Raw genomic sequence first — 57,498 nt, forward strand, 5'->3', positions numbered from 1 at the left:
TGGCGGGCACCAGCGTCACGGCGGTCGCGCCGCTGCCGATGACGACCACTCGCTGGCCGGTGTAGTCCAGATCGGCCGGCCAGTGCTGCGGATGCACGATCCGGCCCTCGAACGAGCTCTGCCCCGGGAAGTCGACCACGTACCCCGCGTCGTAGTCGTAGTACCCGCTGCACACATACAGGAACGAGCAGGTGTAAACCGAGTCGCCCGTCTCGACCGTCCACAGCGCCTCGGCAGACGACCACGAGGCGCGTGCCACGCGTTGGCCGAAGCGGATGTGCTTGTCGATCCCGTACGTCGACGCCGTCACGTACAGGTAGTCGAGGATCGCCGGCCCGTCCGCGATCGCCTTGGCCGCCTTCCACGGGTGGAACGGGAACCCGAGCGTGAACATGTCCGAGTCCGACCGCACCCCCGGGTACCGGAACAGGTCCCAGGTGCCGCCGAGCGCGTCCCGCGCCTCGAGCACGGCGTACGTCCGGTCCGGGCACCGCGTCTGCAGGCGGTACGCCGCGCCGATGCCGGACAGGCCCGCGCCGACGATGAGGACGTCCAGATGCTCCACCGAAGTCACAGTACTCAACAGTAATGAAGATTCTTCCCGGGTGTTGTCGATTCCGTGTGGCGGCGATCGTCAGCAAGATGTTCAGTACAAGCCCTACACGAGGGAGAGCCTGAGATGGCGCAGTACATGTTCCTGCTGTACGACAGCGAAGAGTGGTACGACAACGTCACGCCGGATGACTGGCAGCAGGCGATGAAGCTGCACGGGGCGTTCGCCGAGGCGGTGGAGAAGGCCGGGGCGCGGATCCTCGGCGGGGAGGCGCTCGAGCGGTCCACGACGGCGAGCACCGTGAAGCAGCGTGAGGGCGCCGAGCCGCTGGTCACCGACGGTCCTTTCATCGAGACCAAGGAGGCGCTCGGCGGCTACTACGTCATCGAGGCCCGTGATCTCGACCAGGCGCTGGAGCTGGCCAAGATCTGCCCGTCCGGCAACGTCGAGGTCCGTCCGGTGATGAACACCTCGTCGGACAGTCAGCCGCCGGCCTGACATGCCTGAGCCGGGTACGCCGACGCTCCGTGCTGTCGGCGTACCCGCGGGGGACGAGCGGGGGGACGAGCGATGACTGAGGCGGTAGAGGTCACCCGGGTGGTGGACCAGGCTCATCGGGAGAGCTGGTCGACCGTACTGGCGTCGGTCGTGCGTCTGACCCGGGACCTCGACCTGGCCGAGGACTGCACGCAGGACGCGTTCGTGCAGGCGTTGCGGACCTGGCCGGACGGGATCCCGTCGAACCCGGGCGGCTGGCTGACCACGGTCGCGCGACGCCTCGCCCTGGACCGGCTCCGGCGGGAGACCAATCTGTGGCGGAAGCTCCCACTGCTGGTCGAGGAACCCGGCGAGATCGAGCAGCCGACGGATCCGCTGCGGCTGGTGTTCACCTGCTGCCACCCGGCGCTGGCGCGCGAATCGCAGGTCGCGCTGACGTTGAGGCTGATCTGCGGACTGACGACCCGCGAGGTGGCGGCCGTCCTGCTGATCAGCGAGTCGACGGCGGCAGCGCGGATCACGCGGGCCAAGAAGAAGATCGCGGCGGCCGGCATTCCGTACCGGATCCCGGCGGATCACGAGCTGCCCCAGCGGTTGGACGCCGTGCTGACCGTCGTACATCTGGTCTATACGGCCGGGCATCTTGCGGCGGGGTCGGCGTTGACTCGCACCGATCTGACCGGCCGCGCGGTCGAGTTGGCACGGATGCTCGAGCGGCTGATGCCGGACGAGCCGGAACCGCAGGCGTTGCTCGGGTTGCTGTTGATGACCGAGGCGCGCGGTGATGCACGAGTGAGCGCTGACGGCGAGCTGGTGTTGCTCGCGGATCAGGACCGGTCGCGGTGGGACGCACAACTGCTCGCGGAGGGCGTCTCGCGAGCGACGGCGGCGTTGGAGCGCGGCCACGGGCGGTTCGCGTTGCAGGCGGCCGTTGCCGGGTTACACGTGACCGCGCCGTCGTGGTCGAGGACGAACTGGGGTCAAGTGGTCCGCATGTACGACGCGATGCTGGTGAGCTGGCCGACGCCGATCGTCGCTCTCAACCGGGCCGCCGCGCACAGCCTCGTCCCCGGCGCGGACCTGAACACGGTCCTCGGCGAATTGGATGCCTTGAGCAAGGAACCCGCGTTGGCGACGTACGCCTATCTGCCGGCCACTCGCGCCGACGTGCTCACCAGGCTCGGTCGCACGGACGAGGCCGCCGAGGCCTACCGGGAGGCGATCCAGCTCACCGCCAACGAGACCGAACGCCGCTTCCTGACCGCGAGGCTTCAGGCGCGCGGGGCCCAGAGCTGATCGGCGTCGCCGGCTTCCATCCGGCCGCGGTACACGTCGATCTTGTGGTCGATGAGCTCCAGACTCTCCTGCAGCTCGGCGAGCTGGGTGAGTACGTCGGAGCGGTGCGCCTCGAGCAGCTCGAGCCGGTCCTTCTCGTTGCCGCGCCCGGCGAGAACGAGCTCGGCGTACTGGCGGATGGTGCGGATCGGCATCCCGGTGGCGCGGAACTTGGTGCAGATCTTGATCCAGTCCAGGTCGATCTGGCGGTACCGACGGCGCCCGCCGGCGGTGCGGTCGACGGTGGTGACCACCAGGCCGGCGCGTTCGTAGTACCGCAGCGTGTGGACGCTGACGCCGGTGCGTTCGGCGGCCTCGGCAATGCTGATCCCGCGTTCATTGACTTCGAGCACGCTCTAAATCCTACCGTCGATGGTATGACCCTCTCAACGCTCGAGGACACTGGTCTGACCAGTGCTCGCAGGTACGCCGTCCTGGTGATCTGCTGCGCCAGCCTGCTGATCTCGGTGATGGACATCTCGATCGTCAACGTCGCCCTGCCCGCGATCCGTGACGGGCTCGGCGCCTCGACGGCCGGACTGCAGTGGACCGTCGACGCCTACACGCTCGTGCTCGCGAGCTTCCTGCTGCTGGCCGGATCGACCGCCGACCGGTTCGGTCGCCGCCGGATGTTCCGGCTCGGGCTGATCGTGTTCGGGATCGGTTCGCTGCTGTGCAGCCTGGCGCCCGGTATCGGCTGGCTGATCGCCGCGCGGGCCGTGCAGGCGGTCGGCGGCACGATGCTCAACCCGGTCGCGATGGCGATCGTGGTGACCGTGTTCCCCGATCGTGCCGAGCGGGCCAGGGCGATCGGGATCTTCGGCGCGACCGCGGGGCTGTCGCTCGTCCTCGGCCCGATCCTCGGCGGCGTGCTCGTCGACGGCCTCGGCTGGCGGTCGATCTTCTGGGTGAACCTCCCGATCGTCGTCCTCGCGGTGGTCTTCACCAGCCTGTTCGTCCCGGAGTCGCGTGCCGCCCACGGCCGCCGGTTCGACCCGATCGGACAGCTCCTCGTGATCTTCGTCCTCGGCGGTGTCGTGTCGGCGATCATCGAGTCCGAGAAGCACGGCTGGGGTACGCCGTTCATCGTCGGACTGCTCGTGATCGCGGCCGTGTCGGCGGTCGCCCTGATCGCGTACGAACGTCGCCGCGAGGAGCCGCTGCTCGAGCTGCGCCTGTTCCGCAGCGTCCCGTTCAGCTCCGCCGTACTGATCGCGCTGTTCGCCTACAGCGGCTTCGGCGCGTTCCTCTTCGTCACGACGCTCTACCTGCAGAGCGTCCGCAACCTGTCCGCCCTCGATGCCGGCCTGTCCCTGCTGCCGGTCGGTCTGCTGATCTGCGTGCTGTCGCCGCTCACCGGCCGCGTGGTCGGTTCGCTCGGTCCGCGGCTGCCGCTAGTTGTCGCGGGTACGGCGCTCACCCTCGGAGCGGCCGCGTCGATGACGATCGGCATCGCCACCCCGCTTCCCGTGGTCCTCGCGATCTTTCTGCTGTTCGGCGTCTTCCTGGGCACGATCAACCCGCCGATCGCGAACTCGGCGGTCTCCGGGATGCCCGCGTCGATGACCGGGCTCGCGGCGTCGCTCGCGTCGGTCGGGCGGCAGACCGGTATGTCGCTCGGTGTCGCGATCGCCGGATCGATCGTCGGTGCCAAGGCCACGACCGATCCGCAGGCGTTCGTCCACGCCGCCCATCTCGTCTGGTGGCCGATCATCGCGATGGGACTCGTCGTCCTGGCGCTGGCCCTGGTGAGCACGAGCCGCCGCGCACTCCTTACGGTGCAGGCGGTGTGAGTGGCAGACCGAAGTGCGTGACCAGGCTGGGTGTGCTGAACACATGGATATGGGTGAGCCCGGTGGCCGTCGGAGTGAGCACGGCGATGCCGTACGCCTCGCCCTTGAAGTAGGCGCCGACCGCGGGCTGACCGTTCGCGACGATCGGTAGCATCCGCCAGTCGCCAGGTGAGCCGACCGCGGAGGCCAGCAGCTGCAGGCACATCACCCGGCCGTTGAACCAGGCAGTCGTGCCGACCATCTCGATCGCCGCGTCCGCACGCAGGGCCCGCTCCAGGGCCGCCATGTCGGCGTTCTCGAAGCCGCTGACGTAATCCGCGAGCAGAGCCTGCGCCCGGGGGTCGTCCGGCTCGACGATCGCCTCGGTCGGGTTCTCGTCGAGCCGGGCCCGGGCTCGTTGCAGCGTGCTCTTCACCGCCGCGACGGAGGTGTCCAGCATCGTGGCGACCTCGGCGGCCGGGAACGCCAAAACCTCGCGCAGGATCAGTACGGCGCGCTGTTTGGCCGGCAGGTACTGCAGAGCCGCGATGAGCGCCAGCCGCAGGCTCTCCCGTGTGGTGACGATCGTCGCCGGATCATCGAGCACCAACGACTCCGCGATCGGCTCCATGAAGAGCACGGACGGGTCGTCGGGAGGCGAGCCGGGGGAGAGGTCGGACGCCGGAGTGCCCAGCCCGGATGGCAAGGCGCGGCGGCCGCGCTGTTCGAGTGCGGTGAGGCAGACGTTGGTCGCGATCCGGTACAGCCAGACCCGCACCGACGAACGCTCCTCGAACCCCGACCAGGACCGCCACGCCCGCAGGTAGGTCTCCTGGACGGCGTCCTCCGCCTCGTGCACCGATGCGAGCATCCGGTAGCAGTGCGCGAGCAGCTCCTTGCGGAACGGCTCGGTTCGGCTGTCGAAGTCGCTCACCATTACCTCTTCCGTCGTCATCGGCCCAGCACCGGCCGTGCCCAGCCTGCCATCCGCCGGATGGCATCGTCTCCGCCCGTGCTCGGCATCATGGATCCTCTCGTTGCTGGTCGTTATCAGTACTGACCAGCGCTGCCGCGAAAAGGAATCGGCGTGCTTCACTGGGAGTATGAGCACTCCGGGCTCAGAGCCGGCGTTGTCGGCCTCGGAAGAACGCACGTGGGCGATGCTCGCGCATGTGGGGGTGTTCATCGCGGCCTGGTTCGCGATGGGGTTCCTCTGTCCGCTGATCATCTGGCTGCTGTTCCGGGGGCGGTCCGAGTTCGTCCGCAAGAACGCGGTGGAGTCGCTGAACTTCCAGATCTCGCTGCTGATCTACACGGCGATCGCCGTCGTCCTGGTGCTGATCACGTTCGGTCTCGGGGTGCTGATCATCGTGCCGCTGATCGTGATCGGTGCGGTCGCGGCAGTCGTGGTGATCGTGCTGGCGACGATCGCGGCGTCGAGCGGGCAGGAGTACCAGTACCCGCTGACGATCCGGCTCGTCCGCTAGGGTCTGGCCGGTGGAGCTCATCGGCCAGGGGATGGAAGGCGCGGTCTACGACCTCGGGGACGGGACCGTGCGGAAGGTCTGGTTCGACCGGCGGCCGGAGGATGTGTTGCCGCTGAAGGCGTTCCTGGACGAGCTGCCCGAGCTGCCTTTTCGCACACCGCGGATCCGCGAGGTTGACGTGGGGGAGAACGGGCTCGCGGTCAGCGTGGAGGACAAGCTGACCGGCGTGCCGTTGCATGAGGCTGGGCTGCCCGAGTCGAGGGCGCTCGATGCCTTTGTGTTTGTGGTTGAGGCGCTCCGCACAGCGCGGCCCGGTCCGGCGAGCCGAGCGCTACCGGTGATCGACGAGCCGTTCGGCGGACGGTCGTGGGGCGAGAGTCTGGCCGCCCTTGTACGTCGTCGTGCAGCAGCGTCGAAGGTTCATTTCGAGCGGGACGTGCCCGGTTTCCCTGGACTGCTGGAGACACTGGTCGAGGGGCTGCGCGGTCTGCCGGAGCTCGAGTTGAGCGTCGTGCACGGGGACGTGTGTCCGCCCAATGTGCTGATGCACGGCTCAGAGGTTGCCGCGGTGCTCGACTGGGGGTTTCTGTCGACTGCCGGGGACAACACGTTCGAGGCGTCGTTGGCGGCGGGGTTCTTTGACATGTACGGGCCGGAGGCGCGGCGGCTCGACAACCTGTTGCTGGATCGGTTTGCGGAGCTCGGGCACGATCGGGACCGGATGCGGTTGTACCGGCAGGCGTACGCCGTCATCACCGCGACCATCTACGACGAGAACGCCGGTGACGGGCATTACGTCTGGTGTGTCAACCAGCTCACGAGGTGATCGGTACGCCGGCTCGTAGGTTGTAGAGCTGGTTCGGCGCGGCCAGGAGCATGGGGAGGCGGCGGGCGTTCAGCGGTGAGACCAGGCCCTCCAGCTCCTCGGGTGCGTGCCACGACAGGGCCCGGATCTCGAAGCCGTCCGGGTGGAGCTCGTCGATCAGTGACGGGTCGTGGACGCCGCCGTCGTACAGGATCTCGACCGCGTCGCCCCAGCCCTCCCAGCGCGGTAGCCAGTCGATGGCCAGTACGCCGAGCAGCGGCAGCGCCGTACCCATCTCCTCCTGCATCTCGCGGGACGCACCCGTCGCCGGGTCCTCGTCGGGCTCGACCACACCGCCGGGCAGCTCCAGGTCCTTCTTGTAGCTGACCTGACACAGCAGGACACGCCCAGCGGTGTCGCGTACGACGACGTGGGCGATCACCCGCTTCTTGGGCAGCGTCGAGTCCATCAACGCCGTCCAGCCTGTCACCGTGTTCGGCCGTGGGTCGTCGACGCGCATGCCGTAGATCGCGACGTCCCGGCGCTCACCGTCCACGAGCGCGGCACCACGCAGTACCCCTTCGCGCCGGAAACCGGACCGGATGGCGACCCGCGCGGTCGAATGCAGCTCCGGGTCCACCTCCACCTGCAGCCGCTCGAACCCGAGCTCACCGAAGGCGTACTCCGTCACGAGCCGCATAGCCTGCTCAGCCACCCCGGGGCCGCCGTCGAGCGACCAGACGACCAGAGCGACACCCGGCGTGGTCTGGCGCAGCTCAACCGTGCCCATGGTGTCGCCCGTGATGCCCGGGACGTTGTGCTCGACTATGAACGTCGTCACCTGCCCGTTCGGCTGCGAAGGTCGCAGCGTCAGCTCACCATCTGACAGGGGTTCCACGGCGGTCACCCCCTGAACGCTACCCGGTGAAGCGGAGGTACACCGTTGCCAGGGGTGGGACGGACAGCTCGGTGCTGGTGGTCATCCCGTGCCAGCCCGGTCCGTCGGCCTCGACGGCGCCCAAGTTGCCCACACCGGAGCCGCCGTACGTGTTGGCGTCGGTGTTGACGACCTCTTCCCAGCGGCCGGCGTATGGGAGACCGAGGCGGTAGCCGTAGTGCGGGATCGCGGAGAAGTTCGCGACACACGCCACGGTCGGCTCACCTTCCTCGCCGTACCGGACGAACGAGAAGATGTTGTTGCTGGCATCGTTCGCGTCGATCCAGCTGAACTTCTCCGCGTCATGGTCGGTCCGCCAGAACGCCGGGTTGTCCTTGTAGACCCGGTTGAGATCGCGGACCAGCCGCTGCAGACCCTGGTGGTCGCTGTGGTCCAGCAGCCACCAGTCCAGCTCGCCCTTCTCCGACCACTCCGACTCCTGGCCGAACTCGCAGCCCATGAACAGCAGCTGCTTGCCCGGATGCGCCCACATCATCGCCAGGTACGCGCGCAGGTTCGCCAGCTGTTGCCAGCGGTCGCCGGGCATCTTGCGGAGCAGCGATCCCTTGCCGTGCACGACCTCGTCGTGGGAGAGCGGGAGGACGAAGTTCTCGGAGTACGCGTACATCATCGAGAACGTCAGCTCGGAGTGGTGGTACTGCCGGTGCACCGGCTCGTGCTCCAGGTAGCGGAGCGAGTCGTTCATCCAGCCCATGTTCCACTTGAAGCCGAACCCGAGCCCGCCGAGATGCGTCGCGCGGGTGACGCCCGGCCAGGACGTCGACTCCTCGGCGACGGTGATGACGCCGGGGACGCGCTTGTAGAGGGTCGCGTTCATCTCCTGCAGGAACGAGACGGCCTCCAGGTTCTCGCGGCCGCCGTACTGGTTCGGGACCCACTGGCCGTCCTGGCGCGAGTAGTCCAGGTAGAGCATCGAGGCGACCGCGTCCACGCGCAGGCCGTCGATGTGGAACTCCTCGGCCCAGTAGATCGCGTTCGCCACCAGGAAGTTCCGCACCTGGGGCCGGCCGAAGTCGAAGACCAGCGTGCCCCAGTCCGGCTGCTCGCCGCGGCGCGGGTCCGGGTGCTCGTACAGCGGTGTACCGTCGAAGCGGGCCAGGGCCCAGGCGTCCTTCGGGAAATGCGCGGGCACCCAGTCGACGATGACGCCGATCCCGGCCTGGTGCAGCTTGTCGATGAGTAGCCGGAAGTCGTCCGGGTCGCCGAAACGCGAGGTCGGCGCGAAGTACGACGTGACCTGGTAGCCCCAGGATCCGCCGAACGGGTGCTCCATCACCGGCATCAGCTCGACATGGGTGAACCCCATGTCGTTGACGTAGGCAACGAGTTCGTCGGCCAGCTCGCGGTACGAGCGGCCCTTGCGCCAAGATCCGAGATGTACTTCGTAGACGCTCATCGGCTCGGCGTACGCCTCGGCCTGCGCGCGCCGCTCGAGCCACGCGGCGTCGCTCCACTCGTACGACGACTCGGTGACGACGGACGCGTTCGCCGGCGGAGTCTCGGCCAGGTTGGCCATCGGGTCGGCCTTCTGCCGCCAGACGCCGTCGCGGCCGCAGATGTCGAACTTGTACCGCGTGCCCGCGCCGACGCCGGGCACGAACAGCTCCCACACGCCGGACGAGCCGAGCGAACGCATCGGGTGCGCGCGGCCGTCCCAGAAGTTGAAGTCCGCGGTCAGCCGGATCCCCTGCGCGTTCGGGGCCCAGACGGCGAACGACGTGCCGGTGATGGTCCCGGTCGGGCCGTCGTACCGGCGGACGTGGGCGCCCAGCACAGTCCACAGCTGCTCGTGCCGGCCTTCGCCGATCAGATGCAGGTCGACCTCGCCGAGCGACGGGAGATAGCGGTACGGGTCGTCGACCACGACCGCGGGACCGTCGGTGTAGGTCACCTCGAGGCGGTAGTCCGGCACCTTGTCGACGTCGAGTACGCCGACCCAGATGCCGTCGTGCTCGTGCCGGAGGTCGAGGCGGTGTTGCTCGGTGTCATCGCCGTACAGCACCGTGACGCTCTTCGCGAACGGCCGCAGCGCGCGCACCGTCACACCGTGCTCGCCGAGATGCGGGCCGAGCACCTGATGAGGATCGTGATACGTGCCGGCGACGAGTCTGTCCAGGTCGGTCCGATCGACCGGAACCGCTGTCACCACAGGCTCCTCAACCGCCACCACAGGCTCCTCAAAAGCTTCGCGCTCTCCCATGAATCCCATCCTGCCCGATCAGCATCGTCTTCACTGCACCCCGTACCCGCGGAGTCACGACGTACACAATCGTCATCCGGCCCTCGACGGCCGGAGATTTCGGCGAACTACTGTTCGGCCAGGTGAGCCGCTGCGGACAGCGGGATCCGCAGCCAGGTCGGGCGGTTGCGGGCCTCGTACAGCACCTCGTAGATCACCTTGTCGGCGAGGAACGCGTTCAGCAGCACGGGCTGCTCGCGCGGATCGGTGCCCGCCACCTCGGCGTACCCGTCGCAGAAGGCATGCTGGTTGCGCGTGGCCCACTCGGCCGCGCGGTAGGCGATCTGCTGGTCGCCCTCGTGATCCTGCAGCAACGACCGGGCCGCGTAGTCGAACGAGCGCAGCATCCCGGCGATGTCCTTCACCGGCGTGTCCAGCGCCCGCCGCTCGACCAGCGACTTGGCCGGCTCGCCCTCGAAGTCGATCAGCTTCCAGCCGTCGATCGTCCGCAGCACCTGTCCGAGATGGAAGTCGCCGTGGATCCGCTGCACCGTGACCGGCTGGTCGTACTCCGCCAGCGCGTCGAAGGCGCGCGCCAGACCATCGGCGTACGGCGCGAGCTCCGGGATCGCGGCAGCGGCCTTCTCGAGCCGGCGACGCATCGCGCCCGCATGCTCGACCAGCTTCGCCGGCTCCCAGATGTCCGTGCCGAGGGCCTTGGCCAGCTCGGAATGCACCTGCGCGGTGCTCGCGCCGAGCCGGTGCGACTCGCCCGCGAAGTCACCGCCGACCTCTTCGGCGTGCAGGTCGGCCTCGGCGTACAGGTCACGCACCGACGAGGTCGCGAACGACCAGCCGTCGGTCGCGCTCTTCTGGAACGCCGTCATCATCGCCAGCTCGCCCGAGTCGTTGCCGCCGCCGGCGCGCGGCCACCTGCCGCGCGCGGAACCCAGCACCTCCGGGACCAGCTCGGACCCGTACTCGGTGAGCGCCGACTCGATCTCGACCCCCGGGTTGCTCCCGGGCTCGAGCCGGCGGAACACCTTCAGCAGCGCGACGTCGCCGAACACCAGCGACGTGTTGCTCTGCTCCACGGTGAGGACCAGCGACTGCGCGTCCTCAGGTACTTCGATGGTCCGGTCCGGAGCCTGGACGGGATGGAACTCCAGCCCGTCCAGCTGCCGTCCGTGCGTGAGCCCGTCCAGCCAGTACGGCGTTGCTTCCTTGTCGTGCAACGCGTCGTACACCCAGACGTCGGCGTCGCCGAGGTCCGGCTCCGCCCACTCGCCGACCAGCGCGTGGCCGAGGTTGTCGACCGGTGCGCGGTGGTAGCTGAGCGGCAGCTGGTACACCCGGATCGGGATCTCCACCCCGGGCGGACCCGCACAGTAGACGAACCCGATCCGGACCGCCGGCCAGGCGCCCTCGTCCGACAGCCACACCGAGGTGGCCATCGCTTCGACGTGGACGTCGTGTCCCTTCTCCCCGAACCACCTCTGGCCGGAGCAGAAGGACTGGACCTGGTCCAGATGCGAATTCACTACATGCTCTCCTCGTGGTCAGCCGGCTTCGCCAGCCGGAACCAGTAGAAACCGTGGGCGCCGAGGGTCAGAAGGTAGGGCAACTCCCCGATGGTCGGGAAGTGCACACCGCCGAGCAACTCGATCGGCTCCACTCCTTGCCACTGCCGCAGGTCCAGCTCGATCGGCTGCGGGAAGCGGGACAGGTTGTTCACGCACAGCACGACATCGTCGCCGAACTCGCGAACGTAGGACAGCACGCTCGGGTTGGAACCACCCAGATCCGTAAAAGTACCCATGCCGAAACACGGGTGCTGCTTGCGGGTCTGGATCATCCGGCGGGTCCAGTGCAGCAGCGACGAGGCGTTCTCCATCTCGGCCTCGACGTTCACCGCCTGGAAGCCGTAGACCGGGTCCATGATCACCGGCAGGCTGAGCTTGCCGGGCGTCGCGGTGGAGAACGAGGCGTTGCGGTCCGGGGACCACTGCATCGGCGTACGGACGCCGTCGCGGTCGCCCAGCCAGATGTTGTCGCCCATGCCGATCTCGTCGCCGTAGTACAGGATCGGGGAGCCGGGCAGGCTCAGCAGCAGCGCGGTGAACAACTCCATCTTGTTGGTGTCGTTGTCCAGCAGCGGTGCGAGCCGGCGGCGGATGCCGATGTTCGCCTTCATCCGCGGGTCCTGCGCGTACTCCGACCACATGTAGTCGCGGTCCTCGTCGGTGACCATCTCGAGCGTGAGCTCGTCGTGGTTGCGCAGGAAGATGCCCCACTGGCAGGTGTCCGGGATCTCCGGCGTCTGGGCCAGGATCTCCGAGATCGGGAAGCGCGACTCCCGGCGGACGCCCATGAAGATGCGCGGCATCACCGGGAAGTGGAACGCCATCTGGCACTCGTCGCCGCCGGAGTCGCGGTCGCCGAAGTACTCGACCACGTCGGCCGGCCACTGGTTCGCCTCGCAGAGCAGGACACGGTCCTCGTAGTTCGCGTCCACCTCCTTGCGGACCCGCTTCAGGAACTCGTGGGTGCGGGGGAGGTTCTCGCAGTTCGTCCCGTCGGACTCGAACAGGTACGGGACGGCGTCCAGCCGGAACCCGTCGACGCCGAGGTCGAGCCAGAACTTCAGCGCCTCGATCATCGCGTCGCCGACGTCTGGGTTCTCGAAGTTCAGGTCGGGCTGGTTGGAGTAGAACCGGTGCCAGAAGTACTGGCCGCGGACCGGGTCCCAGGTCCAGTTCGACTGCTCGGTGTCGACGAAGATGATGCGCGCGTCGGCGTACTTGTCGTCGGTGTCGGACCAGACGTAGAAATCGCCGTACGGGCCGTCGGGATCCGACCGCGACGCCTGGAACCAGGGATGCTGGTCCGAGGTGTGGTTCATCACGAAGTCGACGATCACCCGGATGCCGCGGGCGTGGGCCTGCTGCAGGAACGCGGCGAAGTCGGCGACCGTGCCGATCTCCGGCATCACCTCGGTGTAGTCCGAGATGTCGTAGCCGCCGTCGCGCAGCGGCGACGGATAGAACGGCGGCAACCAGAGGCAGTCGACCCCGAGCCACTCGAGATAGTCGAGTTTCTCGGTCAGACCCTGCAGGTCGCCGATGCCGTCGGCGTTCGAGTCCTTGAAGGACCGCACGAGGACCTCGTAGAAGACGGCCCGCTTGAACCACAGCGGGTCACTCTTCGTCAGTCCGTGGTGCTGCTCCGGCAGCATGTCGGTCACGCTCACCTCCATCGGGTGTCTTCAAACCTAGTTCCCGTACCCCGTTCGGGCGCACCTAAAAGGGGAGGGCAGTGCATTGCTCCCGGAAGATCCCCGGGGGTACCGCGGTGATGTGGTGACGCCGTCGGCCGGACGGTCCCGCAAGGCGTTCCGCCTAGTCTGACGGCCCTTTGCCAGTACAAGCAAATGGGCTCGCAGACATGTCCTCCACCAGGCCCGGCGGTCAGCGCCGGGGTCCGCGCTCCTGCTCCCGTTGCGTGTACTGCGTTGTCCCGCGCCGTCCTCCGCCGCGTAGCCACCGCGGTCGTCGCTTCACCGCCTCGGTCGCAGGCGGCTGCCCTTTGTCATAGGGAAAGAGCCGGTCCTCAGGAGTGATGACAGCATCGGGCGTCAACACCTCGTCCGCCTCGTCCGAACCGCCGGCCGCCGGAATCTCCTTCGCCACGTCTCAGCGCCTCCTGCCGCGTTTCTTCCCATGTCGCTGGGTCACCGGCTGGTCGCGCCGACCGGACCCGGACGCACCGCCGCTCCCTGGTGCGGGGCTACCGCCGTTCAGCAGGTCCATCGCCTTCTGCTGGTCCGGTGGCTGCCGGTCCGGTTCGCCCTTGCCGTTGAGGTTGGCCTGCCTCTGAATGGCGCTCCAGGTGCCCGTCTTGATCTCGTCGTGCTTCGGGACCGACACCGTTCGCTTGCCCCGTTGCCAGATGACATGGTCGCCGTGGCCCCGCTTCTTGCCCGGGACCGGCCGATACCCGGCCGCCCGGAGTTCAGCCTCGGCGTCCAGGCGCTTCTTCGCCATCAGTCTTCCTCGAGCGTCACGACCAATTGCTCAGGAATGCCTACCACGTCGGCCAGTGCGACCAGGGCGGCCTTCAGGTCCTCGATGGCGGCCTCACGGGTCTCACCTTCACCATTGGCGAACGCGTCCGGGGTCAGCGCCGCCGAGGCTGTCCAGCCGCCGTCCTCGGTGTCCTCGGTAACGACGAAGGACACTGTGATGTCTCGCTGCAACTTCGCCTCCTGGCTACTGAGTGTTGTCGCGATCGTAGGACCGGGCTGGGGTCAGCTACGGGAGGTCGATGACGAGTTGGTCGGGGATGCCGGATTCGGCGGTGGCTTGGGTTATCGAGGTGCGGAGGTCCTCGAGGGCTGCTTCGCGGGTTTCGCCTTCGCCCTGGAGGAAGATGTCGGGCGTGAGGGCTGCTTCGGCCAGCCAGGTGCCGTCTTCGTCCTGTTCGACGACGTACGGGACGTGGAGTCGGGGCACGGGGATCCTCAGTCGCGGGGGTCGGCGGACTTGCGCGGGCGGCGGGTGTACTTGGTGAAACCGGCTCGCTCGGCGTCGGCCTCGGTGCGGAACCAGACTTCGGGTTTCGTCCGGCCGTAGTACGGCGAATCCGGCGTGTGGAACAGCATCGACTGCGCGTTGCCCTTGATCGTGAAGCCGTCCGGCGGTCCTTGGTGCGGTACGGCGTCCGCCGAGCCCTCGCCGTACCTTCCTGGTACGACGTCGGCAGTCTGCGGCTCCGGCGCCGCCATGTCGACCTCGAACAGGGTCGGCTCGGACTCCATCACCCGGGAGAAGACAGGCTGCGGCGCCTCCTGAGCAGGAGCCTCGGGCGGCGCAGCCGCCGCTGGTGGCGCGGCGGGCGCTGGCGGTGTCGCGGGCGTTTGCGGTGCGGCGGGGGTCTGCGGGGCGGCGGGGGTCTGCGGGGCAACAGGTGCCTGCCGTCCGGCAGACGTCTGCGAGGCGGCGGGAGTCTGTCTGGCAACGGGCGTCTGCGGGACGGCGAGGGGCTGTGATGCGGCCCCGGCGCTAGGTGCCGTCGTGGCTCCTACGAGGACGGGTTCCTTTTCGGCCGGCTCGTCGGCAAGGGCGGGAGCGGGGCGGCGGCGGTCGAGCAGGACCCAGGTGATCGCCGCGCCGAGGGAGAACGCGAGCAGCGACCACAGCCAGTTGTGGCGTAACAGCCAGCTCATCCGCGCGCCTCCCTCACCAGGCGATGTACGAGCCACGCGGCCGCGCTGCCCAGGACGAAGGCGACCAGTAGCAGGATCCAGGTCTCGGCGATCAGCCAACTCATTCAGTTCCCCTGCACTACTCGGAGCTCGGCCCGGCGGTTCGCGATCCGCCCGGCACCGGTGGCGTTGGAAGCGATCGGGAAGGCCTGCCCGTACCCGTGCGCGAGGATGCGGTTCGCATTGACCCCGAGTCGCACCAGCTCCGCCTTCACCGCGGCGGCGCGACGCTCGGACAACGGCAGGCTGGTGGCCGGCGAACCCAGGTTGTCGGTGTGACCGGCGACCTCGACCCGCACCGTCGTACACGTCCTCAGCAGTGCGGCCGCGCGCACGACCGACGGCTTCGACGCGTCGTTCACGATCGACGTGCCGGATAGGAAGTTGATCTTGTACTGCCGGCTGAACTCGGCCAGCCGGGTCTGGAACGTCCGGCACGGCTCGCTCAGCGCGGTCTTCGGCGGCTTCGGCAGCTGCAGCTGGTCCGCGAGAACCGCACCGGGCACCGCCTTCGCAGCGGCCCGTCCGACGGTCGCCTTGGTCGCCTGGTCCGGCACCTCGCCGGAGAGCGTGACGGTGTCCCCGTCGTACCGCACCGAGGCGTCGCCCGTCCCGATCGCGAGCGCCCGCAAAAGCGCGGAGAGCGTCGCGGCATCGGCGATCCCGTTGGCCGGATCGATCGTCGTGCGGTCGTCGTACTGACGGTCCGGGCCGAGCAACTCCTCGACTTCAGCGGAGATCGCGTCCTTGACCGCCTGGCTCCGCACCGGCGCCTGCACCCGGATCGATTGATTCGTCCGCCCGACCTCGAACGCCGGTACGCCGGACTCCTCGGCCGGCGCACTCGGAGAAGTCGGCGTCGCACCAGGTGTCGGAGTAGGTGTCGGAGTAGGTGCCGGAGTAGCTGTGGACGCACCCTCGACTCGGACCGAGCGAACCCCTTCGACTCCGGCAGCGATCGCCTGGATCTGCGCCGGATCGACGTCACCGGCGACGACGATCTTCGCGTCCCGGCCGTCGAAATCGACCGACGCGTTCTCGATCCCCCGGGCCTTCAACGCCGCGACCGTACGGTCGCGCAGATCGTCCTCGGTGGTGCCGGCCTTGGCGGGAATCAGCACAGCCGTCAGCAGTACGGGTACTGCGAGGGCCGCGAGCAACCAGATGACGAGCGGCCGCCGAACCAGACCGGGCACTGTTCCTCCGTGGATGCGGTCAGAGTGGCCGTGCGCGAGGAGACTACTCCGCATCGCCCCGGCTCCGCACACTCCACGGGGGAGCGTCGCCGATTTTCCTTCTGCAGAAGCGGGTTATGGAGCTGTCGGGGAGCTGCCTCGGGGAGCTGTCCTGTCTTGGACAGGACGCATATGTGCCAGCCCGCTGCGCAGGGAATCCCTTGACTTAGTTCGCGCCGTAAACCGTACTTATGGCGGGCAGTTCGACTGGGGAGGGGCTTGCTGTGATGTCGTTGGAGAGGCAGTCCGATTCGTCACTGATCATCGGCGTGGCCGCGTCCACGGCCGAACGGGTACAGCTGGCTCGCCTGCTGGGCGATGCCGACGCGCTGCTCCTGGTGTCGAGCGCGGATCAGGCCCGCGCCTTCCTGGAGCTCACCGGAGTCACGATCGCCCCGAGCTCGGCTGTCATGGCTCCCACCACGGCTGCTCCCACTGCTGCTCCCCCCACGGCGCCGGTCGCCAAGCCGATCAGAGCGGTGCCGGAGCCGGTCGCCGAACTGCGCCTGGACGTCGACCGCCGCGTGGTCCGCTGGAGGGACCGCGAGATGCCGTTGACCCGGCTCGAGCACGACTTCCTGCACTGCCTGGTGACCGAGCCCGGCCGGGTCTGGACGTACCAGCGTCTGCACCACGCCGTCTGGGGCAACGAGCACCTCGGCCATGGCTCGCACATCCACTCGGTCGTCAAACGCTTGCGTCAGAAGCTCTCGAACCTCGGCGCCACCGTCACGATCCACGCCGTCCGCGGCGTCGGCTTCCACCTCCTCCCCACTGCTTGACGCGGTTTCCGGAAGCTATTCGCCACCGGGTGACAAGAAAGTTCCGCAAAGGGCGCGGCCCCCGGACCAGGTGGTCCGGGGGCCGCGCGCTTACTGCTGGGTTACTTGATCGACTTCAGTGCGAAGTTCTCGGTGACCGGCGTGCCGGCGACCAACTTCGTCGTACGGGTTTGTGGCTTGTAGCCGTCCTTGGCGGCGATCAGGGTGAGCGGGTTGTTGCGACGGTCGAGCCAGTAGGCGTACTGACCGTTCTTGTCGGTGATGAAGGTGTACGACTGCGCCCACGAGTCCACCTCGACGATCGCACCCGGGAGGGCGGCGGTGGCGCCGGACGAGCTGACGCCCGTGACAGTGCCCTGCAGCTTGCTCCAGGTGGTCGGCGGGGTGACGTTCATCGTCACGCCGACCGCGGGGACGGTGTACGGGGTGTTCTCGCCGATCGTCACGGCACCGCTGTAGGTGCCGGGCTGGTCGACGCTCGCGGTGAGCGTGACCTTGACGGTCGTCGACTGTCCCGGCGCCAGGGTGGCCTCGGTCTTGTCGAGCGACATCCAGCTCACGTCCGCCGACGACTCGGTGCAGTCCTCGAGACCCGGCAGGGCCTCACTGTCCGCGGTGGCGTTGAACGCGCCGGACGAGCCACCGATCTTGTAGAACCCACACGCCGCACCGCCACGGTACCGGGGCAGGTTGGCGTTCGGCAGCGCGGTCCAGCTGTCCGACGTCGGGTCGTACGAGAACCCTGCGTTGGTCACCGCACCGGCCTGGACACCGCCGACGACGAGCAGCTTGCCGCCGGCGACGGCGTACGACGCCGCCCAGTGGTCGGACGGAGCGTCTGCGATCGCGGTCCAGGAGTCTGCTCCCGGGTCGTAGACGTAGGCCGACTTCAGCGAGTTCGTGCCGTCGTTGCCGCCGGCGCAGTACAGCTTGCCGTCGATGGCGCCGCAGGATGCGAACGCGACCGACTGCGGGTAGTTCGCCAGCGTCTCCCAGGTGTTGGCGGCCGCGTCGTAGCGGACCACCGTGTTGCTCATCGGCAGACAGCCGGACGTGGTGCACCCGCCGACGGCGTACAGCTTGCCGTCGAGCACAGCCTGACCGGCAGCCGCGCGCGGAGCCGGGTTGGCAGCCACCGTGGACCAGGCGTTGGCGGCCGGGTCGTACGACCAGGTCTCCGGCGCCGGGCCGGCGTCCGCCCAGCCGGAGCTGGCGATGATCTTGCCGCCCACGACACCGACGGTGATGGCGTTGCGAGCACCCGGCAGCGGGGCGATCGCGGTCCACGCGAGCGTGGCCGGGTCGTACACGTAGCTGTTAGCCGTCGACGCGCTGCCGTTGCCGCCGCCGATCGAGTAGACCTTGCCGTCGAGGTTGACGACGCGGTTGTCCATCACGGTCGCCGGGTAGTCGGCAATGTCGGCCCACGGAGCGGCTTGCGGCTGCGCGGCGACCGGTGCCGCACCGGTCTTGCCCGACAGCATCCGGGCGAACGAGGTGTTCACGGCGATCCGCTGCAGCGGTGCGCCGGTCCCGCTCTCCACCTGCGCCTTGGTGGTCTTGGTGCCGTTCGCGTTCTCCAGGACGAAGCCGCTGTCCTTCTCACCGAACTTCACGTCGACCGCCGCGCCGCCGGTGTTGGTGACCTTGAAAGACTTGGTCACGGTGCCGGTCGGCAGCTTCAGGTTGCCGGTGATGCTGCCCGGCGTGACCGCCAACTGGCCGGCCTGCAGCGTGAAGTCGGCCGTGGTGGTCCAGTCCGCCTCGACCGGAACGGTCGCGGTCGAGCTGACGTAGTTGCCGGCCTTGGCGGTGAAGCCCTGGTTGCCATCGGCCGCCGAGTACAGCCAGTAGAAGCCGTCGTTCAGGCCGGTGTCGTCGGGCGTCGCCACGGTGGTCGCGCTCTCGGTGGTGCCGTCATGGGTGACGACCGCACCGTTCACGAAACCGTTCGTGTTGGCGTCCTTGACATTGCCGACCACGATGCCGCCGCCGGTCGGTACGCAGCTCACCTGGCTGCCGATCAGGACGTTGTCGACCTCCCACCACCAGGCGTACGACGCGTCCCAGTAGTGGAACCGCACCTGTACGGCGGACTTGCCGGCCGCCTCGGGGATCGCGATCTCCTTGACTCCACGGACATCCGCGATCTGGGTCAGCGTGGTGGTCCAGGTCGCGCCGCCGTCGACCGACAGGTCCACGTCGGCCTTCTCGCCCTGGTACCAGTTCAGATCCTGGTTGAACCGGATCACCGGAGCGGTGACCGAGCTCAGGTCGACGACCGGGCTGACCAGCGACGTGTCCTGCAAGCCGCCGCTGCCGTACTTGTCGCTGTCGACGACCGCGAACTTGCCGCTGCCGCCGGTCAGGTTGCCCCGGTTGCCCGGGTCGTCGAACTTCCAGACCTGCCCGTTGCCCTTGCCGTCGACGACGGTCCAGCCGCTCGGTACGGAGCCGCTGTCGAACGTCTCGTAGACGCCGTCCGAGCCCCACTTGTAACCGGGCGCGGTGGTGCACGAGTCCGGGTCCGCGGGGACCGCGATGTTCTTGGTCAGGTTGCCGCTGCCGACCGTGATCGGCTGGCTGACGGTCTGGTAGCCCGGGTACTTCGCCTCGACCTTGAGCGAGTACGCCGCACCGGACGGGACCTTCAGGCTGTAGCGGCCGTTGCTCGGGGTCGTGTAGTCGAACACGCCACCCGGGCCCTCCACCGACACCTTCGCGTACAGCGGCCAGCCGTGGCCGGAGCCGTCCGTGACGGTGCCACCGACACTCACCTGCGGAGTGCTCTCCAGGGCGAAGTTCTTGGTGGTGGTCTGACCGGTGGTGATGGTGGCCGTGGCGGTCTGGGTCTTGTACCCGAACGACGCGACCGTGAGGGTGTAGTCGCCGGCCGGAAGCACCGACGAGAACGTTCCGTTGCTGCTGGTGGTCAGCGACTTGTCGGGCTGACCGTCCTGGTGCACCGTCACGCTGGCGCCGGTGAGCGGGGCACCACCGGTGGCGGCGGTGACCGTGCCGGTCAGCGTGCCGGTGTCTCCGATCGGGGCAGCGTTCAGGAGCGCGAGCGCGTCCAGACGACCCTGGCCGAAGACGTTGTTGTTCGCGTCGGTACCACCGCACTGGCTGTTCGGGGTGTCGATCGCGGTCTGGTTCAGCAGCGCCCGCGTGGCGGCGACGTCACCCTTCAGGGACGGCGATGCCGACCACAGCAGGGCAACAGTGGCCGTCAGGTGCGGTGTCGCCATCGACGTACCGTTGAACGCGCCGTAGGTGTTGCCCGGCAGGCTGGACCGGACGTTGACACCGGGAGCCGAGATGTTCGGCTTGATGGTGCCGTCCTGGCCGACGCCGCGACCGGAGAACGACGCGATGTTGTTGTTGATGTCGTAGGCGCCGGCCGAGTAGTTGCTGGTCAGGCTGCCCGGCGAACCGGAGGTGTTGCAGCCGCCCTCGCCACTGTTGCCGTTGGCGAACGCACCGAAGATCCCGGACGCGGTCCAGGCCAGGGTGATGTCCTCCATGAACGGGTCGTTCGACGGCAGGGTCGAGCCCCACGAGTTGTTGATGACGTTCGGCCGCTTGCTCGCGTCCGGGTTCTGCCCCTGCAGATCGGTCGGCTCGAGCATCCATTGGCCGGACGAGATCAGCGCGGCGTCGCTCGGGCAGCAGCCGTTCGCGGCGATCCACTTCACGCCCGGGGCGACACCGATCTGGTTGCCCGCGCCGTCGTCGCCGACCATGGTGCCCATCGTGTGGGTGCCGTGGCCGTTGCCGTCGGACGGTGCGTTCGGCGAGGTGCCGGCCGCGTCGAACCAGTTGTAGTTGTGGTTGAAGGTGCCGTCGCCGTTGTTGCCGCGGTACTGCTTCACCAGCGCCGGGTGGTCGTACTGCACCCCGGTGTCGATGCTGGCGACGACGATGCCCTCACCCTTGTCGCCGTACTGCGACCAGACCTGGTTCGCCTTGATGTTCGCGACGCCCCACTCGACGGACTGGATCGCCTTCTCCTGCTGGCCCGGCGTGACCTTGGGTACTTCGATCTGGACGGGGGCGTACAGGCCCTCGACCTCGTTGTGGGTGGCCAGGTCCTGGGCCAGGGCCAGCGATCCGCTCTCGATCCGGATCGCGTTCGTGCCCCAGAACGCCTGGTACTTCACATGCTGCGCGTCCAGTTCGGCACGGATCGGCGCCTGGCTGTCCGCCGCGGCCTTCTTCAGCGCGGCGGCCACGGCCGTGCCGCGCTCGTTCCAGTTGGTGATCTTGCTGGCGGCGGTCAGGTCGGCCTTGGCGCCGAACCGGACCCAGTAGTCCGTCGCGGACTTGGCGTCCTTGCCGTCCAGCTTCGCCATCAGTTCCGGCTTGATCTTGGCGGCCGGCGACGGTGTGGATGCGGGTTTGGCCGGCGGTGACGCCTGGGCCTGGCCGGCGGCGGCCATCCCGGTCGCTACGACGGCCAGCGCCGCCAGGGTGCTCACCACGGATCTGGTGAGTCCCTTTCGTTGATATGACATCTCTGCAGCCCCTCACTTGAACGACCCCGAGTTCGACTCCCCCGAGTCATTTGCTGCCGGAGGGCGTGAGAACGCTCCGTGCCCCCCAGGTCGCGGCATGTGACACCGCAAGCCTGACGTGGAATCTATGTGTCAGAACAACGTGGTAACAAGCACACTTGGTGAGCAACCTGTGACTAACTGTCGCGCGGATCGAGGCAACCTGGGCAAAGCCTGGCAATTCGTTGACGATCTGAGGCAGGGCTTGACATCGTGATCAGATGGTCACCGCCCGTATAGACCTGACCACTTCCGGACCCGATGAAGAGCCGTTGCCGCTGCTGATCGCCGTCGCGGCCTCCGCGGACCAACGTGTCCGGCTGGCCGAGCTCGTTGACGACGTCGCGCCGTTGCTGCTCGTGTCCAGCCTCGACGAACTGCGCAGGCTGCTGGTGCCCGCCCAGCAACCCCCGCCCGCCGCGCCCGAGCAGCCGGAACCGCCTGAGCCCGACGCGGTCCAGGCCGCCGCGGTCCGAGCCCCGGGCGAGGAGCCGGACGCCGACGTCCTCACCATCGACCGGGCCCGCTCGGTGGCTCGTTGGCGCGACAGCGAGATCCAGCTGACCGAGCTCGAGCACGACCTGCTCACCCGGCTGATGTCCACGCCGCTCCGCGTCTGGTCGTACGACGCCTTGCACCGGGCCGTCTGGCGCGACCTGAACGGCCGCGGCACCGCCGACGTCCACTCGGTGGTCAAGCGCCTGCGCCGCAAACTCGACGAACTCGGCACGACGGTCACCATCGACGCCGTCCGCGGCATCGGCTTCCGTCTCACCGATCACCAACGCCCGATGATCACCGACCGCCGCGCGGGGTAGTTTCTGAGGTTGTGACCTTCTCTGCGCTGAGTCATCTCGAGTGCCCTCGTTGTGGGGAAACCCACGACGCCGACCAGATCATCGGGCTCTGCCCGTGCGGATCGCCGCTGCTTGCGCGGTACGACCTGCCGTCCGTGACGGTGACGCCCGCCGCGTTGGCCGATCGTGCGCCGAACCTGTGGCGGTACCACGAGCTGCTGCCGGTGCGGTCGCCGGACAACGTGGTGACGCTGGGGGAGGGGATGACGCCGTTGCTGCCGTTGCCCCGGTACGGCGCTGAGCTCGGGGTCGACCGGCTGCTGATGAAGGACGAGGGCCTGATCCCGACCGGGACGTTCAAGGCGCGGGGTGCGGCTGTCGGGGTATCGCGCGCGTACGAGGTCGGCGTACGGAAGATCGCGATGCCGACGAACGGGAACGCCGGCTCCGCGTGGGCGGCGTACTCCGCCCGCGCCGGCATGGAGGCGCTGATCGCGATGCCGATCGCGGCGCCGGAGATCTGCCGGCGCGAGGTGACGGTGGTCGGCGCGGAGCTGGTGCTGATCGACGGGCTGATCGGCGACGCGGCGGCGTACGTCCGGGAGCAGCCCGGGTACTTCGACGCGTCGACGCTGAAGGAGCCGTACCGCATCGAGGGCAAGAAGACGATGGGGCTGGAGATCGCCGAACAGCTGAACTGGAAGCTGCCGGACGTGATCGTCTACCCGACCGGCGGCGGGGTCGGCATCATCGGCATCTGGAAGGCGCTGAACGAACTGCTCGAACTCGGGTGGATCTCCGGCCCGTTGCCGCGGCTGGTCGCCGTCCAGTCGACCGGGTGCGCGCCGATCGTTCGCGCGTGGGAGAAGGGCCTGCCGGAGAGCGAGCCGTGGCCGGACGCGAAAACTGTTGCCTTCGGCATCACAGTGCCCAAGGCTCTGGGTGATTTCCTCGTCCTGCAAGCGATCGCCGAGACCGACGGCTGCGCAGTCGCCGTCGACGACGAGGACATCCTCGCGGAGCAACACCAGGTCGCTCGCCTGGAGGGCTCGTTCATCTGCCCGGAGGGAGCAGCCAACTTCGCCGCGATCCGCACGTTGCGCGAGTCCGGCTGGATCCGCGCCGATGACCAGGTAGTCGCCCTGAACACCGGCGCGGGACTGAAGTACCCGGAAACCGTGCCGCTGTGACTTACGCCTGTCCGCGGCGTACTGCGAGGATGTGGGCCGGCTCGCCGTTCGGGTCGAGCTTGATGTAGTTCTGCTGGCCCCAGCGCCAGGTCGCGCCGCTGATCTCGTCGTAGACGGTGAAGGTGTCCTCGGGCCGCATGCCGAGGGCAGCCATGTCGAGGTGGACCATCGACTCGCGGACCGAATGCGGGTCGGTGTTCACCACGACGATGACCGTGTCGGTGTGGCCGTCCGGCGCGGTCGAGCGCTTCGAGTAGCACATGATCGCTTCGTCATCGACCGTGTGCAGCGACAGGTTGCGCAGTTGCTGGAGCGACGGGTGCCGGCGGCGGATGTTGTTCAGCAGCGTGATGTACGGCGCCAGCGAGCGACCCTCCGCCTCGGCCGCAGCCCAGTCCCGCGGGCGCAGCTGGAACTTCTCGGTGTCCAGGTACTCCTCGGATCCCGGACGCAGCGCGACATGCTCGAACAGTTCGTACCCGGCGTACACACCCCAGGCCGGCGACGACGTCGACGCGATCGCGGCGCGGATCTTGAACGCGCCCGGTCCGCCGTACTGCAGGTACGCCGTCAGGATGTCCGGCGTGTTCACGAAGAAGTTCGGGCGCAGGTAGTGCCCGGTCTCCTTGGTGAGCTCGGTGAGGTACTCCTCGAGCTCCCACTTCTCGTTGCGCCAGGTGAAGTACGTGTACGACTGGTGGAAGCCGACCTTCGCCAGCTCGCGCATCATCGGGCGGCGGGTGAACGCCTCGGACAGGAACACCACGTCCGGGTCGGTCTTGCGGATCTCGCCGAGCAGGTACTCCCAGAAGTTGACCGGCTTCGTGTGCGGGTTGTCGACGCGGAACACCGTGACGCCCTTGGAGATCCACAACCGGACGATCCGCAGTACTTCGGCGTAGATGCCTTCGGGGTCGTCGTCGAAGTTGATCGGGTAGATGTCCTGGTACTTCTTCGGCGGGTTCTCGGCGTACGCGATCGAACCGTCGGCGCGTTTCGTGAACCACTTCGGGTGGTCCTTCACCCACGGGTGGTCCGGCGACGCCTGCAGGGCAAGGTCGATCGCGACCTCCAGGCCGACCTCGCGCGCGCGGCCGACGAAGTACTCGAAGTCCTCGAACGTGCCGAGCTCGGGGTGGATCGCGTCGTGGCCGCCCTCCTCGGAGCCGATCGCCCACGGCGAACCCGGGTCGCCCGGCTTCGGGTCGAGGGTGTTGTTCGGGCCCTTGCGGAACGAGTGGCCGATCGGGTGGATCGGCGGCAGGTAGAGGATGTCGAAGCCCATCTTCGCGACAGCCTCGAGCCGCTGCGCCGCAGTACGGAAGGTGCCGGAGGTCCACTGACCCGACTCTTCGTCGTACTTCGCACCCTCGGAGCGCGGGAAGAACTCGTACCAGCTGCCGTACAACGCACGCGTCCGGTCGACCCACACCGGGTAGGTCTCCGACGACGTGATCAGTTCACGCACCGGGTACCGACCGAGAGCAGCGCGGACCTGCGGCGAGATGCCGGCGGCCAGACGCGCTTCCGGCGGCAGGGCACCGTTCGCCAACGCATGCGCGGCGTCGCTCAATGTCCCGCGGTCGGCACGCACTGCCGGTGGTACGCCGGCCGCCGCGCGATCGAAGAACGCGGCGCCCTCGGCGAACATCAGGTCGACGTCGATGCCGGCCGGCACCTTGATCTCGGCGTTGTGCCGCCACGTCCCGTACGGGTCGCTCCAGCCTTCGACGGCGAACGTCCACGCGCCCTGCTCCTGCAGCGTCACGTCGACGGTCCAGCGGTCGGAGCCCTGGCCCACCGGGCTCATCAGCATGCGTCTGGTCTGTCCCGACGGCGACGTCAGCACGACGTTCGCGTTCACCGCGTCGTGGCCCTCGCGGAAAACCGTGGCCGCGATGGTGAATGTCTCGCCGACCGCCGCCTTGGCCGGATACGCTCCGGCGTCGACGGTCGGGGTGACCTCGGTGATCGGGATGCGCCCAGTCATGGCGTAGGTGAACCTTCCCTTGCTCAATGTCGATCCGCCCGCATGCGGATCCGGCGGGTGGGTAACTACGTCGGGGAACTACAGGACTGACGTTATCGGTTCCCAGGAGTCGTCTGTGACACACGTGCCTGCAAAATCTTGCTCGCGTTGCAAGATCGATGCACGCCGAAGGTGTTTTGCGAACCCCGGCCCGGTACGGTGTCCCGGTGCGAGCGATACGACGATTTTCCGTCCGCCCTGTCCTGCCTGCGCCGCTGACCGGCCTGGGCACCCTGGTGAACAACCTCCGCTGGGCCTGGCACCCGGAGACGCAGGACGTCTTCGAGGCCGTCGACCCGCAGTTGTGGCGGACCACCGGCGGTGACCCGGTCAAGCTGCTCGGTGAGGTACCGGCGGCCCGGCTCGACGAGCTGGCGAACGACCACGCTTTCCTGCGCCGGCTGGAACTGGCAGTAGCCGACCTGGACAGCTACGTGACCGAGGACCGGTGGTTCCAGAGCGCCGGATCGCCGCTGAACGCGGTGGCCTACTTCTCCCCGGAGTTCGGCATCACCCACGTCCTCCCGCAGTACTCCGGTGGTCTGGGCATCCTCGCCGGTGACCACCTGAAGGCGGCGAGCGACCTCGGCGTACCGCTGATCGGCGTCGGCCTGCTGTACCGGCACGGGTACTTCACGCAGTCGCTGAACCGTGAGGGCTGGCAGCAGGAGCGTTACCCCCTGGTGGACCCGGACGGGCTGCCGATCAGCCTGCTCCGGGATGGTGACGCACCCGCGACCGTGACGCTGACCCTGCCCGGCAACCGGCAGCTGCACGCGCAGATCTGGGTCGCCCAGGTCGGCCGGGTCCCGTTGCTGATGCTCGACTCCGACATCGAGGAGAACGAGCCCTCCGAGCGCGAGGTGACCGACCGGCTGTACGGCGGCAGCACCGAGCACCGCCTGCTCCAGGAGCTGCTGCTCGGCGTCGGCGGTGTCCGCGCGGTCCGCACGTACTGCCGGATCACCGGTCACGCGGCGCCCGAGGTGTTCCACACCAACGAGGGTCACGCCGGCTTCCTCGGTGTGGAGCGGATCCGCGAGCTGGCCGCCGAGAAGGACCTCGACTTCGACACCGCGCTCGAGGTGAACCGCGGCGGCACCGTGTTCACGACGCACACCCCGGTCCCGGCCGGTATCGACAGGTTCCCGGTCGAGCTGATCCAGCAGCACTTCTCGGCCGACGTGTTCGGTCCCGAGGTGCCGATCGACCGCATCCTCTCCCTCGGCGCCGAGGACTTCGAAGGCGGCGACCCGGCGCTGTTCAACATGGCGATCATGGGTCTGCGGCTGGCGCAGCGGGCCAACGGTGTGTCGAAGCTGCACGGCGTCGTCAGCCGCGGGATGTTCTCCGGGCTGTGGCCGAGCTTCGACTCCACCGACGTGCCGATCACCTCGATCACCAACGGCGTGCACGCGCCGACCTGGGTGGCGCGTGAGATCCACGACCTCACGTACGCGAACTACACGGCCGACGAGAACATCTTCGACGGCCTCGACAAGACCACCGACCAGCAGATCTGGGAGACGAAGCGGCTGCTGCGGCAGCGGTTCATCGACGACACCCGTTCGCGGGTCCGGCAGTCCTGGATCAACCGCGGCGCGAGCGAGGCCGAGCTCGGCTGGGTCGACTCGATCCTCGACCCGGACATCCTGACGATCGGCTTCGCCCGGCGGGTCCCGTCGTACAAGCGGCTCACGTTGATGCTGCGCGACCCGGCCCGGCTGAAGGCGCTGCTGCTGCACCCGCAGCGGCCGATCCAGATCGTCATCGCCGGCAAGTCGCATCCGCACGACGAGGGCGGCAAGAAGCTGATCCAGGAGGTCGTCCGGTTCGCCGACGACCCGGACGTGCGGCACCGGATCGTGTTCGTCCCGGACTACGACATCGCGCTGGCGCAGCCGATGTACCCGGGCTGCGACGTCTGGCTGAACAACCCGCTCCGCCCGTACGAGGCGAGTGGCACGTCCGGCATGAAGGCGGCGCTGAACGGTGCGCTCAACCTGTCCATCCGCGACGGCTGGTGGGACGAGTGGTACGACGACGAGTTCGGCTGGGCGATTCCGTCCGCGGACGGAATCGAGGACACCGACCGGCGTGACGACCTCGAGGCGCACGCGCTGTACGACCTGATCGAGAAGCAGGTCGCGCCGCGCTTCTACGACGGCGCCGTACCGGCCCGGTGGATCCAGAACCTGCGGAACACGATCAAGGATCTCGGCCCGAAGGTGCTCGCCACCCGGATGGTGCGCGACTACGTCGAGCAGCTGTACGTGCCGGCCGCGCAGTCGTCGCGTTCGCTGAACTCGACGTACGACGGTGCCCGTGAGCTGGCCGCGTGGAAGCAGAAGGTGGTCGCGGCCTGGCCGCAGATCCGCGTCGACCACGTGGAACTGCAGGGTCTCGGCGACGTGCCGCAGCTCGGGACGACCGTCGGGATCCGCGCTTTCGCGGCGCTCGGCGATCTCGCGCCGGACGACATCTGTGTCGAGGTGCTGCACGGTCGCGTCGACGCCAACGACGAGATCACGGATCCGGTCCGGACGCCGCTGTCGCTGGCCGAGACGTACGAGGGCAACCGCCACCGCTACGAAGGCGAGCTGAAGCTGGACCGCACGGGTCCGTTCGGCTACACGGTCCGCGTCGTCCCGAATCACCCGGCTCTGGCCAGCGTCGCGGAGCTCGGTCTGGCTGCCGGCCCGTCCGAGTCCGACGACCCGTCCGCTCCCGACCTCCCGGCCGGCTCGGAGTTCTGAGCCTCCTCTGAAACAGACACGCCCCCGCCTGCCTCACCAGGCGGGGGCGTTCTTGCCTGCTTCCCGGAACATCTTCGGCGCTAGGCGGCAGATTCTTTCCGGAGATGCCGGGTGCGGATGATGCCGTAGGCAACCAGCGCCGCGGCGAGGGCCGTCAACGTCAGCGCAGCGGTGGTAGATGCCAGGTGGAACTCGCTGGTCTGGCCGGCGCTCCAGTTCGGCGTGGTGAGTGGGCCGGTGAAGACCAAGGCAAGGATCGTGCCGGTGATGGCGATGCCTGCACCGGAGGTGACTTCGGTCGCGGTGTCGGTGAGGGCCGCGCCGATCGTGGTGCGGTTGGCCGGCAGACCTCGGAGTACGTTGACTCCGGCAACTACTCCGACCACGCGCATCCCGGCCGCGACGAGCACCAGCGCAACCGCGATCCAGACGTAGCCGAATCTGCTCAGCGACCCGTACACAGCGAGCCCGAACACGACCGCCGCGGCGCTGATCCAGGCAGCTCGCCCGAGACCAACTCGTCGTACGAACGGGCCGATCAAAGCGCCGCCAGCGACGAGGACGACCACCTGCGGGAGCATGCCGATCGCGGCCAGCGCCGGCGTCCAGCCCCAGTCGAGCTGCAGTTGAAGCGTCACCAGGTAGCCGAGGCCGGCCGTCGCGAGGCCCGCGGCGGCTTTGAACGCCAGGCCGCTGGAAACCAGGGGATGGGCAACAAGTTTGGGATCGAGCAGCGGATACGTCGCCGAACGCTCGCGCAGATAGAAGAGCACCAGGCCGAGGACGGCACCCGACGCCATCGCCCACGGAGCCCCCGAACCAGCTCCCTGGTTGACGAACAGCGTCGGCGCGACCAGCGCGAGCACGATCGCCGCCGTACCGAGCACCGCCCCGGCGACGTCGATCGGATCCCGGTGGAGCTCGGCAGGGGTATCCGCCGCGATGCCGAGACGCACGCCGAAGAAAGCGAGTACGGCGATCGGCACGTTCACCAGCAGCAGGACCTGCCACGGCGCGATCGCGAGTACGAAACCACCTGCTGTGGGACCGATCGCCAGGCCGACCAGACCCACGGTCGAGATCAGCGTCGTCGCGCGGACGCGCAGCTCGTCCTCCTCGAACAACCTGAACGACAACGCGAGCGACCCCGGCGTCGTCATCGCAGCGGCGACCCCCATCGCGACCCGGACAGCGATCAGCTGCTCCACGGTGGACACGAACGCGGTCGCGAGACTCGCGACACCGAGCAGAACCAGCCCGGCCAGCATGATCCGCCGCCGTCCGAACCGGTCGGCCATTGCCCCGAACGCCAGCATCAGCCCGCCGAACACCACGGCGTACGCGCCTGTCACCCACTGGAGGGCGGTCGTCGACGCGTGCAGGTCACGCCCGATCGTGGGCAGGGCGACGTTCAGGATCGAGTTGTCGAGCATCTCGAACAGGAACACCGCCGACAGTCCGGCCAGCGCCACCCACGCGTCCCGCAGCGAGCGGGCCGGGCGAGCTGCTATGACGGTTGCCAGTGGAGAGGTCATGTCACTAAATTAACCCACTAAGCTTAGTGACACAAGAAAGTGAGGGAAGATGCCCAGAACCGATGCACGCGGCGGCCCGCAGACGCGAGCCCGGATCTCGGACGTCGCGACGCGGTTGTTCCTCGAACGCGGGTTCGACGGCGTCACGGTCGCCGAGGTCGCGCGCGAGGCCGGCGTCTCGAGCGTGACCGTCTTCAAGCACTTCCCCCGCAAGGAGGACCTGCTCCTCGACCGCACCGATGAGGCCGTCGAGGTACTGCTATCCGCCGTGCGCGACCGCCCTGCCGACGTACTGACGTCGTTGCAGCAGGCAACCATCCGCCTCCTCGACGAGGAGCACGCGCTCGCCGGGGTCAAGGACGGATCGGTCCCGTTCTACCGGACCGTCGCGGCCTCACCCGCACTGATCGCCCGGTCGCGGGAGATCGCGTCCGAGCTCCAGCAGACGCTCGAGGAAGAGCTTGACCGCGACCCGGCCTTCGACGGCGATGCATCACTGCTGGCCGCGTTCTTCATCGCCGGCTACACCACCGTGCTCGTCGAGACCGCACGGCGCATGACGGCGGGCGACGCGCCTAAGGATGTGGCGGCCGACCATCGCGTTCGGCTCGACCGGTTGTTCGACGGCCTCCGGAACGGAGTTGGCTGAGGCTACGCTGTGCGCCATGGAATTCGTGCAGCTCGCCGATGGCCGCAAGTTGGAGTATTTGATCGAGGGGCCGGCGGACGGCGTACCGCTCGTGTTCCATCACGGCACTCCGGGTGCCGCGGTGCGGTTCGCTCCGCTCGCGGAGTCGGCCGTGCGGCATGGGCTGCGGTTGGTCAGCCCCGGTCGGGCCGGGTACGGCGCGTCGACGCCGAATCCGGGACGGTCGATCGCCGATGTGGCGGCCGACACGGCCGCTCTGCTCGACGCGATCGGTGCCGACCGGTTCTACAGCATCGGCATGTCCGGTGGGGGACCGCATTCGCTGGCCTGTGCTGCGCTGCTTCCCGGGCGTTGTATCGCGGCGGCCTCAGTGGCCGGCGTGGGTCCGGCCAACGCGGATGGGCTGGACTTCATGGTCGGTATGGGCGAGGAGAACCTTGCCGAGTTCGGTGCCGCGTTCGAGGGCCGCGATGCCCTCGAACCACTGCTGGAAGCGGCGTCGAGCGGGCTGGCCGCGGCTGCTCCGGCGGACTTGGCGGCTGCCTTCGGTGACCTGGTGTCCGAGGTCGACAAGGCGGCGATGACCGGTCCGATCCTGGACTGGCTCGCGGCGTCCTGCCGGCGTTCCGTGGCCGAGAGCATCGCCGGCTGGCGCGACGACGACCTAGCGTTCGTGAAGGACTGGGGCTTCCCCCTGGATCGGATCACCACCCCGGTGGCGATCTGGCAGGGCGACCAGGACCGTATGGTCCCTGCGGACCACGGTCACTGGCTCGCCGCGCACGTCTCGGGCTGCACCTTCCATTTCCTGCCGGGCGAAGGTCATCTCTCCCTGTTGAACAGCATCGACCAGGTGGTCGCGGACCTCGGCTCTGTCCGGTAACCCAGACCAGGCCGAGTCAGCTGATGTCGACCCACGTGAAGGGTGGTGCGCCGGCGGGTGAGGTGTGGAACGACCGGCCGGCGAAGGTCAGGTCCGGATCCATGCGGTAGAGCTCGTTGACCTCCTTCGTCGCGGTCTCGTCTCCGTTGTCAGAGGCAACCATCAGCCGCGCGATCCGATCGGTCAGGTCGAGGTCGGCGCCGTCGAGCCGGTCCGACATCGCGCCCCAATTGTCCCAGAGCAGGAGCTCGTCTCCGTTCAGGTGGGCGAGTTGGTAGTGCACGTAGTTGCGGATGAACCAGCCGCCGTGCAGCTTCAGCGGTGCGTCCGGGTTGGGATCGGCTCCGTACGTGTCGCCGTCGAGCTCACCCGCCCGGTACCCGAGCCACACCTCCGCTGCCGACTTGAAGGGGCCGGCCGGCATGTCCTCCACGTCGAAGGGGTAGTCGGCCTGATCCAGCTCGGTGTCGATCATCACCCAGCGGTTGCCGTTCCAGTACTCGGCGACGACATGATCGTGGTTGAACCCCTCGGCGAAGTACTCCGCGAAACCGACCCGGCTCCGCGCCGGGATCCCCTTGTGCCGCAGGGCCGACACGAACAGCAGCGTGTGATCGCGGCAGCAGCCGACGACCCGGTCGCCCGGCTCCCGCGGTACGGCGAGCGGCGTACCGTTGCGCTTCTGGTCCGTGGCGAGGATGGCCGATACCCAGCGGCTGTCGATCTCGGCGAGCCGCTCGCCGGTGAACTCGATACCGCCGGCGCGGTAGTGGATGATCAGGCCGCGCGTCACGGCGGCGATCCCGGGGATGTCGTCCGGCAGCGCGTCGAACAGTCCGGCGTGGTCGCCGGGATCGCTGAACCGGCTCTGGGTCGTGTAGTCCATCAGATGTTCCTCTCGAGGATGGGTAGAGCGATGTCGACGGCCGGTTCGTCGCGGGGGATCAGTTGGCAGTCCTGGAGGTACACCTCACGCGGCGGACCCGCTTCCGGTACGCCGTTCGCCCGGACCCAGTCCGTCACGAGGTCGTACGCGAGCATGATCCGCGGGTACGCGCACTCGTTCATCGTGATCGTGCAGTACGCCTCCCGGTGCGCCGGCTCGACCCGGATCCCGATCCGGCCCGCCGGGTCGACAAGGCCGTCGAACGGCACGCACACCTCGACCGTGGCCTCGCCCTCCGGCGTCACCGCGCCGTGATAGATCACCCACGACCCCGTGGTCGCACTAGCGCCGGCCGCGCTCAGATGCGCCATGATCTCGTCGGTACACGTCACGATGATGCCGACCAGCAGTTGCTGATTGGTGTCGGCGCGGATCGACGCGATCTTGGTCGCCGGCACGTCCCGGGTCAGTACCCGGCGCGGTGCCAGTCCCGTCGTACCCGAGCGGGACAGGCGGTCGCGCAGGTACTGCAGGGTCGACCGGCGGGCTTCCGTGGTCGCCTCTTCGGCGGCCCACCAGCGGTCGAGCCGGATCAAGCCCTCCTCGTCGGTCCCCGCCAGTACTTCGGCGATCGTGGTCAGCGGCATGTCCAACTGCCGCAGCACACTGATCCGTCGGGCCCGCTCCAGCTGTGCCTCGTCGTAGAGGCGGTAACCGTTGGCCGGGTCGACCTGAGCGGGCGCGAGCAGGCCGGATACGTCGTACAACCGCAACGCCTTGTGGGAAAGGCCGGTTCGTCGCCCGAACTCACTGATCGTCAACACGCAACCATCAAACCCTCTGCCCCAGGGGCAAGGTAAAGAAACCCGCCACTCGCTTCGCTCGTGCCGGGGGTGGGGAGGCCGCCCGGCCCTCGTGGTGAGGGTGGGGAGGGCGGCGCCCGGCCGTCGTGGTGGGGGTGGGGAGGGTGGTCTCGACCTTGTTGGGGGGAGGGCACCCGGTCCTCGTGGTCAGGGTGGGGAGGGTGGCGCCCGGCCTTGTTGGGGGAGGGAACCCGATCCTCGTGGTCAGGGTGGGGAGGGCGGCGCCCGGGCTCGTGGTGAGGGAGGCGGCCAGCCCTCGTGGTGGGGGCGGGGTTGTCAGACCGGGAAAGGTCTCACGTCAGGCTCCACCCAGCTGGTGCGTGCCTCGGTTGAGGCGAGGGTGCGGGGTCGTAGAAGTGCGTCAGTAGGCGCTTGTTCAGTAGGCCGGGGTTGCGCTCCAGCAGTTCGTCGAAGGTCTCGTCGGGTGCCTCGTTCATGTGGTACGCCGTCAGCTCGACCCACGCCCTGCTGACCGTGGCGTTGTACTTCTGCGGCGCCCCCGCGTACCGCGCCGTCTGCTGGATCCCGTTGCTGACCAGGTCGACCGCGCCGGCCGTCCCACAGCGTCGTACGGCGAGCCAGGTCAGCCGCACATGCTCGCGGTGGCCGAACCTGTCGGCGGTCGACAGCACTTCGCCCATCAGTTCCTCGAAGGTGTCCATCTCCCCACGTTCGGCACGCCGAGGTGCGCCCGCAACCGAGTTTCGAAGAGGGGGTTGTTTTAGAGACAGTAACGATATATCGTTAGTGTCATGAACAATATCGAGGAGGATATTATGAACACCCCCAACGAGATCAGAGGCCGCCGCCGAGGCGGCCACCATCACCCCCGCCGCGGTGGACCGCGGATGGGAGAAGGCATGCCGATGCACGGTGGACGCGGCGAGCGCAGCGGCCGTGGTGAGCGTGGTGAGCGTGGACCCCGACGCGGCCCGGGCCGTGGTTCCGGCCGTCGAGCGCCGCGCGGTGATGTCCGAGCGGCCGTCCTGATGCTGCTTGCCGAGGAGCCGATGCACGGCTACCAGTTGATGCAGGCCATCGCCGACCGCAGCGGCGGGCGCTGGACCCCCAGCCCCGGTGCGATCTACCCAACCCTGAACCAACTGGAAGACGAGGGCCTGGTCACCGTGACCGCGGAGGCCGGCCGCAAGCTCGTCACACTGACCGACGCCGGTCGCGAGTACGTCGAAGGCCGTCGTGAGACGTCGATCGACCCGTTCGCTCCGTACGCCGGCACAGGTCCTGGGGCCGACCTGCGCGGACTGCTCGACGAGTTGGCGTCAGCCACTCGACAGGTCGCCCGCACCGGCTCCGACGAGCAGCGCACCGCCGCCGCCAAGGTCCTGGCCGAAGCGCGCCGCTCGCTCTACCTGCTCCTGGCCGACGCTCCGGTCGTCCCCGAGCCCCCGAAGACCCCCGAGGCGTGAGACCTGCGTCACGCAGGGAACGTCTCGATCGAACGACTCCTCTTCGCAGATGTCAGGTACAGCTGAGGAGGGGTCGGGATGGGGTCTCGAAGGATCGTCGCAGGCGCACACGTCTTGCTTGCGGCGCTACACATCTACTGGGCGACCGGCGCCACCTGGCCCGCGCCCGACGAGCGATCACTCTCCCGAGCGGTGCTCGGTGTCCAAGTGTCATTCGCTCCGCAGATGGTGCTGCCACTCGCAGTGCTGCACCTGCTGCTGGCCTTCGCGGTACTTCGGTCTGACCGGTCCGCGGCGGCTCGCGTTGTAGTAGCGGGCCTCGCAGCAGGGCTGGCCGCCCGAGCCGCTCTCGGCTTGGTGTGGATCTTCACCAGCGCAGGTACTGCGTTCTTCTGGCTCAACCTGCTGCTCTATACGCCGGCCTGCATCGCACTGTGTGCTGCGGATGTGAGGCTGCTGCGAATGCGGTGGTTGAAGGCAGCTGTGGTGGCAGGGCCGGTTGCTGTGGTGACGGTGGTCGCTTTGGTTGCCTACGTCTACGAACCGGGTCAACAGCTGCACCCGACCGCGTCAGCTGATTCGCGCTACGTCGACACGGCCCTGGCGCGCTTTCACTACCTGCAGCGGGGGACTGGCTCACCAGTGGTGCTGCTGGCACCAGGTGCCTCACCTGCCTCCGCGTGGGACGCAGAACTGGCAGCTCTGGCACACGACCACACCGTCTACGCCGTGGATCTTCCCGGTCAAGGCGAGACCCGTCTGCACAATGAACAGTTCGCGTTCGATCTGGACGGCATGACCGACGCACTCGGTCAGTTCCTTGACGCACTGCAGCTTCAGCAGGTCGTGCTCGGTGGCAACTCGTGGAGCGGCGGCTGGGGACTCGCATACGCCCAACAGCACCCGGACAGGGTCAGCAAGCTCGTCTTGCTGGCCCCGTCCGGTCTGGACGAGCCGGATGTCTGGAGCTGGGAGATGCTCAAACAACCACTGGTCGGCGAGGCGCTCGCCAAGCTCGCGGCGAACCGCAGCATGGTCGAGTCGGCGGTCCGCGGACTGTTCGTGCACCAGAACCTGGTCACGTCGCAGCTCGTCGACTCGATGTGGGTCCCCGGAACGTATCGTGACAACGTGCGATCCATGTACGCCCTCGAGCGCGGTCTCGACTGGAGCGTCACCGAGAAAGCACTCCCGTTCACGCGACAGCCCACGCTCGTCCTGTGGGGTGACCACGACACCGTGCTGCCGGTCGCCCAGGCCGCCCGCTTCGGCGAGTTGTTGCCAAACGCAACCGTTCGAGTGCTGCCGGGCTGCGGGCACGCGCTCACCGTCGACTGCGCGGACGACGTGACGCCGTTGATCGCAGCTTTCCTCAGATGATCGAGGAACAGCTTGTCCGTGCGGCGCAGCGCGGCGACACGGTCGCGATGAACGACGTGCTCGACGCGCTGACGCCGTACGTCGGGAGGATCTGCGGACCGATCGCCCTCAGCGATGGACCGGACGCGGCGCAGGAGGCGTTGATCGCGATCTTCCGCGGTCTGCGCGGTCTGGAGAATCCGGCCGCCGTGTTCGGTTGGGCGCGCGCGATCGCCGTGCGCGAGGCAGTTCGAGTTGCGCGGCGCGGGCAGCGGCAGCAGCCGGCCGAGCTGGCGGACCTGCCTGCTGCGGACGATCCGCAACTGACGGTCGACGTACAGGACGTGCTCCGGCGGTTGTCGCCGGAGCACCGTGCGGTCCTGGTACTGCGGGACCTCGAAGGAATGGACGAGCAGGCCGCAGCCGCCGTACTCGACGTCCCGGCAGGTACGGCGAAGTCGCGGCTGCACCGTGCGCGGGCGAGCTTTCGGAAGGCGTGGAGATCATGACCGACTGGCCGACCATCGAACTGACAGACATCGAGCGCTTTCGTGCTCTCGCCGCGGGCGTGCCGGGCGCCGTAGTCACCGAACGCGTACTGCCCGCCGAGCCGGATCGAGTGAAGTCGATGCTCGCGGACCTGGACGTGTTCGCCGAGATCCAGGCTGACCTCGTCTCGGCAACTGTGCTCGAACGCGACGGCGACCGGGTCGTCGTACTGGCGAAGGGCCGACTCGGTCAGCGTGCGCGACTGACTGGGCAGTTGCGGCCGGGGTGGTGCTGGCTGCAGAGTCGCTTCCTGATCATGGGCATGGCGGTCGCGGCCGAGCCGGGCGGTGGTACGCGCGTGGCGCTGACCGGCGGCATTCGGGTACCGGGCCGGGCGGCGATCGTGCCGATCCGGGTCCGGCAGGAGAGTGCCAAGTCGCTCGACCGTTTGGAGCGCCTGCTCAGGGCTTGAGTACGTCGGCCGGCAGTGCGGCGAGCAGGGCGTCGGCGTGGCGGCGGTAGCCCAGGTTGTTCGGGTGGAACGCGTCCGGCGCGAGCATGCCTCGCCACGGCGGCCGGGCGTACCGGGAGACCTCGGCGACAGGCAGTCCGCGCGAAGTGGCCGTGTTGCTGATCAGTTGGTTGATGCCGGCGACGTACGGGCTGACAGCTCCACCGACTCGCCAGAGCCGGTCCGGGACGGTCAGGTCCATCACAACTGACGATGAGGGCAGCCGGTCGATCACCTGACGGAGGTGGTCGCGCAGCCGCTTCGGCGAGGTGGCGAGGATGTCGTTGCTGCCGATGCCACAGGTGACGAGCGCCGGCGCCAGTCCGTCGAGCAGTGGCAGCTGGTCGTGCAGCACATGCCGCGTCTGCGCACCGGACCGCGACAGGTTCAGCACCCGCCACGGCGTGCCTTTCCGACGCAGTGCATTCAGCACCTGTCCGACGTACCCGTGCAGCGGCGAGGACGCACCCAGACCCTGTGCGGTCGAATCACCCAGCACAACCCAGAGCGGTCCCTCGGACGACAACGCCGCCGAGTTCTGCCGAGTCCAGTACTCCGCATACGTCCGCGCCTGCACGTCGACGTACGCCACACCGTCCACCCACCGCTGAATTGCGAGCCGCGAACTGGTCCGCTCAGCCTCCCCCCACCGCATGATCGCGCGGTGCAGCGCCCCAATAGGAGTCGTCCGCTCACGCCCACGCTGCAGCAGAAACATCGATCCCCCCAGAGATGAACAGCAGGTGACCGACGAATGTACAGGCGAAAGGTTAACAACCCTCAGAGAGCGCGGAGCAGGACCAGGCAGCGGGGGGCGAGGGGGACTGTGGCGCCGGCTTCTACTTCGGTGACCATGCTGTGGCTGGTGTCGAGGACTACCTCGTACGCCGGGGCCCAGGAGGCGTCGGGGACTACTACCGGCTGGGTTTGGGGGGTGGCGTTCAGGGCCAGGAGGAACGAGCTGTCGGTGAGGGCGTTGCCTTCGGTGTCGGTGGCTCGGAGGGCGTCGCCGGCGAGGAACATGCCGATCGTGCGGAGGTTGCCGTCGAACCAGTCGGCGTCGGTCATTTCGCCGCCGTGCGGGGCGATCCAGGACAGGTCCTTGCGGCCGCCGGCGACGACGGGGCGGCCGGAGAAGTAGTGCCATTGGCGCAGGGCCGGATGGGCGGCGCGGAGGGCGATCAGCTGTTTTGTCAGCTCGAGTTGGTCGGACCATGCTGCCGGCAACGACCAGTCGAACCAGGAGATCTCGTTGTCCTGGCAGTAGGCGTTGTTGTTGCCGTGCTGCGTCCGGCCGCACTCGTCCCCGGCGGTGATCATCGGTACGCCGGTCGACAGGATCAGCGTCGACATCAGGTTCGCCATCTGCCGTTTGCGCAACGCGATCACGCGCCGGTCGTCGGTCTCGCCTTCGACGCCGCAGTTCCAGGAGCGGTTGTCGTCGGTGCCGTCGCGGTTGTCCTCGTGGTTCGCCTCGTTGTGCTTGTGGTCGTAGCTGACCAGGTCCCGCAGCGTGAACCCGTCGTGTGCGGTGACGAAGTTGATCGACGCGTACGGGTACCGCCCGTCGTCGCCGTACAGGTCGCTCGAGCCGGACAGCCGGTACGCGAGGTCCTTCACGCCGTCGGACGTGTTCCGCCAGACGTCGCGGACGCTGTCGCGGAATTTGCCGTTCCACTCCGACCACGGCGGACCGAAGTTGCCGACCTGGTAGCCGAACGGCCCGACGTCCCACGGCTCGGCGATCAGCTTCACCCGGCCGAGCACCGGGTCGGCCGCGACCTCGGCGAGGAACGGATGGCCGGGGATGTCCACCTCGTGCCGCTCGTTCCGCACCAGGGTGACCGCGAGGTCGAACCTGAACCCGTCGACGCCCATCTCCTCGACCCAGTAGCGCAGCGAGTCCATCACGAGCCGTCGTACCTGCGGGTGCGAGGTGTCGACCGAGTTGCCGGTGCCGGTCACGTCGTACATCGCGGCGCCGTGCGCGAGCCGGTAGTACGCGCGGTTGTCGATCCCACGGAAGCTCAGCGTCGGCCCGTCGAACCCGCCCTCGGCGGTGTGGTTGTAGACCACGTCGAGGATCACTTCGATGCCCGCGGCATGGAACGCGGCGACCATCGCTTTGAACTCGGCCACCTGCTCACCGCGTGAACCGGACGACGAGTACGGCGCGTGCGGCGCGAAGAAGCCGAGGCTGTTGTAACCCCAGTAGTTCGGCAGGCCGCGCGCGGCGATCGCCGGCTCGGTGAGGAAGTGGTGGATCGGCAGCAGCTCCACCGACGTCACGCCGAGCTCGGTCAGATACTTGATTACCGACGGATGCGCGAGTCCGGCGTACGTGCCCTGCTGATGCTCAGGTACGTCGGGGTGCCGCTTGGTGAAGCCTTTCGTGTGCAGCTCGTAGATAACCGTCTCGCCCCAGTGCACCGGCTTGCTGATCGGGGGCGGCGGAGCCGAGTCCGCGACGACCACGCCGACCGGGACATGGCCGGCCGAATCGCCGTCGGACGAGTCGTAGATCAACGGACTGGAGAAGTCCAGCGACCCGTCGACGGCCCGGGCGTACGGGTCCAGCAGCAGCTTCGACGGGTTGAAGCGCAGACCGTGCGAAGGGTCGAACGGGCCGTGCACGCGGTATCCGTACCGCTGGCCGGCGCCGACGCCCGGCACGAACCCGGTCCAGAACTCCCCGGTGTGGCTCAGGTCCAGGTTCCGCTGGCTGCCGTCGTCCGCGATCAGGGCCAGCTCGACCCGTTCGGCGGCCGGAGCCCACAGCGTGAAGGTGGTCCCATCGGTCTGGACCACTGCGCCCGGACGCGGATCAGTGCCGGCGGTCAGGCCGGGAGCGCTCGGGGCGGCGGTCGCTTCTTTCACCGGCACATTCTGCACAGTTCGGGGTGAGTTCTCGATAGTGAGGCACTTATGTTCGTGAGACGGTGGTTGCGAACGCCTGTGCGCAGTGATACGCAGGGACCGTTACTAATTTACCCACAGGGTTGTAGGGGATCTCATGTCGGAAGAGCTTGCCGGTCTGACCGTGGGTCTGATCGGCGCGGGCAACATCAGCCACGTGCACGTGGCCGCGTGGAAGGCCGTTGGGGCCCGGGTCCTGGTGTATTCGCTGGAAGGCGCCGAGGAGCTGGCGGAGGAGTACGGGCTGGAGGTCGTGCCGTCACTGGACGAGCTGCTGGCCACGGAGGTGGAGTTCGTCGACATCGTCACACCGTCGGCGACGCACAAGGAGATCACGCTGGCCGCGATCAAGGCGGGCAAGAACGTGATCTGCGAGAAGCCGCTGACGCTGACGGCGGCCGACTCGCACGAGGTGATCGACGCGGCGAACGCGGCCGGCGTCCGGTTGTACCCGGCGCACGTGGTGCGGTTCTTCCCGGCGTACAAGGCGGCGTACGACGCGATCCAGGCCGGGCGGATCGGTGAGGTCGCGGTGGCGCGGTTCTACCGGCAGGCCTCCTCGCCGGCCGGCGCCGGCTGGTACCGCGACGTCGCGCACTCCGGCGGCGTGATCATGGACCTGATGGTGCACGACCTCGACCAGGCACGCTGGCTGTGCGGCGAGGTCACCACGGTGTACGCCGTGCAGAACCCGCCGACGGTCGACGGCATCAGCCCGGTCAACGTGGCGGCGCATGTGACGCTCACGCACGAGAGCGGTGCCATCAGCCACTGCCGGGCGACCTGGGGAGCGACGGGTACGACGTTCCAGACCGGGTTCCAGGTGGCGGGGTCGACCGGCGTACTGAAGTTCACCTCGGACGCCGACACCGGCTACCGGGAAGAGCTGCAGAACGGCGGTGCCGGCGGCGACCTGCTGATTCCGGCGTCGACGCTGGGGGAGAGCCCCTACCTCACGCAGCTGCGTGAGCTGGCGATCGGGCTGCGCGGCGGGCCGGAGCCGCGGGTGCTCGCGTCCGACGGCGCGACCGCTGTCTACCTGGCCGAGGCGGCGCGTGCGTCGATGGAGTCCGGCCAGCCGATCGACATGAAGACCTTCGTCTCGAGTGGAGCGGTGGCATGACCCTGAAGGTTGCTCTGGCCTCGTTCGCCCACGTCCACGCCGGGTCGTACGCGCATCTGCTCGCTGCGATGCCGGACGTCGAAGTACTGGCTGCTGACCCTGACGGTGCGTCCGCACCGGACGAGGGACCGCGCGGTGCGGCTCTTGCTGAGGCGTTCGGCGTCCCGTACGTCGACACGTACGACGAACTGTTCGCGTGGGGACCCGACGCCGTCATCGTGACGTCCGAGAACGCCGGCCACCGCGCACTGGTCGAGCGTGCTGCGTCTGTCGGTGCACACGTGCTCTGCGAGAAGCCGCTGGCCACGGAGGTCGCCGACGGCGAGGCGATGCTCGCAGCATGCGAGGCGGCCGGCGTGATCCTGATGGTCGCGTACCCGGTCCGCTTTGCGCCGTCGTACCTGCAGCTGCGGGCGAACGTCGAGGCTGGCCGGCTCGGCGACGTGTTCGCAGTACTGGGGACGAACAACGGGAAGATCCCGTACGCCGCGCGGCAGTGGTTCGTCGACGCCAAGCAGGCCGGTGGAGGCGCCATGATCGACCACACCGTGCACTGCGCGGACCTGATCGACGGCCTGACCGGCGGTGCGTCCGCCACCCGCGTGTACGCCGCGTCGAACCGGATTCTGCACCAGGACAAGGGGGTGGAGGTGGAGACCGGCGGTCTGGTGACGATCAACTACGACAACGGGCTGCTGGCAACCATCGACTTCTCCTGGAGTGTCCCGGACAACGGTCCGACCTGGGGCGGCGTCTCGCTGCAGGTGACCGGCACCAACGGTTCGGTCGAGATCGAGCCGTTCCGCCCGCACGTGGGCGGCACGGACGCCAACGGTGAGGTGTTCCTGGGAATCGGCGGCAACCTGGACGAGTCCATGCTCGACACCTTCCTGGACGCGGTTCGCACGTCCGGACCGGCAGTCGCCGGGCAGCCGCCGGCCGTAGTACCCCAACCAGACGGTGCTGTGGGCCTCCGCACGCTCCGCATCGTCGACGCAGCCCGTCGCTCTGCGGCTTCCGGCCAGGCCGTCGATCTTTAGAAGCCCGTAGTACACCAGCTTGCTCTGGTCCGGTACGGTTCCCGGGGATGTGACCGATGGGTAGTCCCCGGGAACCGTAGGGAGCTGGGTTATGGGCGAGTTCGTCAACCTGACCGTGAGTGATGGGGTTGGCACGATCCGGCTGGATCGGCCGAAGATGAACGCACTGAACGTCCAGGTCCAGGAGGAGATCCGGGCCGCCGCCGCCGCGGCTGCCGAGGACGACGCCGTCCGTGCGGTCGTGATCTACGGCGGCGAGCGGGTGTTCGCGGCCGGCGCGGACATCAAGGAGATGGCCGACATGTCGTACGCCGACATGGCCAAGCGCTCCGGTCCGTTGCAGTCGTCGCTCTCCGCGGTCGCCGCGATCCCGAAGCCGACCGTTGCCGCGATCACGGGCTACGCGCTGGGCGGCGGTTGCGAGCTTGCGCTCTGCGCCGACTACCGGATCGCCGCGGACGACGCCAAGCTCGGCCAGCCGGAGATCCTGCTCGGCATCATCCCCGGCGCCGGCGGTACGCAGCGCCTGTCCCGCCTGGTCGGCCCGTCCAAGGCCAAGGACCTGATCTACACCGGTCGCTTCGTCGACGCCGCCGAATCGCTCGCGATCGGGCTGGTCGACAGGGTCGTGCCGGCCGCTTCCGTCTATGAAGAAGCGGTCGCCTGGGCCTCGCAGTTCTCACGTGGTGCAGCGATGGCACTGCGCGCGGCCAAGGAATCGATCGACTCCGGTCTGGGCGTCGACCTGACCACCGGGCTGGAGATCGAGCGGCAGCAGTTCGCCGCGCTGTTCGCCACCGAGGACCGTGCGATCGGGATGACCTCGTTCGTCGAGAACGGTCCCGGTAAAGCTGAATTCAAGGGAAAATGATGTCTGCTACTTCGAAGCCCGCCGCGTCCGCCGAAGATGTCGAGGCGGCCTGGAACGACAACAAGCTCGCCCAGGTGCTGTACCACGACTGGGAAGCGTCGACGTACGACGAGAAGTGGTCGATCTCGTACGACGAACGCTGCGTCGACTACGCCCGGGACCGCTTCACCGCGGTCGCCGGTTCGCGCGGCTGGCCGTACGGGAAGTCGCTCGAGATCGGCGCCGGGACGGGCTTCTTCACGCTGAACCTGAAGCTGGCCGGCGTACTCGACGAGGCGCACGTCACCGACCTCTCGCCGGGCATGGTCGAGGCGGCGAAGAAGAACGCGAAGACGCTCGGGTTCGCGATCGAGGGCCGGGTCGCGGACGCGGAGAAGCTGCCGTACGACGACGACACGTTCGACCTCGTCATCGGGCACGCGGTCATCCACCACATCCCTGATGTCGAGCTGGCGTTCCGCGAGATGCTGCGCGTGCTCAAGCCGGGCGGCCGGTTCGTGATCTGCGGCGAGCCCACGCGGTACGGCGATTTCATTGCCCGGCGACTCTCCCGCTTCACCTGGTGGGCGACGACGAACGTGACCAAGCTGCCGGCGCTGGCGCACTGGCGGCGACCGCAGGAGGAGCTGGACGAGTCCTCGCGGGCCGCTGCGCTCGAGGCGGTCGTCGATCTGCACACGTTCGATCCGGACACGCTGGCGCGGATGGCGACGCGGGCGGGTGCTTCGCAGGTTCGCACCGTCACGGAGGAGTTGCTGGCGGCGTGGGTCGGGTGGCCGATCCGGACGTTCGAGGCCGCCGTACCGGAGCAGAAGCTCGGGTTCGGCTGGCGGATGTTCGCGTACAAGTCGTGGCTGCAGCTGTCCAAGGTCGACAAGGTGCTTTCCACCGTTGTGCCCGATGAGCTGTACTACAACGTCTCGATCACCGGGGTCAGTAACAAGGAGTAGGACAAGCAGTAGGGTGTGTTGATGCGGTTGCTGTCCGTGGCGAATCTGCGCTGGGTGGTGCGCCACCGGGCGTGGACGCCGTACTACCTCAAGCGCTACTGGCGGTTCGCCTGGTTCAAGCTGCGCCACCCGCAGGTGATCACCGAGGGTTTCGTTTTCCTGGGCAAGAATCTGGAGATCGTGGCGCGCCGCGGTCACGGCCGGATCATCCTCGGCAGGTGGGTGCATCTCGGTGACGAGACCCGGTTGCGGGCGCACGAGGGGACGTTGCGGATCGGCGACAAGGTCGTGTTCGCGCGCGAGGTCACCGTCAACTGCTACCTGGACATCGAGATCGGCGCGTCGACGCTGATCGCGGACTGGACCTACATCTGCGACTTCGACCACAAGACCGAGGATCTCGACCTGCCGATCAAGGACCAGGGCCTGGTGAAGTCCCCGGTCCGCATCGGCCCCGATTGCTGGCTGGCCACGAAGGTGACGGTCACGCGCGGTGCCGACATCGGCCGCGGCGCGGTGATCGGCGCCAACAGCGTTGCCCGAGGCAACATCCCGGCGTACGCCGTGGCCGCTGGCGTCCCGGCGGTCGTGCAGGCTGACCGCACGAAGCGGTACACCGCCGGCGCCGAACGCCGCAAGTACCTGGCAGGTCTCGCCGCGGCCAACGACCGGACGACCGCCCAGCTCCACGCCGGCACTCCGCCTGTCGAGCCTGCGGACGCGCCCGTTCCGCCTGCTTCCGAAAACCGGCCTGCCGTTCCCCGGAGCGTCGGTCAGGGGGATGCGGGTGGTGATGAGGTAGAAGCAGATGGTGAAAAAGAGGACCGTGAGGGGTTCTCAAGTTACTCACCAGTCGGGCACTATGGCCCCCACGTCCGGTCGGACGCCCACGACCGGTTGAGCGTCGGAGAGGAGAAGTAGCGTGGCGGACCCGGCTGCGATCGATCCGGCGGATCCGGCGGCCCGGTCGTTGCTCGACCAGGCTGCGGCCGACGGCTCGATCACGCAGGCCAGGACGCGCGCCGTCGACCCGGTGCCGATCGTCGCAGCACCCGGTAGCGCTACGTTGGAACCAGTGCTTGAAACAAACGAACCAGACATGGGCGTGAATGCAGGTATGAGCTCGGAAGCACAGGCAGCAGACGGCAGCACAGCGGCGCCGGCCCCGGTAGCGGGTGCCCGCCGCCGGTTGTCGCCGCGCCCGGTCCCGGTCAGTCGGCGTAGGAGACCGCCGGCCGCACCGACCGAGGCTGATCTCGACACGGTCGAGAAGGCGGACAGCGTGGGCTCGGTGGCCACGGACGAGGAACGGACCCCGGCTGAGGAGATGGACGACGTGGGTACGCAGGACGAGAAGGGAACGGCCGCCAAGGCGGACGTGACGCCGGACAAGGACGCGGGTACGGCGACTGGCGCGGCCGCGGCTGCCTCGAGCGGCGGGGGTACGGCGACGAAGACGGCCCGGCCGAAGACCGCGGCCGAGATCGTGGCCGAGCAGCGGGCGCGGGAGAAGGCGGCGGCCGAGGCCTCGTCGGGTGCGGCCGCCTCGGAGGATGCCGCACCCGATCAGCCGGCCGCGACCAAGGACGCTGCTGCGAAGGAGCCGGCCGCGACCGCGGGTGCCGCAACCGGCTCGACCGGCTCCACCGGCTCGGCGGCCGCTGCGGGCAAGGCGGGCGGCAAGACCTCGGGCCCGACCGGTGCCTCAGGCAACAAACCGCCGACGGCCCGGGGCGGCGCATCGGGATCGGGCTCAGGCAAGGGCAAGCAGGCGCTGTCCTCGGTCGGCTCCGGTGTGCGCAAGCTGCGCAACCTGATCGCCTCGCTGATCTGGTTGATCGCGGTGCTCGCGGCCGCCGTACTGGCGCTCGGCGCGCTGTTCACCGCGCTGGACCAGACCAACCAGAGCAACGAGATCGTGCGCTGGATCCTCGAGCGCGGTCACGACCTGGTCGGCCCGTTCAAGGACCTGTTCCGGCTCGAGACCGCCAAGAACACCCTGCTCGTCAACTGGGGAATCGCGGCGCTCGTCTACCTGATCGCCGGCAAGATCGTCGAGCGCATCATCCGGCCGTAGCCACCAGGACGAGGTCGAGAGATTCGTCCAGCTGACCGGGGCGAATCTCGAAGTCCTCGTACGTGGTGCTCCGCACGAGCACGGCCAGGTTGTCGTCCCACTGGCCGTGCTCGGCGGCGAGCTGAGCGTCCACACACGATCCGTACTGCGTCTCCCACGACGTCAGCCGTTCGCCGTGGTGGAGTCCCAACGCGTGCGTGATGTCGAAGTACGGCTCGAGCAGTTCGATGAACTCGGCGGCTGTCACCTCGCGGGTGTGGTACCAATTCCCGCGCGGAAAGGTCAGGCGGTTCGGCGTACTCAGGACGACGGTCCCGCCCGGCGCGAGGATGCGCGCGCATTCCGCGATGAACCGCGGCTGCTCCCACAGGTGCTCGATCGTCTGCATCGAGGTGACGAAGCCGAACGCGTTGTCTGCGAACGGCGTCTGCACGAGATTGCCGCGCACCACATTGGTCTGTGGATAAACCCGGCGGACGTGGCGCAACGTCGTATGTTCATAGTCGAGACCGGTCACGGAGTCCGCGCCCCCCAGGCGGAGCAGCTCCGCGCCGTAGCCCTCGCCGCAGCCGGCGTCGAGGATCCGGCCGGTCCGCTCGATCGGCAGATGGGCCGTGATCCAGCGATAGGCCGCGTCGTGGCGCGCGAACCAATAGTTCTCGTGCCAGATCCCGGGTGCGGTCCTCTCGCCGGTGAGCGGTAACGTCTCGGTCACCCGAGTCAGACTACTGAGTCGGACTGAGAGGGGCTGATCGTGCCCTCCGCGGTGCCGGGACTGTGATGGGACTCGCACGAGGCGTATGTTTCTCGCGGGTAACATCCGTGGCAGGCTTGGGAGAGACCGTTAACCAGAAGGGGTCCCACACGCTATGAAGATCGTCGTCTGCGCGAAGTTCGTGCCGGATGCCACGGCGGACCGCCGCTTCCGCTCCGAGGACAACACGGTGGATCGTGCCGGTGTCGACGGGCTGTTGTCCGAGCTGGACGAGTATGCCGTCGAGACCGCGCTCACCGTGAAGGAGTCCGGCGACGGTGAGGTGACGATTCTCACCGTCGGTCCGGAGCAGGCTGCTGACGCGGTGAAGAAGGGCCTGCAGATGGGCGCCGACGCCGGCGTGCACGTGGTCGACGACGCGATCCACGGTTCGGACGCGGTCGCGACATCGCTGATCCTGTCGAAGGCGCTGGCCAAGCTCGACGCCGACCTGGTCGTGTTCGGGATGGGTTCGACCGACGGCGGCATGGGCGTCGTGCCCGCGATGGTGTCGGAGCGGCTCGGGCTGCCGGCCGTAACGCTGGGCTCGGAGGTGACCGTCGACGGGCAGACCGTCCGGATCCGCCGCGACGGCGACACCGCGAGCGAGACGATCGAGGGCACGCTGCCACTGGTCCTGTCCGTGTCGGACCAGGCCAACGAGCCGCGGTACCCGTCGTTCAAGGGGATCATGGCGGCGAAGAAGAAGCCGGTCGAGACCTGGTCGCTCGCCGATCTGGAGCTCACCGCCGACCAGGTCGGCGGCTCGTCGGCGTGGACCGAGGTGGTCGAGGTGACCGCTCGTCCGCCGCGTAGCGCCGGCACGATCGTGACCGACGAGGACGGCAGCGGTGCCGCCGAGCTCGTCGAGTTCCTGTCCACGAACAAGTTCCTCTGAGGAGCGGGGTCTTAGTTATGTCGAACGTTCTGGTTCTGGTCGACCACGCCGCGGGCAAGGTCCGCAAGACGACCGCCGAGCTCCTCACCATCGCCCGCCGCCTCGGTGAGCCCGTTGCGGTGTTCGTCGGTGAGGGTGTGCAGGACGCGCTCCCGGCCCTGGGGCAGTACGGCGCGACCAAGGTGATCGCCCTGTCGAATCCGGAGCTCTCGCAGTTCCTGGTCGCGCCGAAGGCCGAGGCGCTGCAGCAGGTTGCGGCGAAGGTCGAGCCGTCGGCGATCCTGATCTCGTCGAACGCCGAGGGCAAGGAGATCGCCGCGCGGCTGGCGGTCAAGCTCGACTCCGGGCTGATCACCGACGCCGTCGACGTGCAGGCCGGTGACAGTGCCGGCCCGGTGACCACGCAGTCGGTGTTCGCGGGCAACTACACGGTCAAGTCGAAGGTCACCCACGGCACGCCGATCATCACGGTCAAGCCCAACGCCGCAACCCCGGAGGCCGCAGAGACCTCTCCGGAGGTCGAGGAGTTCGACGTGTCGATCTCCGACGCGGCGAAGACGGCGCGGATCACCGAGTCCAAGCCGCGGGAGGCGACGGGTCGTCCGGAGCTGACCGAGGCCGCGATCATCGTGTCCGGCGGCCGCGGCACCGGTGGTGACTTCGGTCCGGTCGAGGCGTTCGCGGACTCGCTGGGTGCAGCCGTTGGTGCATCGCGTGCCGCGGTGGACTCGGGTTGGTACCCGCATGCGTACCAGGTCGGCCAGACCGGCAAGACTGTGTCCCCGCAGCTGTACGTCGCGGCCGGCATCTCCGGCGCGATCCAGCACCGCGCCGGTATGCAGACCTCGAAGACGATCGTCGCGGTCAACAAGGACCCCGAGGCCCCGATCTTCGAACTGGTCGACTTCGGCGTCGTCGGCGACCTCCACAAGGTCCTCCCGACCGCCACCGAAGAAGTCACCAAGCGCAAGGCCTGACACCCACGAGGTCCGCGACCTGACCTCGCGACAGACGCCCGGCTCGGTTCCCCTCCCGAGCCGGGCGTCCGCATTCGAGCTGAACCGGCGGCATTCGAGCTGGACGCGTTCAGCCGGGTCGGCGCCCGAGGCTGGGTGCCGGTGTGCGCGGGCTAGCATGCGGCAGATGCGGATCTGGGTCAGTGGTGCACGAGGCAAGCTGGGGGCGGAGGTCTGCCGGCAGTTGATCGCCGCCGGACACGAGGTGATCGAAGCCGACCTCACCGGACCTGACCCTGTCGATCTGATGAGTCGCGATGCGGTGGCCCGTTCGCTGCGTGGAGCCGATGCGATCGTGCACTGCGCCGGCATCGCCAGCCCGGAGAACATCGAGCCGGTCCGCCTGTTCGAGATCAACACGATCACGACGTTCAACGCGCTGGAAGAAGCCTGGACGCAAGGCATCCGCACCGCGGTCCTCGCCTCCAGCGGCTCGATCTACGGCACCGCCTGGTCCCCGGACGAGATCGGTACGCCGGACGTCCCGATCGACGAAAACACCGAGCTCCGCTACGTCGACCCGTACGCGCTCACCAAGGACGCCCTGGAACGCGTGGGCCAGACGTACGCCCGCCGCGGCGTACAGGTCACCGCCCTGCGCTTTCACTGGATCCTCACCCCCGACGAGGTACGCCGGTACATCGCCGACGCCCCACCCGAAGACAACCGCCGCAACCTCTGGGGCTACGTCGACCTCCGCGAAGCCGCCCGAGCCTGCACCCTCTCGCTCGAACCCCGCACCCACGCCCGTTACGCCACCCTCGTCATCGCCGCGGAAGACACCGGCCGCCCCGAGCCCACCACAGACCTCCTATCCCGCTACTCACCGCACACCAAAATCCGCACCCCCCTAACAGGCACCGCCTCCCTCTACAACACCACCCAAGCCGCCACCCTCATCCACTGGACCCACCAATCCACCTGGCGCAACCACTAGCCGACCCCGCCCGCCGCTCCAGCCCGGCCCAGCCCGGCCCCGTCCCAGCCCCGTCCGGGTTCTGCCCAGGCTGGTCTCGGCCCCGGTTGTCCTGCCCCGGCCTGTCCCGGGTCCCGTGGGTCCCGTCCCGGTCCCGGGGCCCCGCCCCATCCCGCCCGTCCGTCCCGCCCGTCCCGCCGATCCAGCCCGGCCCGATCCGCCTCGCTTGGTTCCGGCCCAGGCTGGTCTCGCCGGTCCATCCTGTCCCGCGGGTCCTACCCCAGCCCGGTTCGCGGCTGCTTGCGGAGTGTGGGGTTGGCGGTTCAGGTGGTGAGGTGGTTGCGGATGGTGGTGAGGTTGGTGGTGATGGTGGCTTGGCGAGTGTTGGTGGCTTTGATGTAGTCGGACAGCTGGGTGGCTGCAGTGGTGCAGCGGTCGGTGAGGCGGGTGGCTCGGTCGGCGGCGGCCGATTGGTCGGCCTTGGCGGCGGTGCGGATGTTCCAGTAGCGGAAGGCGCCGATGCCGATCAGGATCAGGCCGGCGACGATCCAGATCGCGTTCACGAAGCCGAGACCGATCGCGACGACCGCGCCGACGCCAACGAGGATGGCCGGGACGGCGTACTTGCCGGCGGTGACGACACCGGCGGACTGTTTGATCGACGACACGGCAGTGTTCAGCTGGAGTTGGTCGGGGCCGTCAGGACGGATCGCGATCGTGTGGCCGTCGCCGGATACGTCGATCTGGGTGGGGCTTGGCTGGCCCGCGACTTGCGCCAGGTCCTCGACGGCAGGCAGAAGGGATGGGCCGATGACGCGGAGTACGGTCGCCGCCAGGTGCGGGTCGTCGTTCTGGCTCAGGTCGTCGGCGAGCAGCTCCTCGACGGTACCGACCGGGTCCTCGAGCCGTTCGGCCCCGGACTCACCGGCGCCGCTGATCCGAGCCCGCAGTACGGCGACGCGCGCCAGCGACTCCCGCTCCGGCTCACTCCCTTCGGAGATCAGCAGCCGAAGCAGCGCGGCGGTGCTGTCCTGCGCAACCGCCCCATCCGAAGCCGAACCCCCTCCGCGTACCTCCCGCCGACGCGCCGAGTCCCGCGCCGGGTCACGCTCCGAGCCACGCCCCGGGTCACGCTCCGAGCCGCGCCTCGAGTCACGCCCCATGTCGCGCCCCATTCCGCGCCCCGGGTCACGCTCCAAGTCCCGCCCCGAGTCCCGTCCCAGGCTCCGCCTCGAGTCTCGTCCCAGTTCCCGGCCCGAGTCGCGTCCCAGGTCCCGCCACAGATCACCTCCCGAGCCCTGCCCCAGGCCCCGCGCCGAGTCCGGTCCCAGGTCACGTCCGGAGCCCTGTCCCAGGCCCCGCTCCGAGTCACGCTGTGAGTCCGTCTCCGGGTCGCGCCCGGTAGCGCCGTTGGTGTCGGGCTTGGAGTTGGCTGCGGTGTAGGTGAGGGTGCGGGCTGGTTCGCGTGCTTCGAGGTTGCCTGCGATTGACTCGATGGCGGAGCGGAGGCGGGCGAGGCGGGTGGCTGCGGTTAGCTGATCTGCTACGGCCTCGAAGCGGGGGCCGGATGAGCGGGGCGTCTCGCCGAGCTTTTCGAGCTTTGGCAGCCAGCCGTCTGCGGGTGGGGCGACCGACTGCAGCCGCTTCACCACCAGCTCCAGACCGTCCGCCCCGAACCCACCGCGCGCCGCAGTAGCCCACAGCCCGCGCTGGACCCGGGTCACTGTTCCATCCTCCGGGAGTACGCCGAACGCCACGTCCAGCCACTCACTGCGTACCTGATGCCGCTGCCCGAGCGCAGCCAGCGCCAGCGCCAGGAACGTCGCCGTCCGACGCTCGTCGAGCGCCATCGCCGTACCGAGCGCCTGGTGGTCGAGTGCCTTCGCCGTATCGGGCGCCTGCTCGTCCTGCCCGCGGGTGAGTTCGATCAGCGCCTCGGTGGCGGGGCCGAGCCAGTATTGGGGAACGGGGTTGGTGGGTGGTGGGAGGGGAGTGCTGGAAGCCATCGCTGAGAGGACGCGACTGGTGTAGCGGCGTAGCTCAGCGGCGTCGAGGAAGCCGGACATCTCGTAGCGGAGGTCGGATAGTTCGACGAAGGCGTCGAAGGCGGTCGAGAGGCGGTTGACGCGCTCCTGGAGACCACCCTGGATCTTGGACAGCTGTGATTGCAGTCGCGAGGTCTCCTGCCGCGCATACGACATCTCGCTCTGCAGGTCCTCGAGTTGCTCGTTCTGCCGCCGTTCCCGCCACCAGTCGCTCATGTGTGCCCCGTCCACTCGTCCGCGATTGCTCTCCGGAAGGATGGCGGGTCAGCGGGTCACCAGGCGGCTCAGGGGGTCATCGGGTGGGTTAGCGGGTCATCAGGCGGTGCGGTGGGCTGACCAGGCGGAGTTGGAGCATGGCTGCGAAACGGGAGTCGGGGTCGTCGAGGTCCAGCTCCCCAACCTCGGCCAGCCGGCGCAGGCGGTACCGGAAGGTGTTGGGGTGCACATAGACCGCTGCAGCAGCCGCTGCGACATCACCAAAGGCGTCCAGCCACGCCCGCAGGGTCTCGACCAGGTCGGTGTTGTGCTGACGGTCGTACGCGACGAGAAGGGCGATCGGACCGGTCGGCTCGTCGCCCCGCGCCTCGATCAGGTCGCGCAGCTCGAGCAGGAGCGTGTCGACGTGGACATCCGCGAGCCGGGCGACACGCGGCGAGCCACGGCCGGTCCGCAGTACCCGCAGAGCACGATCGGCACCAGCACGCGCATTGGGTAGATGCGCAGCCTCAGCAACGACCGGGCCGACGCCGATGCTGGCGGTGACGCGGTCGCCGATCCGTTCGAGGAAGTGCTTGCCGATGCGTACGGCGCGCTCCTCGCCGTCGGACCGGTCCGGCCGTACCGGGATCAGCCCATAAGCGACATCCCCGACCAACGCAGCAGCTGCCCGCGGGTGCACAGCGCCCAGGTGCATGGCGAACGCATCAGCCAACCGCTGACGCTCCCCAGCCAGTCCGGCCTGACTGACCAGCGATTCGTCGGTCTGGACAACGGAGTCTTCCGAGTCGAAGGCGATGATCCCCAGAGCGAGTACAACGAGGTGCTGGTCGGCCAGCCCCAACCGGTCCAGCGCGGCGCGTGCGCCGGGGCCGCCTTCCAACGCCGTACTGACGAGGTCGGCGCGCAGGCGGCGTTCGACGTCGGCACCGGCGCGGATGCGGAGCATGTGTAAGGCAACCAACTTCGCGGCGTCGCAAAGAGCCTGGGAGCGTTCGGCGGTGAGCGGGTCGCGGACCGCGGCCCAGATCGAGCCGAGGATCTCGTCGCCGGCGCGGACCGCGACGGCGACCCGCGGGATCGTGAAGGTCTGGCCGGTCGTCGGCAACGGCGGGACGTGCACCGGACGGTCGGTGCGGTAGAGCTCGCGGAAGATGCCGTACTCCGTCAGCAGCCGGAAGTACCGCTGCGGCACCTGACGGCCGAGGACCGTCTCCACCCGAGCCGTGTCCGCCTCGTCCTGCCGACCGGAGAACGCCAGCACGCGCGAACTGCGGTCCTCGATCGTGACCGGTGCATCGAGCAGCGCGGCGGTCGCGTTGGCGAGCGCGAACAGGTCGCCGGACGGCATGCCCGCGAGGGTCTCCACCTCACCGACGTCGCCGTCGGCGAGGAGAGACCGCAGCAGTACGGCGAGCTGGTCCCACGACGCGCCGCGGGTCAACGCCAGCAGAGCGACTCCGGACTCGGCCACTGCGGCCGCCAAGAGGTCGCCGGCCGCGATGGGGGAGCGGACGACCAGCCCGGCGGCCTGCTGACGGCCGAGATCACGCAGCACGTCGGCGATCCGGTCGGGCTCGTGCAGCCCGACGCCGAGGACGAGGGCGTGCGAGGGGAGCACGGGCTCGTCGAGCGGATCGAGGATGACGATGCCGCCGATCTCCGCCGGCCGATCCGGATCCCCGTGCACGAGCTCCAGCAAGGTCGCGCCCAGGTCGTCGAGAACCCGGCCGAGGCTTGCCCGCGGTCGATTCGTCACCGCTCACCTCCGAGCCCCCAGCCTAGGTCCTGTCCGGGAGTCCATCGCCTACTGCGAGGCACTCGGCACGGCACCTCGCCGAGCACCTCCTCGCGTCGGCGCTGGTCTACCAGACAGGAGCGTCAGAGCGGCAGCCATTCGGTACTCGTGGTCACCGCGGCCAGTTCGGCTTCGATCGGCTCGATCCCGATGCCGGCGCTGGTCGGCACCGACAGGTATCCGTTGTCGAGCGTGAACGGCGGGGTGATGTCGGTCCGGTAGTACCGGTCCGAGGCCGACGTGTCGCCGGGCAGCGTGCAACCAGGCAGGGCGGCGAGGGCGACGTTCGCGGCTCGGCCGATGCCGGTTTCCAGCATGCCGCCGCACCAGACCGGGATGTCGTTGGCAACGCAGACATCGTGGATCCGCCGCGCCTCCAGATACCCGCCGACGCGACCTGGCTTGATGTTGACGATGGCGCAGGCACGCAGCCGGATCGCCGCGGCCGCCGCGCGCGCCGACGTGATCGACTCGTCCAGGCACACCGGAGTGCTGATCTGCTGAGCCAGATCCGCGTGCCCGAGAACGTCCTCCTCGTCCAGCGGCTGCTCGATCAGCAGGAGATCAAAGGGATCGAGCCGCGCCAGGTGCCGCGCGTCGGACAGCGTGTACGCCGTGTTGGCGTCGACCTGCAGCAGGATGTCGCCGAACTGCTCCCGCACGGCGCGCACAGGCTCGATGTCCCACCCGGGCTGGATCTTCAGCTTGATCCGCACGTACCCCTGCTCGAGATACCCGCCGACCGCGTCGAGCAACTCGCCGATCGAGTCCATGATCCCGACCGACACCCCGCACGGCACCCGATCCCGCACGGCGCCCAACTCGCGAGCCAACGGACGGTTCTCGGCCCGCAACTCGGCATCGAGTACGGCGGTCTCCACCGCAGCCTTCGCCATCCGATGACCGTGGAACCGGCTCAACGCCGGCCCGACTCCGACCGCGGACTCCACCGAGGCCAGCGCGGGCACGAAGAACCGGCGCAGGACGTCGGCCGCCGCGTCGACGTACTCCGACGAGTACAGCGGCCCGCTCATCGCGACACACTCGCCCCACCCCTCGGCCTCCGTACTCACGGCGCGCACGAGCAGCACGTCCCGCGTCGTTTCGGTGCCGAACGAGGTCCGGAACGGCGATACCAACGGCATCGAGATCCGCCGCAGCTCGAATCCGGTCAGCTTCATCACAACCCCTTCTGCTCGACGACGTACCACCCGACCCGATCGAAGCCGGTCACCCGCGCACCCTCCGCCAGCAACCCGCCCAGCACCTCACGCAACGCGGCCCGCCACGCCTTCGCAGCACCGGGATCGGTACGCCGCAACCCCTCGGCATCAGGCGGTACGGCGACCAGCACGACGCCGTCGCCCGCGGGACCGGCAAGCGCTGGCCACCCGTCCGCGCCGCAGGCCAGCGCGACCGTTGCCTCAGGCATCAACTCGACATCGGTCGACACGGCCCGTCGAGCCGCGGCGGCGCCGACAGCCGGCGCATCGAGCTCCCAGCGCACCAGCAACCGGTCGGTGTCGTCGCCGCTGTTGATCCCGTCGCGCATGTCGCCGTAGAAGTTCGTCAGGTACTCCGTCGGCCGCGCGGCGAGCTTCGCCACGTTGAAGTACGCGTTGCGCCGGATCAACGGATCGAACGTCCACGAGATCGACGACACTCCTCGGCGCAGCGCCCAGGCGCGCTGATGCAGCTTGAGCGCGAACCCGACGTTGCGCCCGCGCGCCGACCCCGACACCCCGGCCACGTGACTGTGCATCGAGACCTCCGCCGGCGCCGAGAAGAACCCGACGCAGGCGCCGATCAACTCGTCGCCGTCGTACGCCCCGCCGACGTAGTTGCCGGCCTTCGTCAATGCTCGCAACAGCTCGGTCGTCACCGGCGGATTGCTCGGGTCCGGCCGCCAGATCGAGTCGTACAAGCGGTAGACCTCGTCGAGCTCCGCCAGCTCCCGCAACTCGCGCACCCGCACTCCGGCCGCGGCCGCCGCATCGATACCCGCCTCCGTGGCGGCGGCAATCGACGGGCTCAGATCGAGCGTCATGGCGTGTCCAACAGGTCGGCGATCAGCGCGGCCAGCAACGCCGTCCGCGGAGCGAGCTCGGCGACCAGGACATGTTCGTTATCGGCATGGGCGCCACCGCCGACAGCGCCCAGCCCGTCGAGGGTCGGCGTACCGATGCCGGCCGTGAAGTTGCCGTCCGATCCGCCGCCGACCGCGACCGAGCGCAGCTCCGGCAGGCACAGATCGGCCGCGACGCGGGAAGCCCGCGCGTACAGTTCCTCGGACATCTTGCGCTCGAGTGGTGGCCGGTTCGGTCCGCCGATGATCTCCAGAGAGCTCCCGGGCAGCACCGGTCGGAGCGCGTGCATCGCCTCGTCCACCCGCAGCTGCTCCTCGACGGTCCAGGCCCGCGCGTCGACGAAGAAGGCGGCGGCGGCCGGCACGGTGTTCCGCGTTGTCCCCGAGGTCAGCGCGGTCGGCGTGACCGTCGTACCGAGACCAGGGTCGCCAAGGTTGCTGATGGCAAGCACTTGATGCGCGGCTTCGACCGACGCGTTGATGCCGAGCTCCGGCTCGAGCCCGGCATGCGAGGCCCGCCCGGTGATACGCACCTCGTAGACCGAGACGCCCTTCCGCTCGAGCTTCAGCGCACCCGCACCCGCATCCGCCGAAGCCTCGAGCACCAGAGCGGCCGAACAACCAGCGGCCTCGGTCTCGATCAGCTCCCGGGACGACGGCGATCCCAGTTCCTCGTCGCCGGTCACCAGCAGTGTGACGGTTGCCGACGGCAAGGTGGAGATCGCATGCAGTGCCATCACCAGGCCGGCCTTCATGTCGAAGCAGCCCGGCCCTCGCAGTACCCCGTCCTTGTTCGTGAACGGATGCGTGATCAGCGAGCCAAGAGGCCAGACGGTGTCGTGGTGTGCGAGAACCAGGGCCCGCCGCGGCCCGTCACCGAGCCGCCAGCGCAGGTGCGTGCAGCCGTCAACCACGACGTACTCCGGCTTGGACCCGAGCCGCTCCGCTCCTAGCTGGGCCACGACGTCCGCGCTGTGAGCCACCGCCGCGACATCCGAGGACGGCGACTCACACTTCACCAGGGTTTCGAGATCCGCGAGCAGCTGCGGCAACCGCGCCGCGAACTGCTCGACCAGCTCGGTCATCCGCCGACCTTCGGCGTAGCGCGGACCCCGAAATGCAGGTACTTCTCGCCGGTCGGCAGCGAGTAGAACGTCACCGGAGTCCACGTGAGCGCACCTGGCGCCCGGACCACGAACAGGTCACCGCTCTCGTCGACCGGAGTCATGCGGAGCTCCTCGGTCGGCTCCGGCAGCAGCTCGGCCAGCGGTCCGGTGAGCGTCATCCGCAGCAGCGGCCCCTCGTCGTCGACCAGCACCTCCTGAATCGTGCTGGCGCGCTCGTACCGGCCGACGTGCCGGCGTACGTCGACAACAGGAGGCTCTGCCGGGGGAGCCAGCGGCATGGGCATCGAGACGTCGGCCAGCTCAGCGAAGATCTCCCGGTAGAGGTCCTCGTACAGGTCGCGCGTGTGGCCGCCGTTCGTCAGCAGTACGACGGCCAGCCCCTCGTCCGGCAGCACTCGCAGGAACGCGGCCTGGCCGATCGTGTTGCCGTCGTGGCCGATCAGCCGCCGGCCGTCCCAGCCGAACCGGATCCAGCCCAGCCCCCACGAGTCGCCCAGCGAGTACTTGTCCGGCAGCTCCGCCTGCAGGTCGGCCATCGCAGTCACCGAGGCCTCGCGGAGCAGCCGAGTGCCGTCGGGTGCGACGCCACCGTTCAGGTGGAGTCGGGCAAAGGCCAGCGCGTCCGCCACCGTCGACGTGATCAGTCCGGCCGGTCCCAGCGACCGGGGGAGTCCCCAGACCGGTGCGCGCTTGGGCTCCTCTTCGCCTTCGCTGACGTGCCCGACCGCAGCCGATCGGAGCAGCGCCTCTTCCGGCAGCGTGACCGTGTTCTGCAGACCGAGCGGTGTGATGATCCGGTCCCGCAGCGCTTGGTCCCAGGTAGAGCCGGTGAGCTTCTCGATCACGCGGCCGGCCAGTGAGAAGCCGGAGT

At 68.6% G+C, this 57,498-nt stretch carries 51 protein-coding genes (2 of these 51 only partly in view); 24 read left to right on the forward strand and 27 right to left on the reverse strand.

Annotation, left to right across the window (positions count from 1 at the left end; all coding sequences use genetic code 11):
• Nucleotides 1-565: the start of a flavin-containing monooxygenase gene (locus EV653_RS39230; protein WP_134111400.1), read on the reverse strand. It extends 872 nt beyond the left edge of the window; only the first 565 of its 1,437 coding nucleotides appear in the window; it begins with the start codon at nucleotides 563-565; the stop codon falls past the left edge of the window.
• Nucleotides 566-679: 114 nt separating this feature from the next.
• On the opposite strand from EV653_RS39230, the gene EV653_RS39235 reads away from it, so the two are divergent.
• Together EV653_RS39235 and EV653_RS39240 are read left to right on the forward strand one after the other, a co-directional pair.
• On the forward strand, nucleotides 680-1,051 hold the full coding sequence (locus EV653_RS39235; protein WP_134111401.1) for a YciI family protein: 372 nt from the start codon (nucleotides 680-682) through the stop codon (nucleotides 1,049-1,051).
• A gap of 72 nt (nucleotides 1,052-1,123) precedes the next feature.
• Nucleotides 1,124-2,347, forward strand: a complete 1,224-nt coding sequence (locus tag EV653_RS39240) for an RNA polymerase sigma factor (protein ID WP_134111402.1) — start codon at nucleotides 1,124-1,126, stop codon at nucleotides 2,345-2,347.
• On the opposite strand, the gene EV653_RS39245 is transcribed toward EV653_RS39240, so the two are convergent.
• Nucleotides 2,323-2,739 carry a MerR family transcriptional regulator gene (locus EV653_RS39245; protein WP_134111403.1) on the reverse strand — a complete coding sequence of 139 codons (417 nt, stop codon included), beginning with the start codon at nucleotides 2,737-2,739 and terminating at the stop codon, nucleotides 2,323-2,325. The two genes, EV653_RS39240 and EV653_RS39245, sit on opposite strands and share 25 nt — an antisense overlap.
• Nucleotides 2,740-2,763: 24 nt before the next feature.
• Here EV653_RS39245 and EV653_RS39250 point away from each other — a divergent pair, with 24 nt between their 5' ends.
• Complete coding sequence (locus EV653_RS39250) at nucleotides 2,764-4,179, forward strand: DHA2 family efflux MFS transporter permease subunit (RefSeq protein ID WP_134111404.1); 1,416 nt, start codon at nucleotides 2,764-2,766, stop codon at nucleotides 4,177-4,179.
• Here EV653_RS39250 and EV653_RS39255 read toward each other — a convergent pair.
• On the reverse strand, nucleotides 4,160-5,113 hold the full coding sequence (locus EV653_RS39255) for an RNA polymerase subunit sigma-70 (RefSeq protein WP_134111405.1): 954 nt from the start codon (nucleotides 5,111-5,113) through the stop codon (nucleotides 4,160-4,162). The two genes, EV653_RS39250 and EV653_RS39255, sit on opposite strands and share 20 nt — an antisense overlap.
• 148 nt (nucleotides 5,114-5,261) lie before the next feature.
• Here EV653_RS39255 and EV653_RS39260 point away from each other — a divergent pair, with 148 nt between their 5' ends.
• Both EV653_RS39260 and EV653_RS39265 read left to right on the forward strand, forming a co-directional pair.
• Entirely contained in the window at nucleotides 5,262-5,645 is a 384-nt protein-coding gene (locus EV653_RS39260; protein WP_202872041.1) for a DUF4870 domain-containing protein, read from the forward strand.
• Between the two features lie 10 nt (nucleotides 5,646-5,655).
• Entirely contained in the window at nucleotides 5,656-6,471 is an 816-nt protein-coding gene (locus EV653_RS39265; protein ID WP_134111406.1) for a phosphotransferase family protein, read from the forward strand.
• On the opposite strand, the gene EV653_RS39270 is transcribed toward EV653_RS39265, so the two are convergent.
• The 9 genes from EV653_RS39270 to arfA form a co-directional block, all read right to left on the reverse strand.
• Nucleotides 6,461-7,348 carry an NUDIX hydrolase gene (locus EV653_RS39270; protein WP_238160751.1) on the reverse strand — a complete coding sequence of 296 codons (888 nt, stop codon included), beginning with the start codon at nucleotides 7,346-7,348 and terminating at the stop codon, nucleotides 6,461-6,463. The two genes, EV653_RS39265 and EV653_RS39270, sit on opposite strands and share 11 nt — an antisense overlap.
• A gap of 19 nt (nucleotides 7,349-7,367) precedes the next feature.
• Entirely contained in the window at nucleotides 7,368-9,554 is a 2,187-nt protein-coding gene (glgB, locus tag EV653_RS39275; RefSeq protein WP_238160752.1) for a 1,4-alpha-glucan branching protein GlgB, read from the reverse strand.
• A gap of 161 nt (nucleotides 9,555-9,715) precedes the next feature.
• Complete coding sequence (locus EV653_RS39280; protein WP_134111408.1) at nucleotides 9,716-11,128, reverse strand: maltokinase N-terminal cap-like domain-containing protein; 1,413 nt, start codon at nucleotides 11,126-11,128, stop codon at nucleotides 9,716-9,718.
• Entirely contained in the window at nucleotides 11,128-12,843 is a 1,716-nt protein-coding gene (gene treS / locus EV653_RS39285) for a maltose alpha-D-glucosyltransferase (RefSeq protein WP_134111409.1), read from the reverse strand. Before treS ends, EV653_RS39280 begins: the two co-directional genes overlap by 1 nt.
• A 436-nt stretch (nucleotides 12,844-13,279) precedes the next feature.
• Complete coding sequence (locus tag EV653_RS39290) at nucleotides 13,280-13,630, reverse strand: type II toxin-antitoxin system HicA family toxin (protein WP_134111410.1); 351 nt, start codon at nucleotides 13,628-13,630, stop codon at nucleotides 13,280-13,282.
• On the reverse strand, nucleotides 13,630-13,824 hold the full coding sequence (locus tag EV653_RS39295; RefSeq protein WP_238160753.1) for a hypothetical protein: 195 nt from the start codon (nucleotides 13,822-13,824) through the stop codon (nucleotides 13,630-13,632). The genes EV653_RS39290 and EV653_RS39295 overlap by 1 nt, the downstream gene beginning before the upstream one ends.
• A 73-nt stretch (nucleotides 13,825-13,897) precedes the next feature.
• Complete coding sequence (locus tag EV653_RS39300) at nucleotides 13,898-14,098, reverse strand: hypothetical protein (protein ID WP_134111412.1); 201 nt, start codon at nucleotides 14,096-14,098, stop codon at nucleotides 13,898-13,900.
• A gap of 8 nt (nucleotides 14,099-14,106) precedes the next feature.
• Entirely contained in the window at nucleotides 14,107-14,811 is a 705-nt protein-coding gene (locus EV653_RS41870; protein WP_134111413.1) for a sunset domain-containing protein, read from the reverse strand.
• A 104-nt stretch (nucleotides 14,812-14,915) separates the two neighbouring features.
• Nucleotides 14,916-16,046: a channel-forming protein ArfA/OmpATb gene (gene arfA / locus EV653_RS39310; protein ID WP_238160754.1), complete on the reverse strand. Its 1,131-nt coding sequence runs from the start codon at nucleotides 16,044-16,046 to the stop codon at nucleotides 14,916-14,918.
• Between the two features lie 266 nt (nucleotides 16,047-16,312).
• Between arfA and EV653_RS39315 the strand changes: the two genes are divergently transcribed.
• The gene (locus EV653_RS39315; protein WP_134111415.1) at nucleotides 16,313-16,867 is read left to right on the forward strand and encodes a helix-turn-helix domain-containing protein; all 555 of its coding nucleotides are present in this window, start codon (nucleotides 16,313-16,315) and stop codon (nucleotides 16,865-16,867) included.
• A gap of 101 nt (nucleotides 16,868-16,968) precedes the next feature.
• Here the strand turns inward: EV653_RS39315 and EV653_RS39320 are convergent, their stop codons facing one another.
• Nucleotides 16,969-21,348 carry a S8 family serine peptidase gene (locus tag EV653_RS39320; protein ID WP_238160755.1) on the reverse strand — a complete coding sequence of 1,460 codons (4,380 nt, stop codon included), beginning with the start codon at nucleotides 21,346-21,348 and terminating at the stop codon, nucleotides 16,969-16,971.
• 293 nt (nucleotides 21,349-21,641) lie between these two features.
• Between EV653_RS39320 and EV653_RS39325 the strand changes: the two genes are divergently transcribed.
• Complete coding sequence (locus tag EV653_RS39325; RefSeq protein ID WP_134111417.1) at nucleotides 21,642-22,238, forward strand: winged helix-turn-helix domain-containing protein; 597 nt, start codon at nucleotides 21,642-21,644, stop codon at nucleotides 22,236-22,238.
• An 11-nt stretch (nucleotides 22,239-22,249) separates the two neighbouring features.
• Nucleotides 22,250-23,407, forward strand: a complete 1,158-nt coding sequence (locus EV653_RS39330) for a threonine synthase (protein ID WP_134111418.1) — start codon at nucleotides 22,250-22,252, stop codon at nucleotides 23,405-23,407.
• A gap of 1 nt (nucleotide 23,408) precedes the next feature.
• On the opposite strand, the gene EV653_RS39335 is transcribed toward EV653_RS39330, so the two are convergent.
• A complete protein-coding gene (locus EV653_RS39335; RefSeq protein WP_134111419.1) occupies nucleotides 23,409-25,397 on the reverse strand; it encodes an alpha-1,4-glucan--maltose-1-phosphate maltosyltransferase in 1,989 nt (662 codons plus the stop codon).
• Between the two features lie 206 nt (nucleotides 25,398-25,603).
• On the opposite strand from EV653_RS39335, the gene glgP reads away from it, so the two are divergent.
• Nucleotides 25,604-28,192 (forward strand): alpha-glucan family phosphorylase, encoded by a 2,589-nt coding sequence (glgP, locus tag EV653_RS39340; RefSeq protein WP_134111420.1) that lies wholly within the window; start codon nucleotides 25,604-25,606, stop codon nucleotides 28,190-28,192.
• Between the two features lie 80 nt (nucleotides 28,193-28,272).
• On the opposite strand, the gene EV653_RS39345 is transcribed toward glgP, so the two are convergent.
• Nucleotides 28,273-29,727, reverse strand: coding sequence for an MFS transporter (locus EV653_RS39345; RefSeq protein ID WP_134111421.1), 1,455 nt, complete (start codon nucleotides 29,725-29,727; stop codon nucleotides 28,273-28,275).
• A gap of 49 nt (nucleotides 29,728-29,776) precedes the next feature.
• On the opposite strand from EV653_RS39345, the gene EV653_RS39350 reads away from it, so the two are divergent.
• Together EV653_RS39350 and EV653_RS39355 are read left to right on the forward strand one after the other, a co-directional pair.
• Nucleotides 29,777-30,376 (forward strand): TetR/AcrR family transcriptional regulator, encoded by a 600-nt coding sequence (locus tag EV653_RS39350; RefSeq protein WP_134111422.1) that lies wholly within the window; start codon nucleotides 29,777-29,779, stop codon nucleotides 30,374-30,376.
• A gap of 16 nt (nucleotides 30,377-30,392) precedes the next feature.
• Entirely contained in the window at nucleotides 30,393-31,259 is an 867-nt protein-coding gene (locus tag EV653_RS39355; RefSeq protein ID WP_134111423.1) for an alpha/beta fold hydrolase, read from the forward strand.
• 16 nt (nucleotides 31,260-31,275) lie between these two features.
• Here EV653_RS39355 and EV653_RS39360 read toward each other — a convergent pair whose 3' ends face one another.
• From EV653_RS39360 to EV653_RS39370, 3 genes are all read right to left on the reverse strand, one after another.
• Nucleotides 31,276-32,145 (reverse strand): transglutaminase domain-containing protein, encoded by an 870-nt coding sequence (locus EV653_RS39360; RefSeq protein ID WP_134111424.1) that lies wholly within the window; start codon nucleotides 32,143-32,145, stop codon nucleotides 31,276-31,278.
• A complete protein-coding gene (locus EV653_RS39365; protein ID WP_134111425.1) occupies nucleotides 32,145-32,969 on the reverse strand; it encodes a MerR family transcriptional regulator in 825 nt (274 codons plus the stop codon). The genes EV653_RS39360 and EV653_RS39365 overlap by 1 nt, the downstream gene beginning before the upstream one ends.
• Before the next feature lie 332 nt (nucleotides 32,970-33,301).
• A complete protein-coding gene (locus EV653_RS39370) occupies nucleotides 33,302-33,670 on the reverse strand; it encodes a hypothetical protein (protein ID WP_202872043.1) in 369 nt (122 codons plus the stop codon).
• Between the two features lie 198 nt (nucleotides 33,671-33,868).
• On the opposite strand from EV653_RS39370, the gene EV653_RS39375 reads away from it, so the two are divergent.
• From EV653_RS39375 to EV653_RS39390, 4 genes are all read left to right on the forward strand, one after another.
• A complete protein-coding gene (locus EV653_RS39375; protein WP_202872044.1) occupies nucleotides 33,869-34,435 on the forward strand; it encodes a PadR family transcriptional regulator in 567 nt (188 codons plus the stop codon).
• A 78-nt stretch (nucleotides 34,436-34,513) separates the two neighbouring features.
• Entirely contained in the window at nucleotides 34,514-35,815 is a 1,302-nt protein-coding gene (locus EV653_RS41480; RefSeq protein WP_166679704.1) for an alpha/beta fold hydrolase, read from the forward strand.
• On the forward strand, nucleotides 35,812-36,303 hold the full coding sequence (locus EV653_RS39385; protein WP_134111427.1) for an RNA polymerase sigma factor: 492 nt from the start codon (nucleotides 35,812-35,814) through the stop codon (nucleotides 36,301-36,303). Before EV653_RS41480 ends, EV653_RS39385 begins: the two co-directional genes overlap by 4 nt.
• A complete protein-coding gene (locus tag EV653_RS39390) occupies nucleotides 36,300-36,755 on the forward strand; it encodes a hypothetical protein (RefSeq protein ID WP_134111428.1) in 456 nt (151 codons plus the stop codon). Before EV653_RS39385 ends, EV653_RS39390 begins: the two co-directional genes overlap by 4 nt.
• On the opposite strand, the gene EV653_RS39395 is transcribed toward EV653_RS39390, so the two are convergent.
• The gene (locus EV653_RS39395) at nucleotides 36,745-37,512 is read right to left on the reverse strand and encodes an SGNH/GDSL hydrolase family protein (RefSeq protein WP_134111429.1); all 768 of its coding nucleotides are present in this window, start codon (nucleotides 37,510-37,512) and stop codon (nucleotides 36,745-36,747) included. The two genes, EV653_RS39390 and EV653_RS39395, sit on opposite strands and share 11 nt — an antisense overlap.
• Nucleotides 37,513-37,574: 62 nt before the next feature.
• Nucleotides 37,575-39,635, reverse strand: a complete 2,061-nt coding sequence (gene glgX / locus EV653_RS39400; protein ID WP_370359566.1) for a glycogen debranching protein GlgX — start codon at nucleotides 39,633-39,635, stop codon at nucleotides 37,575-37,577.
• Nucleotides 39,636-39,807: 172 nt separating this feature from the next.
• Here glgX and EV653_RS39405 point away from each other — a divergent pair, with 172 nt between their 5' ends.
• The 6 genes from EV653_RS39405 (at nucleotide 39,808) to EV653_RS39430 (ending at nucleotide 45,771) form a co-directional block, all read left to right on the forward strand.
• Entirely contained in the window at nucleotides 39,808-40,833 is a 1,026-nt protein-coding gene (locus EV653_RS39405; RefSeq protein ID WP_134111431.1) for a Gfo/Idh/MocA family protein, read from the forward strand.
• Nucleotides 40,830-41,873: a Gfo/Idh/MocA family protein gene (locus EV653_RS39410; RefSeq protein ID WP_134111432.1), complete on the forward strand. Its 1,044-nt coding sequence runs from the start codon at nucleotides 40,830-40,832 to the stop codon at nucleotides 41,871-41,873. Before EV653_RS39405 ends, EV653_RS39410 begins: the two co-directional genes overlap by 4 nt.
• A 91-nt stretch (nucleotides 41,874-41,964) precedes the next feature.
• On the forward strand, nucleotides 41,965-42,744 hold the full coding sequence (locus tag EV653_RS39415) for an enoyl-CoA hydratase/isomerase family protein (protein ID WP_134111433.1): 780 nt from the start codon (nucleotides 41,965-41,967) through the stop codon (nucleotides 42,742-42,744).
• On the forward strand, nucleotides 42,744-43,694 hold the full coding sequence (locus tag EV653_RS39420) for a class I SAM-dependent methyltransferase (RefSeq protein WP_134111434.1): 951 nt from the start codon (nucleotides 42,744-42,746) through the stop codon (nucleotides 43,692-43,694). The genes EV653_RS39415 and EV653_RS39420 overlap by 1 nt, the downstream gene beginning before the upstream one ends.
• Nucleotides 43,695-43,715: 21 nt before the next feature.
• Nucleotides 43,716-44,615 (forward strand): acyltransferase, encoded by a 900-nt coding sequence (locus EV653_RS39425; protein ID WP_134111435.1) that lies wholly within the window; start codon nucleotides 43,716-43,718, stop codon nucleotides 44,613-44,615.
• Nucleotide 44,616: 1 nt separating this feature from the next.
• Nucleotides 44,617-45,771 carry a hypothetical protein gene (locus EV653_RS39430; RefSeq protein WP_134111436.1) on the forward strand — a complete coding sequence of 385 codons (1,155 nt, stop codon included), beginning with the start codon at nucleotides 44,617-44,619 and terminating at the stop codon, nucleotides 45,769-45,771.
• Here the strand turns inward: EV653_RS39430 and EV653_RS39435 are convergent.
• Nucleotides 45,758-46,486, reverse strand: coding sequence for a class I SAM-dependent methyltransferase (locus tag EV653_RS39435; RefSeq protein WP_134111437.1), 729 nt, complete (start codon nucleotides 46,484-46,486; stop codon nucleotides 45,758-45,760). The two genes, EV653_RS39430 and EV653_RS39435, sit on opposite strands and share 14 nt — an antisense overlap.
• A gap of 154 nt (nucleotides 46,487-46,640) precedes the next feature.
• On the opposite strand from EV653_RS39435, the gene EV653_RS39440 reads away from it, so the two are divergent.
• From EV653_RS39440 to EV653_RS39450, 3 genes are all read left to right on the forward strand, one after another.
• Nucleotides 46,641-47,423, forward strand: a complete 783-nt coding sequence (locus tag EV653_RS39440; protein ID WP_134111438.1) for an electron transfer flavoprotein subunit beta/FixA family protein — start codon at nucleotides 46,641-46,643, stop codon at nucleotides 47,421-47,423.
• 17 nt (nucleotides 47,424-47,440) lie between these two features.
• On the forward strand, nucleotides 47,441-48,400 hold the full coding sequence (locus tag EV653_RS39445; protein WP_134111439.1) for an electron transfer flavoprotein subunit alpha/FixB family protein: 960 nt from the start codon (nucleotides 47,441-47,443) through the stop codon (nucleotides 48,398-48,400).
• A gap of 166 nt (nucleotides 48,401-48,566) precedes the next feature.
• Complete coding sequence (locus tag EV653_RS39450; RefSeq protein WP_166679705.1) at nucleotides 48,567-49,376, forward strand: NAD-dependent epimerase/dehydratase family protein; 810 nt, start codon at nucleotides 48,567-48,569, stop codon at nucleotides 49,374-49,376.
• A 302-nt stretch (nucleotides 49,377-49,678) separates the two neighbouring features.
• Here EV653_RS39450 and EV653_RS39455 read toward each other — a convergent pair whose 3' ends face one another.
• The 6 genes from EV653_RS39455 to EV653_RS39480 form a co-directional block, all read right to left on the reverse strand.
• The gene (locus tag EV653_RS39455; protein ID WP_166679706.1) at nucleotides 49,679-51,616 is read right to left on the reverse strand and encodes a hypothetical protein; all 1,938 of its coding nucleotides are present in this window, start codon (nucleotides 51,614-51,616) and stop codon (nucleotides 49,679-49,681) included.
• Nucleotides 51,617-51,704: 88 nt separating this feature from the next.
• Complete coding sequence (locus EV653_RS39460; protein WP_134111442.1) at nucleotides 51,705-53,375, reverse strand: PucR family transcriptional regulator; 1,671 nt, start codon at nucleotides 53,373-53,375, stop codon at nucleotides 51,705-51,707.
• A gap of 122 nt (nucleotides 53,376-53,497) precedes the next feature.
• A complete protein-coding gene (gene menC / locus EV653_RS39465) occupies nucleotides 53,498-54,595 on the reverse strand; it encodes an o-succinylbenzoate synthase (protein ID WP_134111443.1) in 1,098 nt (365 codons plus the stop codon).
• Nucleotides 54,595-55,461: a GNAT family N-acetyltransferase gene (locus EV653_RS39470; protein WP_134111444.1), complete on the reverse strand. Its 867-nt coding sequence runs from the start codon at nucleotides 55,459-55,461 to the stop codon at nucleotides 54,595-54,597. The genes menC and EV653_RS39470 overlap by 1 nt, the downstream gene beginning before the upstream one ends.
• On the reverse strand, nucleotides 55,458-56,585 hold the full coding sequence (locus EV653_RS39475; protein WP_134111445.1) for a M20 family metallopeptidase: 1,128 nt from the start codon (nucleotides 56,583-56,585) through the stop codon (nucleotides 55,458-55,460). Before EV653_RS39475 ends, EV653_RS39470 begins: the two co-directional genes overlap by 4 nt.
• Nucleotides 56,582-57,498, reverse strand: partial view of a serine hydrolase gene (locus tag EV653_RS39480; RefSeq protein ID WP_134111446.1) — the 3' end only. Its footprint extends 2,398 nt past the window's final position; only the last 917 of its 3,315 coding nucleotides appear in the window; its start codon lies off the right edge, out of view; it ends in the stop codon at nucleotides 56,582-56,584. Before EV653_RS39480 ends, EV653_RS39475 begins: the two co-directional genes overlap by 4 nt.

It is taken from the genome of Kribbella pratensis (assembly GCF_004365355.1).
Taxonomy (GTDB): Bacteria; Actinomycetota; Actinomycetes; order Propionibacteriales; family Kribbellaceae; genus Kribbella.

Coding starts and splice junctions, on each gene's coding strand:
- EV653_RS41870 (WP_134111413.1), bottom strand. CDS start 14,811: ATGAGCTGGCTGTTACGCCACAACTGGCTGTGGTCGCTGCTCGCGTTC.
- EV653_RS39445 (WP_134111439.1), top strand. CDS start 47,441: ATGTCGAACGTTCTGGTTCTGGTCGACCACGCCGCGGGCAAGGTCCGC.
- EV653_RS41480 (WP_166679704.1), top strand. CDS start 34,514: ATGGGGTCTCGAAGGATCGTCGCAGGCGCACACGTCTTGCTTGCGGCG.
- treS (WP_134111409.1), bottom strand. CDS start 12,843: ATGGAGGTGAGCGTGACCGACATGCTGCCGGAGCAGCACCACGGACTG.
- EV653_RS39470 (WP_134111444.1), bottom strand. CDS start 55,461: ATGACGCTCGATCTGAGCCCGTCGATTGCCGCCGCCACGGAGGCGGGT.
- EV653_RS39375 (WP_202872044.1), top strand. CDS start 33,869: ATGCCGATGCACGGTGGACGCGGCGAGCGCAGCGGCCGTGGTGAGCGT.
- EV653_RS39405 (WP_134111431.1), top strand. CDS start 39,808: ATGTCGGAAGAGCTTGCCGGTCTGACCGTGGGTCTGATCGGCGCGGGC.
- EV653_RS39455 (WP_166679706.1), bottom strand. CDS start 51,616: ATGAGCGACTGGTGGCGGGAACGGCGGCAGAACGAGCAACTCGAGGAC.
- EV653_RS39325 (WP_134111417.1), top strand. CDS start 21,642: ATGGTCACCGCCCGTATAGACCTGACCACTTCCGGACCCGATGAAGAG.
- EV653_RS39425 (WP_134111435.1), top strand. CDS start 43,716: ATGCGGTTGCTGTCCGTGGCGAATCTGCGCTGGGTGGTGCGCCACCGG.
- EV653_RS39450 (WP_166679705.1), top strand. CDS start 48,567: ATGCGGATCTGGGTCAGTGGTGCACGAGGCAAGCTGGGGGCGGAGGTC.
- EV653_RS39370 (WP_202872043.1), bottom strand. CDS start 33,670: ATGGACACCTTCGAGGAACTGATGGGCGAAGTGCTGTCGACCGCCGAC.
- menC (WP_134111443.1), bottom strand. CDS start 54,595: ATGAAGCTGACCGGATTCGAGCTGCGGCGGATCTCGATGCCGTTGGTA.
- EV653_RS39350 (WP_134111422.1), top strand. CDS start 29,777: ATGCCCAGAACCGATGCACGCGGCGGCCCGCAGACGCGAGCCCGGATC.
- EV653_RS39315 (WP_134111415.1), top strand. CDS start 16,313: ATGTCGTTGGAGAGGCAGTCCGATTCGTCACTGATCATCGGCGTGGCC.
- EV653_RS39360 (WP_134111424.1), bottom strand. CDS start 32,145: ATGGACTACACGACCCAGAGCCGGTTCAGCGATCCCGGCGACCACGCC.
- EV653_RS39260 (WP_202872041.1), top strand. CDS start 5,262: ATGAGCACTCCGGGCTCAGAGCCGGCGTTGTCGGCCTCGGAAGAACGC.
- EV653_RS39410 (WP_134111432.1), top strand. CDS start 40,830: ATGACCCTGAAGGTTGCTCTGGCCTCGTTCGCCCACGTCCACGCCGGG.
- EV653_RS39385 (WP_134111427.1), top strand. CDS start 35,812: ATGATCGAGGAACAGCTTGTCCGTGCGGCGCAGCGCGGCGACACGGTC.
- EV653_RS39390 (WP_134111428.1), top strand. CDS start 36,300: ATGACCGACTGGCCGACCATCGAACTGACAGACATCGAGCGCTTTCGT.
- EV653_RS39395 (WP_134111429.1), bottom strand. CDS start 37,512: ATGTTTCTGCTGCAGCGTGGGCGTGAGCGGACGACTCCTATTGGGGCG.
- EV653_RS39235 (WP_134111401.1), top strand. CDS start 680: ATGGCGCAGTACATGTTCCTGCTGTACGACAGCGAAGAGTGGTACGAC.
- EV653_RS39255 (WP_134111405.1), bottom strand. CDS start 5,113: ATGACGACGGAAGAGGTAATGGTGAGCGACTTCGACAGCCGAACCGAG.
- EV653_RS39440 (WP_134111438.1), top strand. CDS start 46,641: ATGAAGATCGTCGTCTGCGCGAAGTTCGTGCCGGATGCCACGGCGGAC.
- EV653_RS39420 (WP_134111434.1), top strand. CDS start 42,744: ATGTCTGCTACTTCGAAGCCCGCCGCGTCCGCCGAAGATGTCGAGGCG.
- EV653_RS39250 (WP_134111404.1), top strand. CDS start 2,764: ATGACCCTCTCAACGCTCGAGGACACTGGTCTGACCAGTGCTCGCAGG.
- EV653_RS39335 (WP_134111419.1), bottom strand. CDS start 25,397: ATGACTGGGCGCATCCCGATCACCGAGGTCACCCCGACCGTCGACGCC.
- EV653_RS39355 (WP_134111423.1), top strand. CDS start 30,393: ATGGAATTCGTGCAGCTCGCCGATGGCCGCAAGTTGGAGTATTTGATC.
- EV653_RS39290 (WP_134111410.1), bottom strand. CDS start 13,630: ATGGCGAAGAAGCGCCTGGACGCCGAGGCTGAACTCCGGGCGGCCGGG.
- EV653_RS39345 (WP_134111421.1), bottom strand. CDS start 29,727: ATGACCTCTCCACTGGCAACCGTCATAGCAGCTCGCCCGGCCCGCTCG.
- EV653_RS39240 (WP_134111402.1), top strand. CDS start 1,124: ATGACTGAGGCGGTAGAGGTCACCCGGGTGGTGGACCAGGCTCATCGG.
- EV653_RS39415 (WP_134111433.1), top strand. CDS start 41,965: ATGGGCGAGTTCGTCAACCTGACCGTGAGTGATGGGGTTGGCACGATC.
- EV653_RS39475 (WP_134111445.1), bottom strand. CDS start 56,585: ATGACCGAGCTGGTCGAGCAGTTCGCGGCGCGGTTGCCGCAGCTGCTC.